General features: G+C 41.7%; 53 protein-coding genes and 2 pseudogenes (2 of these 55 only partly in view). 26 read left to right on the forward strand and 29 right to left on the reverse strand.

The genetic code is table 11. The features are described 5' to 3' along the window. Positions 1-128: the start of an FAD/NAD(P)-binding protein gene (locus CSQ79_RS12885; RefSeq protein WP_099701577.1), read on the reverse strand. The gene continues 1099 nt to the left of window position 1, outside the view; the window shows 128 of its 1227 coding nt (coding positions 1-128); it begins with the start codon at positions 126-128; its stop codon lies beyond the left edge, outside the window. Positions 129-182: 54 nt separating this feature from the next. Here CSQ79_RS12885 and CSQ79_RS12890 point away from each other — a divergent pair, with 54 nt between their 5' ends. From CSQ79_RS12890 to CSQ79_RS12925, 9 genes are all read left to right on the forward strand, one after another. Beyond that, entirely contained in the window at positions 183-932 is a 750-nt protein-coding gene (locus tag CSQ79_RS12890) for a CobW family GTP-binding protein (RefSeq protein WP_289501092.1), read from the forward strand. Continuing rightward, the gene (locus CSQ79_RS12895; RefSeq protein ID WP_099701578.1) at positions 929-1741 is read left to right on the forward strand and encodes a metallophosphoesterase family protein; all 813 of its coding nucleotides are present in this window, start codon (positions 929-931) and stop codon (positions 1739-1741) included. The genes CSQ79_RS12890 and CSQ79_RS12895 overlap by 4 nt, the downstream gene beginning before the upstream one ends. Positions 1742-1782: 41 nt before the next feature. Beyond that, positions 1783-2499 (forward strand): metallophosphoesterase family protein, encoded by a 717-nt coding sequence (locus CSQ79_RS12900; RefSeq protein WP_099701735.1) that lies wholly within the window; start codon positions 1783-1785, stop codon positions 2497-2499. Between the two features lie 217 nt (positions 2500-2716). Then, on the forward strand, positions 2717-3283 hold the full coding sequence (locus CSQ79_RS12905) for a Crp/Fnr family transcriptional regulator (RefSeq protein WP_099701579.1): 567 nt from the start codon (positions 2717-2719) through the stop codon (positions 3281-3283). Between the two features lie 131 nt (positions 3284-3414). Continuing rightward, entirely contained in the window at positions 3415-4437 is a 1023-nt protein-coding gene (gene hemB / locus CSQ79_RS12910; protein WP_099701580.1) for a porphobilinogen synthase, read from the forward strand. A 66-nt stretch (positions 4438-4503) separates the two neighbouring features. Beyond that, a complete protein-coding gene (locus tag CSQ79_RS12915; protein WP_099701581.1) occupies positions 4504-5367 on the forward strand; it encodes a class I SAM-dependent methyltransferase in 864 nt (287 codons plus the stop codon). Between the two features lie 126 nt (positions 5368-5493). Continuing rightward, positions 5494-5658: a hypothetical protein gene (locus CSQ79_RS27735; RefSeq protein WP_289501093.1), complete on the forward strand. Its 165-nt coding sequence runs from the start codon at positions 5494-5496 to the stop codon at positions 5656-5658. Positions 5659-5898: 240 nt separating this feature from the next. Next, positions 5899-6315 carry a DoxX family protein gene (locus tag CSQ79_RS12920; RefSeq protein WP_099701582.1) on the forward strand — a complete coding sequence of 139 codons (417 nt, stop codon included), beginning with the start codon at positions 5899-5901 and terminating at the stop codon, positions 6313-6315. A 109-nt stretch (positions 6316-6424) separates the two neighbouring features. Continuing rightward, positions 6425-6856, forward strand: a complete 432-nt coding sequence (locus CSQ79_RS12925) for a SufE family protein (protein ID WP_099701583.1) — start codon at positions 6425-6427, stop codon at positions 6854-6856. A 74-nt stretch (positions 6857-6930) separates the two neighbouring features. On the opposite strand, the gene CSQ79_RS12930 is transcribed toward CSQ79_RS12925, so the two are convergent. From CSQ79_RS12930 to CSQ79_RS12945, 5 genes are all read right to left on the reverse strand, one after another. Then, positions 6931-9963: an FG-GAP repeat protein gene (locus CSQ79_RS12930; protein ID WP_099701584.1), complete on the reverse strand. Its 3033-nt coding sequence runs from the start codon at positions 9961-9963 to the stop codon at positions 6931-6933. A 343-nt stretch (positions 9964-10306) separates the two neighbouring features. Next, entirely contained in the window at positions 10307-10432 is a 126-nt protein-coding gene (locus tag CSQ79_RS27740; RefSeq protein WP_289501094.1) for a hypothetical protein, read from the reverse strand. 17 nt (positions 10433-10449) lie between these two features. After that, positions 10450-13398: an FG-GAP-like repeat-containing protein gene (locus CSQ79_RS12935; protein WP_099701585.1), complete on the reverse strand. Its 2949-nt coding sequence runs from the start codon at positions 13396-13398 to the stop codon at positions 10450-10452. A gap of 384 nt (positions 13399-13782) precedes the next feature. Then, positions 13783-15285 (reverse strand): M16 family metallopeptidase, encoded by a 1503-nt coding sequence (locus tag CSQ79_RS12940; protein WP_099701586.1) that lies wholly within the window; start codon positions 15283-15285, stop codon positions 13783-13785. A gap of 120 nt (positions 15286-15405) precedes the next feature. Then, complete coding sequence (locus CSQ79_RS12945; protein WP_099701587.1) at positions 15406-16977, reverse strand: M16 family metallopeptidase; 1572 nt, start codon at positions 16975-16977, stop codon at positions 15406-15408. Positions 16978-17104: 127 nt separating this feature from the next. Here CSQ79_RS12945 and CSQ79_RS12950 point away from each other — a divergent pair, with 127 nt between their 5' ends. After that, positions 17105-17722, forward strand: coding sequence for a TetR/AcrR family transcriptional regulator (locus tag CSQ79_RS12950; protein WP_099701588.1), 618 nt, complete (start codon positions 17105-17107; stop codon positions 17720-17722). Between the two features lie 102 nt (positions 17723-17824). After that, positions 17825-19210 carry an aminopeptidase P family protein gene (locus tag CSQ79_RS12955; RefSeq protein ID WP_099701736.1) on the forward strand — a complete coding sequence of 462 codons (1386 nt, stop codon included), beginning with the start codon at positions 17825-17827 and terminating at the stop codon, positions 19208-19210. Positions 19211-19344: 134 nt separating this feature from the next. Here CSQ79_RS12955 and CSQ79_RS12960 read toward each other — a convergent pair whose 3' ends face one another. Next, positions 19345-20049: an SDR family NAD(P)-dependent oxidoreductase gene (locus CSQ79_RS12960; protein ID WP_099701589.1), complete on the reverse strand. Its 705-nt coding sequence runs from the start codon at positions 20047-20049 to the stop codon at positions 19345-19347. 194 nt (positions 20050-20243) lie between these two features. Here CSQ79_RS12960 and CSQ79_RS12965 point away from each other — a divergent pair. Beyond that, a pseudogene (locus CSQ79_RS12965) lies at positions 20244-20396 on the forward strand (type II toxin-antitoxin system HigB family toxin); the annotation flags it as partial. A 215-nt stretch (positions 20397-20611) separates the two neighbouring features. After that, entirely contained in the window at positions 20612-21784 is a 1173-nt protein-coding gene (locus CSQ79_RS12970; protein WP_099701591.1) for an MFS transporter, read from the forward strand. 315 nt (positions 21785-22099) lie between these two features. Here CSQ79_RS12970 and CSQ79_RS12975 read toward each other — a convergent pair whose 3' ends face one another. The 4 genes from CSQ79_RS12975 to CSQ79_RS12990 all read right to left on the reverse strand — a co-directional run bounded on the left by CSQ79_RS12975 (position 22100) and on the right by CSQ79_RS12990 (position 26260). After that, entirely contained in the window at positions 22100-23089 is a 990-nt protein-coding gene (locus tag CSQ79_RS12975; protein ID WP_099701592.1) for a pentapeptide repeat-containing protein, read from the reverse strand. Positions 23090-23106: 17 nt separating this feature from the next. Further along, entirely contained in the window at positions 23107-23838 is a 732-nt protein-coding gene (locus CSQ79_RS12980) for a gamma-glutamyl-gamma-aminobutyrate hydrolase family protein (protein ID WP_099701593.1), read from the reverse strand. Positions 23839-23847: 9 nt separating this feature from the next. Continuing rightward, a complete protein-coding gene (glnT, locus tag CSQ79_RS12985) occupies positions 23848-25173 on the reverse strand; it encodes a type III glutamate--ammonia ligase (RefSeq protein WP_099701737.1) in 1326 nt (441 codons plus the stop codon). Positions 25174-25375: 202 nt separating this feature from the next. Beyond that, positions 25376-26260, reverse strand: coding sequence for a phytanoyl-CoA dioxygenase family protein (locus tag CSQ79_RS12990; protein ID WP_289501095.1), 885 nt, complete (start codon positions 26258-26260; stop codon positions 25376-25378). A gap of 177 nt (positions 26261-26437) precedes the next feature. Between CSQ79_RS12990 and CSQ79_RS12995 the strand changes: the two genes are divergently transcribed. After that, on the forward strand, positions 26438-27151 hold the full coding sequence (locus CSQ79_RS12995) for a substrate-binding periplasmic protein (RefSeq protein ID WP_099701595.1): 714 nt from the start codon (positions 26438-26440) through the stop codon (positions 27149-27151). A 30-nt stretch (positions 27152-27181) separates the two neighbouring features. Continuing rightward, on the forward strand, positions 27182-27730 hold the full coding sequence (locus CSQ79_RS13000; RefSeq protein ID WP_099701596.1) for a Uma2 family endonuclease: 549 nt from the start codon (positions 27182-27184) through the stop codon (positions 27728-27730). A 277-nt stretch (positions 27731-28007) separates the two neighbouring features. On the opposite strand, the pseudogene CSQ79_RS27745 reads toward CSQ79_RS13000, so the two are convergent. Beyond that, positions 28008-28241: pseudogene (locus tag CSQ79_RS27745) on the reverse strand (IS701 family transposase); the annotation flags it as partial. Positions 28242-28519: 278 nt separating this feature from the next. Between CSQ79_RS27745 and CSQ79_RS13010 the strand changes: the two are divergent. The 3 genes from CSQ79_RS13010 (at position 28520) to CSQ79_RS13020 (ending at position 31906) form a co-directional block, all read left to right on the forward strand. After that, positions 28520-29668 carry an AAA family ATPase gene (locus CSQ79_RS13010; protein WP_099701597.1) on the forward strand — a complete coding sequence of 383 codons (1149 nt, stop codon included), beginning with the start codon at positions 28520-28522 and terminating at the stop codon, positions 29666-29668. Further along, complete coding sequence (locus CSQ79_RS13015; protein ID WP_099701598.1) at positions 29665-30276, forward strand: hypothetical protein; 612 nt, start codon at positions 29665-29667, stop codon at positions 30274-30276. Before CSQ79_RS13010 ends, CSQ79_RS13015 begins: the two co-directional genes overlap by 4 nt. Positions 30277-30403: 127 nt before the next feature. Then, the gene (locus CSQ79_RS13020; protein ID WP_099701599.1) at positions 30404-31906 is read left to right on the forward strand and encodes a glutamine synthetase family protein; all 1503 of its coding nucleotides are present in this window, start codon (positions 30404-30406) and stop codon (positions 31904-31906) included. A gap of 9 nt (positions 31907-31915) precedes the next feature. Here CSQ79_RS13020 and CSQ79_RS13025 read toward each other — a convergent pair whose 3' ends face one another. Together CSQ79_RS13025 and CSQ79_RS13030 are read right to left on the reverse strand one after the other, a co-directional pair. Then, entirely contained in the window at positions 31916-32398 is a 483-nt protein-coding gene (locus tag CSQ79_RS13025; protein WP_099701600.1) for a GNAT family N-acetyltransferase, read from the reverse strand. A gap of 64 nt (positions 32399-32462) precedes the next feature. Next, complete coding sequence (locus CSQ79_RS13030) at positions 32463-33014, reverse strand: GNAT family N-acetyltransferase (protein ID WP_099701601.1); 552 nt, start codon at positions 33012-33014, stop codon at positions 32463-32465. A gap of 68 nt (positions 33015-33082) precedes the next feature. Between CSQ79_RS13030 and CSQ79_RS13035 the strand changes: the two genes are divergently transcribed. From CSQ79_RS13035 to CSQ79_RS13045, 3 genes are all read left to right on the forward strand, one after another. Next, positions 33083-33967 carry a heme-dependent oxidative N-demethylase family protein gene (locus CSQ79_RS13035; protein ID WP_099701602.1) on the forward strand — a complete coding sequence of 295 codons (885 nt, stop codon included), beginning with the start codon at positions 33083-33085 and terminating at the stop codon, positions 33965-33967. Positions 33968-34173: 206 nt separating this feature from the next. Further along, positions 34174-34758: a hypothetical protein gene (locus tag CSQ79_RS13040; RefSeq protein WP_099701603.1), complete on the forward strand. Its 585-nt coding sequence runs from the start codon at positions 34174-34176 to the stop codon at positions 34756-34758. Between the two features lie 205 nt (positions 34759-34963). Further along, positions 34964-36733 (forward strand): hybrid sensor histidine kinase/response regulator, encoded by a 1770-nt coding sequence (locus CSQ79_RS13045; protein ID WP_099701604.1) that lies wholly within the window; start codon positions 34964-34966, stop codon positions 36731-36733. Positions 36734-36762: 29 nt separating this feature from the next. Here CSQ79_RS13045 and CSQ79_RS13050 read toward each other — a convergent pair whose 3' ends face one another. Then, positions 36763-38127 (reverse strand): MATE family efflux transporter, encoded by a 1365-nt coding sequence (locus CSQ79_RS13050; protein ID WP_099701605.1) that lies wholly within the window; start codon positions 38125-38127, stop codon positions 36763-36765. A 66-nt stretch (positions 38128-38193) separates the two neighbouring features. Here CSQ79_RS13050 and CSQ79_RS13055 point away from each other — a divergent pair, with 66 nt between their 5' ends. Next, positions 38194-38931, forward strand: coding sequence for a GntR family transcriptional regulator (locus CSQ79_RS13055; protein ID WP_289501097.1), 738 nt, complete (start codon positions 38194-38196; stop codon positions 38929-38931). Then, positions 38924-39610, forward strand: a complete 687-nt coding sequence (locus CSQ79_RS13060) for a haloacid dehalogenase type II (RefSeq protein WP_099701607.1) — start codon at positions 38924-38926, stop codon at positions 39608-39610. The genes CSQ79_RS13055 and CSQ79_RS13060 overlap by 8 nt, the downstream gene beginning before the upstream one ends. 86 nt (positions 39611-39696) lie before the next feature. On the opposite strand, the gene CSQ79_RS13065 is transcribed toward CSQ79_RS13060, so the two are convergent. From CSQ79_RS13065 to CSQ79_RS13110, 11 genes are all read right to left on the reverse strand, one after another. Continuing rightward, positions 39697-41079: a flavin monoamine oxidase family protein gene (locus CSQ79_RS13065; protein WP_099701608.1), complete on the reverse strand. Its 1383-nt coding sequence runs from the start codon at positions 41077-41079 to the stop codon at positions 39697-39699. 122 nt (positions 41080-41201) lie between these two features. Next, positions 41202-41351: a hypothetical protein gene (locus CSQ79_RS27750; protein ID WP_289501098.1), complete on the reverse strand. Its 150-nt coding sequence runs from the start codon at positions 41349-41351 to the stop codon at positions 41202-41204. A 30-nt stretch (positions 41352-41381) separates the two neighbouring features. Then, a complete protein-coding gene (locus CSQ79_RS13070) occupies positions 41382-41855 on the reverse strand; it encodes a DUF29 domain-containing protein (RefSeq protein ID WP_099701609.1) in 474 nt (157 codons plus the stop codon). A 165-nt stretch (positions 41856-42020) separates the two neighbouring features. Further along, on the reverse strand, positions 42021-42836 hold the full coding sequence (locus CSQ79_RS13075) for an MOSC domain-containing protein (protein WP_289501100.1): 816 nt from the start codon (positions 42834-42836) through the stop codon (positions 42021-42023). A 9-nt stretch (positions 42837-42845) separates the two neighbouring features. After that, complete coding sequence (locus CSQ79_RS13080) at positions 42846-43277, reverse strand: hypothetical protein (RefSeq protein WP_099701611.1); 432 nt, start codon at positions 43275-43277, stop codon at positions 42846-42848. Positions 43278-43288: 11 nt separating this feature from the next. Beyond that, positions 43289-44704 carry an ammonium transporter gene (locus CSQ79_RS13085; protein ID WP_099701612.1) on the reverse strand — a complete coding sequence of 472 codons (1416 nt, stop codon included), beginning with the start codon at positions 44702-44704 and terminating at the stop codon, positions 43289-43291. A gap of 248 nt (positions 44705-44952) precedes the next feature. Further along, the gene (locus tag CSQ79_RS13090) at positions 44953-46386 is read right to left on the reverse strand and encodes an acyl-CoA dehydrogenase family protein (RefSeq protein WP_099701613.1); all 1434 of its coding nucleotides are present in this window, start codon (positions 46384-46386) and stop codon (positions 44953-44955) included. A 104-nt stretch (positions 46387-46490) separates the two neighbouring features. Beyond that, complete coding sequence (locus CSQ79_RS13095) at positions 46491-47804, reverse strand: FMN-binding glutamate synthase family protein (protein WP_099701614.1); 1314 nt, start codon at positions 47802-47804, stop codon at positions 46491-46493. 55 nt (positions 47805-47859) lie between these two features. Further along, positions 47860-48555: a GltB/FmdC/FwdC-like GXGXG domain-containing protein gene (locus CSQ79_RS13100; RefSeq protein ID WP_099701615.1), complete on the reverse strand. Its 696-nt coding sequence runs from the start codon at positions 48553-48555 to the stop codon at positions 47860-47862. 20 nt (positions 48556-48575) lie between these two features. Continuing rightward, entirely contained in the window at positions 48576-49538 is a 963-nt protein-coding gene (locus tag CSQ79_RS13105; protein WP_099701616.1) for a class II glutamine amidotransferase domain-containing protein, read from the reverse strand. A gap of 111 nt (positions 49539-49649) precedes the next feature. Continuing rightward, entirely contained in the window at positions 49650-50429 is a 780-nt protein-coding gene (locus tag CSQ79_RS13110; RefSeq protein ID WP_099701617.1) for a GntR family transcriptional regulator, read from the reverse strand. Between the two features lie 155 nt (positions 50430-50584). On the opposite strand from CSQ79_RS13110, the gene CSQ79_RS13115 reads away from it, so the two are divergent. The 3 genes from CSQ79_RS13115 (at position 50585) to CSQ79_RS13125 (ending at position 53943) form a co-directional block, all read left to right on the forward strand. Further along, positions 50585-51781, forward strand: a complete 1197-nt coding sequence (locus CSQ79_RS13115; RefSeq protein WP_099701618.1) for an NAD(P)/FAD-dependent oxidoreductase — start codon at positions 50585-50587, stop codon at positions 51779-51781. A gap of 280 nt (positions 51782-52061) precedes the next feature. Further along, complete coding sequence (locus tag CSQ79_RS28900; protein ID WP_099701619.1) at positions 52062-52406, forward strand: S-layer homology domain-containing protein; 345 nt, start codon at positions 52062-52064, stop codon at positions 52404-52406. A gap of 157 nt (positions 52407-52563) precedes the next feature. Continuing rightward, complete coding sequence (locus CSQ79_RS13125) at positions 52564-53943, forward strand: cytochrome P450 (protein WP_099701620.1); 1380 nt, start codon at positions 52564-52566, stop codon at positions 53941-53943. Positions 53944-54154: 211 nt separating this feature from the next. Here the strand turns inward: CSQ79_RS13125 and CSQ79_RS13130 are convergent, their stop codons facing one another. The 3 genes in view from CSQ79_RS13130 to CSQ79_RS13140 are tightly spaced (at most 2 nt apart) and all read right to left on the reverse strand, a layout consistent with a single transcriptional unit that may run on beyond the window. Next, positions 54155-55762 carry a hybrid sensor histidine kinase/response regulator gene (locus tag CSQ79_RS13130; protein WP_099701621.1) on the reverse strand — a complete coding sequence of 536 codons (1608 nt, stop codon included), beginning with the start codon at positions 55760-55762 and terminating at the stop codon, positions 54155-54157. A 2-nt stretch (positions 55763-55764) separates the two neighbouring features. After that, positions 55765-56217: a response regulator gene (locus tag CSQ79_RS13135; RefSeq protein ID WP_099701622.1), complete on the reverse strand. Its 453-nt coding sequence runs from the start codon at positions 56215-56217 to the stop codon at positions 55765-55767. Continuing rightward, positions 56218-57671 carry the 3' portion of an ATP-binding protein gene (locus CSQ79_RS13140; RefSeq protein ID WP_099701623.1) on the reverse strand. Its footprint extends 814 nt past the window's final position, so 1454 of the gene's 2268 nt are visible here — the last part of the coding sequence; its start codon lies off the right edge, out of view; its stop codon occupies positions 56218-56220.

Consider the following 57671-nt stretch of genomic DNA (forward strand, 5'->3'; position numbering starts at 1 on the left):
TCGAAGACTAATAACCGCTGACGTAGTTGCTGGCGTTTTTGTAACAAATGCGTTACTACAGTCATCGCATGAGGTCCCGCGCCGATGACTGCAATATCTGTGTTGTGAGGTAGTGAGGTTGCTACCATACTTAATGTTGATTTATGTCATAATGCTTATACAATGATAATCATTCTCATGTCGTGACGCAATTGATTACTGCTGTGGCTGGACTTCCTGGTGTAGGCAAGACAAACTGGATTCGCCAGCAATTGACTCAACAACCAACACTCTATTTTTCACCTGCAACGCGAATAGGTATCGACCAAACTCGTTTAGCAGTGGAGTTTCCTCATGTACAAGTTTTAGCTGACGACCAACAGACACAACTATGGCAGCTTGCTTCTGGAGTGAGTGCTTATATAGAGTTGGGATACCACTTAGACTTAGCCAAAATAGCGCCGCTACTCGATACTCTCAACTGTCATCGCGTGGCGATCGTTTCTGCGGGAACGCAAGATGCTGATTGGGATGAATGGGCTGATGAGATTATTGTAAGTTCATTAGGTGCAACTAATGCAACTTCGTTATGGGTTGCAAACACAACAGGTCATGTGATTGATCCTGATAGTTTAGAGGTTTTTTGGTACGAACTGACGCAAGGGGCTTATGGTGTTGTGTCGCGTGCTAAAGGAATTTTTGAGCTTGCTGATGGGTTATCAGTTTATGGCGATTTTGTGGCAGGGATGCAACCAAAAGAATTTGATGAGTTAAATTTACCACGTTGGCTGGAAGGAAGACCACAGAGATTGAGTGGCATAGAGGTTTGGGGAAATCAATTAGATGAAGCCGCGATCGCCCAAACTTTTCAAGATTGTTGTTTATCAGATGTGGCGATTCGCCACTATCAACAACAAGTAAAAGAAATGTTAGCTGAGGAGGCTATGATATGAAATTAGCCGTTATGTCGTGTATTCATGGCAATTTACCGGCATTAGATGCCGTTTTAGCTGATATTACTCAACAAAAAGCTGAAAAAATATACTGCGTGGGAGATTTAGTTGGTTATGGTCCTTATCCTAATGAAGTTGTCGAACGCATCCGCACATTAAATATTCCGACGTGTACGGGTTGCTGGGATGAAGATGTTGTAGAAGGACTCAATGCTTGTGAGTGTAGCTATCCTTCATTATTAGCCGAAAAACGCGGTATGGCTGCCCATGCGTGGACAAATCAGGAGGTGACACCAGAAACACGCAAATTTTTAGCGCAATTGCCGGACAGTTTACACGAAGGTAATCTTTGTTTCGTTCATGGTAGCCCTTATAGCGCTCACGAATATCTTTTACCTGATATGGATGCTTTTGTCGCGATGGAACGCGTACTTGTCACAGGGGCGGATGTGCTATTCTGCGGACATACTCATGTACCTTATGTGCGATCGCTCAATCATGGACAACTGCAAATTTGCGTTACTAGTCCAAGTAGTGATTCAAAGCAATTGAGTTTTACTGCACCTTTTAAGCAGATTGTGAATGTTGGTTCAGTAGGAGAACCACGCCACGGACGCCCAAATGCAACTTACGTTCTCTATGATACAGAGACACAACAGGTGATGCTCCGCGAAGTTTCCTACGATTATCAAAAAACTTGTGCAGCAATTATTGAAAAAGGTTTACCGCCTATTTTTGCTTGGCGTTTAGCAAAAGGATTGGAATATGCAGAAAGGGCTGAAGATCCGACGCATGTATGTGCGCGTTGAGTAAAGGTAATGGGTAATTGGTAATTGGTTCAATTGAAGTTATGGGTTACTGGGCAATTTTAAGTGGTATTGAAGGTAATTTAGCGGCTTATGAAGCTGTACTTGCGGATATTAAACAAAGGGATGTCGCAGAGATTTATATTTTAGGAGATTTAGTCGGACCACATCCAGACTGCGAAAAATTGGTACAGCGAATTCAAAATCCTCTTTCTGGAGAATTGCAACCTCAAGTATGCAAAGGATGGTGGGAGGAACAATGTCTAATTTTGCATGGTGTTGGTGCAACTGGAGATGCGAGTGAGTTAACTCAAAAATATGGTGCTGAAACTATTGAATTGTTGTGGAAATCTATTTCTCGCCAAACAGTGGAATGGCTGCGTCAGCTTGATTTTGGTTTTCACGATTCAGATTGTTTATTAGTTCATGGCAGTACTCTGGGTGTTGATGATGAATTGTCTCCCGAAACACCTGCACCGCAAATGCTCGATCGCCTATTGCGTGGAGAGGCAAAGACTCTATTGTGTGGGCGTTCTGGATTGGCTTTTCAGTATCAAGTGCAATCAGGTTCGATGACAGCAAGTGTAACGACGTTGGATGAGTATACATCACCGTGTGCGATCGCCGCACAACCATGCCAAGTTGTTGGGGTAGGTAATGTAGGACGATTGCCAGAAATTGCTATTTATACCTTGTTTGAACCAACGACTAGTTCTGTATGCTTTGAAACAGTTAATTACTCAGTGGGAAAAAGCGATTAAAGTGCTGCTCAAGCAAATAGCCATCTATAATCAAGGCTAGTTGAGCTTTGTGTGTCATCTTCCCTTTGAAGTATTCCTTACATAAGTATTTTTCTATGACTAAGATTAACTTTAACTTAATTGAGAATTATTTTCATTTGCCTTGCATTTTTCAGCCAACAAATCTATACTCAATTCCAAGCAGTGTCCGCACTCTTTACTTTTTAATCCAAATGCTATGGCTTTTGTAACTCACACCCCAACTTCGCCTGCTAATTGGAGCCAGTATACTTTTAGCCGTGGTGATAAAATTCCACTCAAACCGAACGTACTGCTACGAATTGAGCGCGGGGCTGTACGCAGCTTAACCTGGAGTGAAGAAGGTACGACAGTAACGCTGGGCTATTGGGGTGCTGGAGATGTTGTCGGTCAACCTCTATCGAGAATTCAACCTTATCAGATTGAGTGCTTAACAAGTGTAGAGGCGACTTATATTCCGGCTGTGCAGTGGTCTCAAGTCATTGATAATATTTTACGGAACGTACAGCAAGCAGAAGAGTTACTGTGTATCGTTCGCCATGAGAGAATTCCCAATCGTTTACTACAACTTTTATCTTGGTTAGCTAGCAAGTTTGGACGTAGCGTCGATCAAGGACAGTTGATTGATTTACGACTAACGCACCAAGAAATTGCTGAAGTTATTGGCACAACACGGGTGACTGTGACGCGAATGCTGGCTCGTTTTGAAGAAGAAGGCATTATTTATCGTCCTCGGCGTCATTTTATTTTGCTGCGTCGGGTTTAGAGTTCTCTGAGTGCAGACCAGGGCTAGACAAAGATAAATGTGTTCGTCTAGTAGTAAATTTCTTCACATTCGCATTCATGCCGCAAACCTCTTTTATAGAATAATGATTATCATTTTCACAAACTATCCTTATGACCTCACAAATTGTTCCAACTCAGGAAATCTCCATAACAACTGATACATCAATGATTCGTCCACGCCGCTTACGACGCACACCTGCACTACGGCGAATGGTACGCGAAACACAATTGAGTGTGAATGATTTGATTTATCCTCTGTTTGTGATGGAAGGGGAAGGTAAAATAGAAATTCCTTCAATGCCAGGATGCTACCGCTATTCCTTGGATTTGTTGCTAGAAGAAGTTGCACAAGCTTATCAGTTGGGGATAAATGCGATCGCTCTTTTTCCGGTCATTTCTGAAGGCAAGAAGGACGATATAGGTAGTGAAAGTTATAATCCAGAGGGCTTAGTACAGCAAACCGTTAAAGCAATTAAACAAGCTGTTCCAGAGATTGTTGTGATTACCGATGTTGCACTCGATCCTTTTACAACACACGGACATGATGGACTAGTTGGTGAAAATGGCACGATTCTTAACGATCCTACTGTAGAAGTGTTGGTGAAAATGGCACTAGCGCAAGCCGCAGCTGGTTCAGATATGGTTGCACCGTCAGATATGATGGATGGGCGGATAGGAGCGATTCGTAAAGCTTTAGATGCAGAAGGTTATATTAATGTCGGAATTCTGGCGTATTCTGCTAAGTATGCATCGGCTTATTATGGTCCATTTCGCGATGCGTTAGACTCTGCGCCTCAATTTGGAGATAAAAAAACTTATCAAATGGATATTGCTAATGCTAGAGAAGCTTTAAAGGAAGTTTTTCTCGATGTTGCAGAAGCTGCAGATATCGTCATGGTGAAACCTGCTTTAGCTTATATGGATATTATTCATCAAGTACGCAATGCAACTCATTTACCTGTGGCAGCATACAACGTTAGTGGAGAGTACGCCATGATTAAAGCCGCTGCACAACAAGGTTGGATTGATGAAAAGCAAGTTATTTTGGAAACTTTGACAAGTATTAAACGGGCGGGTGCAGATTTGATTTTGACGTATTTTGCTAAGGAAGTTGCTTTGATTTTAGCTGCGTGAACATGATCCCAATCTCATAAACCAAAAAGGTCACACGTTGTCACCCAATACAAATAGTAAAGGCTTATGACTACTACAGCGAAAGAAGCTACAGATAAAATTTCTGGTGTTTCGGAAACTTTAATGATTACGTTGTATGCGCGGTATATAGAATCGCAGCGCCAGGATGCAATTCTTCAGGATAATAAAGCAGCAGAAATTGTTGAGAAGATTGATTATGATTTTTCAAAGTATGCTCAAGGATGGGCATCGCAACTTGGATGTGTGATTCGTGCAGAAGTTTACGATCACCTAGTTTCACAATTTATTCAAAAGCATCCTCAAGCAACTATTATTAATTTGGGTGCAGGGCTTTGTACGCGGTTTTTTCGTGTTGATAATGGAAAAATAACTTGGTATGAGGTAGATTTTCCTGAAGTAATTGACTTGAAACGTAAGTTGATAGAGGAAAGCGATTGCGCTACGCGCAGCGCCGGAGGCGATCGCTATCGTTTTATTGCTAGTTCTATTTTAGAAGCTACTTGGATTGAGGAGATTCAGCGCGTAGCACCAGTATTAATTATTATGGAAGGGGTATCAATGTATCTTACAGAAATAGAGATGAAAACTCTATTTCAAAACATTACTCGCGACCTTGCACCAGTCACAATTCTTATGGATGTTATTGCTAGCAAAAGGGCAAAAAATACTCAGAAGCATGATACTGTTTCTAAAACTAATGCAAAGTTTAAGTGGGGACTAGATAACTCCAAAGAATTAGAAAATTGGCAACAAGAACTTACAGTGACGGATGAAGTTTACTATTTAACTCGCTTTGCAAATTATCCACATCGCTTACCTTGGTGGGGTAGATATTTGCGGTTCATTCTTGTTGCGGTGTTTAAAAACTTTGGGCGAGTAATTCAAGTGCAAATTACTCAATCAGCTTAACTCTTGATTAGCAAGTACATACAAGTAAACGAGGATTTTTAAAGAAACTGTTTCTGAAGATAGACGTACTTTAAATTATTCAATAGTATATCAGTAAGTACCTACCTTTAGCGAATAGCAGTAACTATGAGTCAGTTAGAACCACGACTTGGGTTAGAAATAGAGGCGATCGCACCTCCTGTTGAGCCTGATGCTGAACCTATTCCGTCTCCTGAACCAGGTACTGAACCCGATCCTGAACCAACACCAGAAGAAGATCCGGATTTAGAGCCTGTTCCTGCTCCATCATAAACTTGTATTTAATAAAGTATTGGTGATTAGAGCAATAACATCTATAACTTATGCCCATTTAGCTACAAATAAATGTTTAACAAAAAAGCTAAATAAGTGCTAGTAACTGGTTAAGTAAAATATCTATTACCAATTACCAATTACCAATTACCTAAATAGCTAAAATTTTCCCTATTTCTTCAGGCAGACGTCAGTTTTAATAAAGCTGTTCTACCGTTTGATTAGCGTTTTTGGTTGCATATGTCTTCTACGTACAACACTCATCGCCGTAAGGAAATTCTTCGGGGTATTCTTGCTGTATCTTTAGTCATTGTTGGTCTTACACATTTTATCCGACCAGAACAATATGCACGTATTGTCCCGCCACTATTTCCGCCCTTCGCTTCGGTTTATTTGAGTGGTGTATTCGAGATTCTTGGTGGTATTGGGTTGTTGATTCCTGCGGTGAGTGTAACAGCAGCATGGTGTTTAATTGCTTTGTTTATCGGGGTGTTTCCGGCAAACATCTATATGACTTTGCATAATATTAAAGTTGAGGGAATTCCCCACAGTCAATTGCTTTATTTGGCAAGACTACCACTACAAGCTGTTTTAATTGCTTGGGCGTATTGGTATACTCGAAATCCAGAGACGCAGTTAGAAACAACAGACAAATAATTTGAACAAATGCGATCGCTTTTGGGACAATATTGTGTGAGATTTTGCGTAGATTTTTAATTATAGTACTTGCACAATGTAATCATGGTAATGTTTATCGTTAGTGATTATGACTTCTACCGCAGCACCTTTACCAAATTCACTTGCGCGTGTTGTGCAGCGTTTTCAACGACTTTCTAACCCAAAGCAGCGTTACGAGCAGTTGGTTTGGTTTGCTAAACGGCTAAAGGAATTTCCAGAAGGCGACAAAGTACCAGAAAATAAAGTTCCAGGTTGTGTTTCACAGGTGTATATCACTGCAAAGCTAGACCAAGGAAAAGTTTGGTATGAAGGCGATTCAGATTCAGCACTTGTGAAAGGATTAGTCGCTGTATTAGTTGAGGGTTTGAGTGGTTTATCACCCGAAGAGGTTTTGCAAGTGTCTCCAGAGTTTATTAAAGATACTGGATTGAATGCGAGTCTGACACCTTCGCGCAGCAATGGATTTTACAACATCTTTCAGAAAATGAAGGAAAAAGCTTTGTTGTTGGCGAGCAAGTAAATTTTATGGGATGATGGGCAGGCAAGATGCCTACCCTACATGGCTAAACTCTTATTGACAATAGTTCAGATTGGTCAAGAAATTGATTGTGTGATATCAGTATCAACTAGTAGTGTTGCCGCACCAGCAGTAAACTGATTGTACCTGATGCCATCCAGTGTTGTTTCGTTACCACGAATCCATCCTTGTTCAGTAGATGTCACCGAGTCGCCAGCATTACCATTGACAATCAAGCGATTGGTAGTATCTGAAAGATTGAGTAAGTTTAAGCGCGTCAGGATAAGGTTGTTGTTACCTGTACCAGTCAGATCGATAAGTTCAATACTGCGAATTTGATTGCGGGGTAGAGTTGTGAAGTCAATTGTGATGCCATTAGTATCAACAGTAAGAGTATCTATACCACTACCACCATCAAGACGGCGATCGCGCACGCCAAAACTAAGAGTATCATCACCTGCACCACCGTAGAGGACATCAACACCACGACCACCGATCAGGCGATCGTTCCCTCTGCCACCAATGAGGATGTCATCGCCATTAGTACCAATGAGAGTATCATCGCCATCAGTACCCAGGTGGGTAACAGAGTTTGTAAAATCGCGACCAAAGATAACGTAGCTTTCTCCAGCGTAGTTTTGACCATTGGGACTAGCATTAGGTGCGCCAATAATTAAGTCATCAAAGCCATCGCCATCAATATCTCCTGCACTGCTAACAGAATCTCCTGAGAAGTCGTATGTATTAATACCATTAATGACAAAACCATTACTACCATCAAGTGTTGCTAAGTCAAAATTTGCATTAAACCCTGATGCTGTGCCAAAGATTACGTAGCTTTTTCCTGCACGAATTTGATCATTAGAATTAGCATTAGCATCACCAATAATCAAGTCATCAAAGCCATCAGCATTGACATCTCCTGCACTACTAGCAGATCTTCTTGAGAAGTAACCAACATCAATATCATTAATGACAAAACCATTGCTACCATCGAGTGTTGCTAAGTCAAAATTTGCATCAAAATCTGATGGTTTGCCAAAGATAACGTAGCTTTGTGAAGCATACTGACCAAGAGAGGCAGCAAAAGATCTGTTAACAATTAAGTCATCGAAACCATCTCCGTTAACATCTCCTGCATTGCTAACATTCTCAGTAGCGCCGTTGATTGCAAAGCCATTGTTACCATCGAGTGTCGCCACGTTGAAACTGCCAGTAAACTCTGATGCTTTACCAAAGATAACGTAGCTTTGTGAAGTATATTGACCATAGTCAGCAAAATATCCAGTAACAACTATGTCATCAAAGCCATCACCATTAATATCTCCTGCATTGCTGATCGCAGAACTTAATGATGAACGACTACCGTAACTACTGCTATCAACAGGAAGAATCACAAAACTATTGCTGCCATCAAGCGCCAAGTCGAAATTTGCGCTAAACCCCGATGCTTTGCCAAGCACAACATAGCTTACCCCAGAACCTTTACCACCAGTTTCAGCAATAATCAAGTCATCAAAGCCATCGCCATTGAGATCTCCTGCACCACTAACTGATGAACCAAAGCCATTGCCTCCATAACTACCATTAATAGCAAAGCCATTACTGCCGTTGAGTGTTGCTAAATTAATTGCACTAAACCCAGTTGGTTTACCAAAAACAACATAACTTGCTCCTGTGTCAATGTTACCCCTTGGTGCGCCGATAATTAAGTCAGCAAAGCCATCACCGTTGACATCTCCGGCGTTGCTGACTGAGGAACCTGAGGAGTCAAGTTCGTTGATACCATTAATAGCAAAGCCATTGCTGCCATCAAGTGTTGCTAAATCGAGATTAGCGTCAAACCCTGATGCTTTGCCAAATACAACATAGCTTGCTCCTGTACCGAATCGACCAATGCGGTTGGCGTCATATGCACCAACAATTAAGTCATCGAAACCATCTCCGTTAACATCTCCTGCATTGCTAACAGATCCTCCTGAACGGTCACGTGCAGCAACACCGTTAATCACAAAGCCATTGTTGCCATTGAGGGTTGAAAGGTTGAATTCATCATTTGTGAACTTAAAATAGTTGCCGTTCAAACTTAGTGAGGAACTTCCTTGAATAATTGCAATCAATTCATCCGCTTCTCCATTAACTTTGCGGAAGATTGCAGTTCCTGCAGGTAAATTTCCTTGCCCAGAAGAAGCGCTTAAGAAATAATCAGTTCGTTTGCCGTTGAGGCGAATAAAATCATCGTTGATGTTGAAATCGGTAATTAATGCATAGTCATTAAATCCTGAAGTGGTGCTGTTGCGATCGTCGTAAAATACTGTTGTGGTATTTCCCAACATAAACGTATCTTTACCGCTACCACCAGTGAGCGTGTCTTGGTCGCCTACAGTTCCATCAGTACCGACAAGAATATCATTGCCTGCATTCCCTATTAGTAGATCATTTCTCGCCTTACCACGAAGCACATTACTAAATGAATTGCCAGCGATTATGTTATCGAGATTGTTTCCAATGCCGGATACATCATAAGTTTCATCGGCAATAGTTAAGTTTTCTACATTTGCACTTAACTCATAAGAAGAGATACCAGAGTCAACAATGACAGTATCTATGCCTGAGTTAGGAGCTTCAATAATTTGTATATTAGGGTTGTAGACTACATAAGTATCGTCACCTTGACCGCCATACAAAAAGTCTTCGCCATAATATCCTCCATATAGGGTGTCATTACCTACACCACCATAGAGTGTGTTATTCCCTTCAAAGCTGCCATAGAGAATATCATTGCCTAAACCGCCATAAAGTACATTATTACCCGCATTGCCCTCGAGTACATCATCGCCTTCAAAGCTGCCATAGAGAATATCATTGCCTAAACCGCCATAAAGTACATTATTACCCGCATTGCCCTCGAGTACATCATCGCCTAGACTCCCATAGAGAGTATCATTGCCATTACCACCTCTAAGCGTGTCCTTTCCTCTACCTCCTCTTAGAACATCATTGCCTGCTCTACCCAGAAGCAAATCATCGCCTGCAAAACCCAATATCGTATCAGCGAATTGTGTTCCTACAAGAGTGTCGTTGCCCGAAGTCCCTCTAATGATTGCCATAAATTGTGTGCCTGTGATAATAAATAAAAAAAACAGATTAAACGGTCATAATTTTTGACAGCAAAAACCTACTATTTCCCCAGAACTGATGTTAGGAAATAGCAGCAATTACAAAGTTAAATTGAGAATATTTTTCCTCAAGACTGATAATTTGAGATTAATTGAAAAGTCAAGTTCAAACTATGAATTTTTGGTAAAGACATCAGGCAAAAACACGCCTAAATTAAAGTTCTGGTAAATTCTTATTAAGTATAAGTGTATAAAAAAAGAAGATGGTAATACAAAACCTAGTAAAATTACACATCTTCTGGCAAGAAGTATTAAGTACTCAGTTACATTTCAATTAACGCGTTTGTTGTGTTGCTACAGGTTCAGCCCCAGGAATAGTAATATCAATTGGTGTAACTTCTGATGCTAGTACTATCAATAGAGGTTGCATTCCAAAAGCATTATTAATAACTAAAGTCACTTTGAAAACACAGAAGTTTAAGAAATTATCTGAGTAATATCAGTATCAACTAGTAGTGTTGCCGCACCAGCAGTAAACTGATTGTACCTGATGCCATCCAGTGTTGTTTCGTTACCACGAATCCATCCTTGTCCAGTAGATGTCACCGAGTCGCCAGCATTACCATTGACAATCAAGCGATTGGTAGTATCTGAAAGATTGAGTAAGTTTAAGCGCGTCAGGATAAGGTTGTTGTTACCTGTACCAGTCAGATCGATAAGTTCAATACTGCGAATTTGATTGCGGGGTAGAGTTGTGAAGTCAATTGTGATGCCATTAGTATCAACAGTAAGAGTATCTATACCACTACCACCATCGAGACGGCGATCGCGCACGCCAAAACTAAGAGTATCATCACCTGCACCACCGTAGAGAACATCAACACCACGCCCACCGATCAGGCGATCGTTCCCGCGCCCACCGATAAGGACATCATCGCCATTAGTACCAATGAGAGTATCATCGCCATCAGTACCCAGGTGGGTAACAGAGTTTGTAAAATCGCGACCAAAAATAACGTAGCTTTCTCCGGCGTCCGTATCATTAGGATCAGCACCAGCAGAGCCAATAATCAAATCGTCAAAGCCATCGCCATCAATATCTCCCGCACTGCTAACAGAGCTTCCTGAGAGGTCAAATACATCAATACCATTAATGACAAAACCATTGTTACCGCCAAGTGTTGCTAAATCGAGATTTGCATTAAATCCTGACGCTTTGCCAAAGATAACGTAACTTTGTCCCGCATTTGTTTGAAAATTGGGGTCAGCCGAGGGCGCACCAATAATCAAATCATCGAAGCCATCTCCGTTGATATCACCTGCACTGCTAACAGATCCTCCTAAGCCGTCATCAGCCTCAACACCATTAATGACAAATCCGTTGCTACCGTTGAGTGTCGTCAAGTCGAGATTTGCATTAAATCCTGACGCTTTGCCAAAGATAACGTAGCTTTTTCCTGCATTATTTTGATTATTGGGGTCAGCCGAGGGCGCACCAATAATCAAATCATCGAAGCCATCTCCGTTGATATCACCTGCACTGCTAGCAGATCCTCCTAAGCCGTCATCAGCCTCAACACCATTAACGACAAATCCGTTGCTACCGTTGAGTGTCGCCAAGTCGAGATTTGCATTAAATCCTGACGCTTTGCCAAAGATAACGTAGCTTTTTCCTGCATTATTTTGATTATTGGGGTCAGCCGAGGGCGCACTAACAATTAGGTCATCAAAGCCATCACCATTAATATCTCCCGCATTGCTACCTCTACCTAATCCATCATATTCATCAATATCACTAATAGTAAAGCCATTGTTACCGTTGAGTTGTGCCGAAGAGAGACTTGCACCAAATCCAGATGCTTTGCCAAAGATGACGTAGCTTTGTCCAGAGCTGAGATCATAGCTGAGATCATAGGTAGGTGAGCCAATAATCAAGTCATCAAAGCCATCACCGTTGATATCTCCCGCACTGCTAACTGAGGAGCCATCTGTAGTAAATGTAAAACCATTGCTGCCATCAAGTTCTACCAAGTCGAGAGTTGCATCAAACTCTGATGCTCTACCAAAGATGACGTAGCTTTGTCCAGAGCTGAAATCATAGGCACGTGAGCCAATAATCAAGTCATCGAAGCCATCACCGTTGACATCTCCTGCACTGCTCACTAACACACTGCCTGAAATGCGATTGATAACAAAGCCATTGCTACCATTGAGTGTTGCTAAATCGAAAGTTGCATTAAACCCAGATGCTTTACCAAAGATAACGTAGCTTTGTCCCTCCTGAGGTCTAGGATCATATCTACTATTAGGAGCGCTAATACCAATAATTAGGTCATCAAAGCCATCACCGTTAACATCTCCTGCATTACTAATAGCTCCTCCTGAGTTAATCACAAAGCCATTGTTGCCATTGAGTGTTGCAAGATCGATTTCATCATCTGTGAACTTAAAATAGTTACCGTTCAAACTCAGTGAGGAACTTCCTTGGACGATCGCAATCAACTCATCCACTTCTCCATTAACTTGGCGGAAGATTGCAGTTCCTGCAGGTAAATTTCCTCCTCCAGAGAAAGCTCTTAAGATATAATCAGTTCGTTTGCCGTTGAGACGGATTAAATCATCGTTAATGTTGAAATCAGTAATTAATGCATAGTCGTTAAATCCTGGAGTGATGCTGTTGCGATCGTCATAAAACACAGTTGTGGCATTTCCTAAAACAAACGTATCTCTGCCACTACCACCTGTGAGCGTGTCTTTGTCACCTACAGTCCCATCAGTGCCAAAGAGAAAATCATTACCTGCATTCCCAATCAGTAAATCATTACCTGCCCTACCATAGAGTCCATTGTCAGATGAATTTCCAGTAATTGTGTTATTGAGATTGTTACCAGTACCAGTACCAATGCCAATAAAAGGAAAAACCCTATCTGTTATGGTTAAATTCTCTAAGTTAGCACTTAACTCGTATCTGACAGTGGCGGAATTGTAATAGTCTAAAATTACAGTGTCGATGCCTGAGTTAGCCGCTTCAATAATCTGTGAAGTACTGTAACCATCTATGATGTAAGTATCATCACCATCACCACCATACAAAACCTTTTGCCCATATCCTCCACTGAGCGTGTCATTCCCCGCACCGCCGTAGAGTGTATCATTGCCGTCAACTCCATAGAGAACATCATCGCCTAGACCGCCATAGAGTATATTATTGCCGTTACCTCCATAGAGAATATCATCGTCTAAACCTCCATAAAGAGTATCATCACCATTACCACCCCGAAGCGTATCTTTTCCTCTACCTCCGTAGAGAACGTCATTGCCTCTTCTACCTAAAAGCAAGTCATCGCCTGCAAAACCAAACAATGTGTCATCATTTTGATTTCCGCTAAGAGTATCGTTGCCCGAAGTACCTTTAATAGTTGCCATAAATTTGTTGCCTGCAATATTGAAACAAAAAACAGGTGAGTATGAATATTTATTGACAGCAAAATCCTACTGTCTCCCTCACAAATATTGTCGGGAAGCAGGAATTAAGAAATTGAATTAAGAAAAATTTTTCCTCAATGTATGTATTTTGAGATTAATTGAATAGTCAATCTCTAAATATAAATTTTTTATAAAGGGAAAAAGAAGTTTATCGCTCAAACATAAAGTTTTAGTAAACTATTAGTAAGTAGATATGTATAAAAAATAAAGGTAGTAGTAAACATAATAGTAATATTGCGCATCTTAATACTAAGAAAAAGAAAAGCTCCCTATCGATTTTTCTTATAATCGGGGGAGCAAGACCTGATTTATGCAGAAGTCTAATTAACGATTTTGTTGTGTTGCAACTGGTTTTGGTTCGGGAATTGTAATATCAATTGATGTAACTTCTGATGCTAGTGCTGTTAATGGCGGTTGAATTGCACTGGCGTTACCCACAACCAAAGTGACTAAGTTTTCGGGTTTGAGGTGAGTTTGAGCGACACGTTGAATATCTTCAGCAGTAGTTGCTTCAACAGCTTGACGATAGCGGAAGAGAAAATCTGCGGGATAGCCGTAGTATTCATAACGTAAAAGTCGCGTTAGAGTTTGTGCCGGATCTTCAAAGTTGAAAACGAAAGAATTAAGAACTGAATCTTTCGCTAAAGCAAGTTCTTCTGGTGTTACCAATTCTGTTTTGAGGCGTTCAATTTCTGTTTGCATTGCTTGAATAAAAGACACTGTGGCATCAGATCGAGTTTGTCCGCCAGCAATAAATAAACCAGGGTAGTCATAACGCGGACTCCACGCACCGTACACCGAGTAAGCTAAACCTTGACGCGATCGCACATTATTAAATAACCGCCCGCCAAAGCCATTTAATACCCCATTTAAAACATCTAGTGCAGCATAATCAGGACTATTAAATTGACCGCCTAAGTGACCGATTTGCAAGTAACTTTGTGTTAGTTGCGGCTGATCTACCAAGAAAATACCACCAAGCTTTGCTTGACACACTGTTGGTAACTGCGGTAGTTGCATTCCAGGATTGGGTTGCCACTCAGCAAAATACTTTTGAATCAGCGATCGCATTTGTTGCGAGTCAAAATCACCCACAATTCCCAAAATCATATTATTGGGGTAAAAATACTCGCGATAAAAATTAACGACATCTTCCCGCGCAACATTATCTACAGTTTGATACTCTGGAATTCGCGCATAAGGACTGTCATCACCGTAAATCAACTTCTGAAATTCCCGCTGAGCAATGCTACCTGGTTCATCATTCCGTCGTGCAATACTACCGCGTAACTGCGTTTTTGCTAAATCTAATTTATCCTGCGCAAACACTGGCTGACGGATCACCTCAGCAAACAGCCCAAAAACTGTTTCGAGATCTTCACTTAAGGCATCAAAACTTGCCGAACCCGAAGCGGTACTAATCGATGTTTCCACCGTAGCCGCCCGTTGTTCTAATAACTCATTAAGTTCATCACCTGAATGCTGTTTTGTTCCTCCGGTTCGCATCACGGTTCCCGTCAAACCAGCTAAACCAGTTTTCTGGGCACTTTCCCAGCGTTGCCCAGTGCGAAACAACGCCGTACCACTCACCAAGGGCAACTCGCGATCTTCTAACAGATACACAATCATGCCATTATCCGTAACAAAGCGCGTATACTCTGGTAACTGAACCTCTGGCAATGGCGCAAACTGCAACTCAGTAAAATGTACAGCACCCGCAACTGCAGGCAAGCGCAACATTACTACCAACAGCAGCGCTACCAACCACAACCCAATCCAGTTAACACCCCGCTGATTTCGACTTGTACCAACCCACTGCATCAACATTCCCAAATTCCTTATTATTTAATCTCTGCGTTACGCCACTTTCCTCAACGGGAAACTCGGGGACTGGGGGTTCACCCCCGTATGGAAGTGGTTCCTCTGTGCCAAGTTCGGTTTGTTCTCTCAAGCCTGCGGCACCAACCGCCCCACTGTACGATTTTGTGCTGTAAAACTCGCCTGCGCCACGCGCTGAACATCAGCAGCCGTCACTGCCTGAATCGCCTCCAACTCCTTAAACAAATTACGCCAAGAGCCAGTTTTTACTTCATATTCCAATAACAACTGCGCCATCCCCATATTTGATTGCAGCGATCGCAATAATCCAGCCCTTGCTTGCGTTTTCACACGATCTAACTCAACAGCAGAGACAGGTTCCGTCTTTAAACGTTCAATCTCTTTTCTTAACGCTGCACCGACTTCGTTTGCGGTATGACCAGGAGCCGTCAAAGCATAAAATAACATGACATTTTGGTGCTTATCACCTGGAAATCCACTAAAACCTTGAGCAGAAAGAGCAAGTTGCTGTCGTTCAACTAAAGATCTATACAACCGCGACGTGCGACCATCACTGAGTAATCTACCAATGATGTCATAAGTAACATGATCCGGATCGTTAATGGCAGGACGATGATAACCTTCTAAATACCACGGCTGCGATCGCAAACGCAATTCAAATTCCCGCTGTCGCTTTTGCGGCGGTTCAGATACTTGCACTGGAGGGGCGGCAGGTTTTGCTTTGTAGCGACCAAAGTAAGTTTGTGCTAACTGTTGTACGCGATCGGCTTCAACATCACCAATCACGGCAATTGTTAAATTACTTGGTACGTAGTGCGTATCAAAAAAATCTTGTAAGTCTTGCCGCGTTAAGTTGCGGATGTCTTCTTCGTAACCAATTACTGGACGACGATAAGGATGCTTTGTAAATGCAGTATCAAGAAACTTCTCCACCATTTGACCGATAGGAGAATTATCAACTCTTAATCGCCGTTCTTCCAGAATGACATCTTTTTCTTGATAAAACTCACGGAACACAGGTTCTAGAAATCGCTCCGACTCTAACGACATCCACAGTTCTAATTTATTACTCGGAAAACTGTAGAAATAGCGCGTTGCATCTGCTGAGGTATTGGCATTTAAACCAACACCACCGGCTTGTTCAACTATTTGCCCTAGTTCGTTTTGCTTGACAAAACTTTGCGCTTGGGCTTGCACTTTTTCAAATTCTGCTTGCAAACGGGCGACTTCAGCTTTGTTTCCCCTGGCTTGTGCCGTGCGAATTTGGGCATCGAGTTCATCTAAGCGATCTAAGAGTGGTTTTTCTGCTTCGTAATCTGTTGTGCCGATGCGCTGTGTTCCCTTAAATGCTAAATGCTCTAAATAGTGAGCAATTCCTGTTTTGCCATCGGGTTCATCTGCACCACCGACATCAGCATAGGTGAGAAACGAAACAACAGGCGCTCGATGGCGTTCTAAAACAATAAATTTTATGCCATTTTCTAGACGAAACTCACTTAGTTGATCGATGACGCGATCCAAATAAGGCTGGATCGATGTCTCCGGTGTGGGTGTTTGCGTACGGGCGATCGCATTTGCTGGCAACGACGCCCAAGAAAACAAAATAATTATTAAGAAAGTGAAGATCTGCCATCTTACATGATGAGGTAAGAACAATTGGCAGCAACGTTTCAAACTCATAAGTCACAATAAAAGTACTTTTCCAGGATAGATCCCTTAACGATCTATTACACTTTCAGCGGGGAATCTGCTTGATAGTAGAAAATATCGCTACAAGTGGCACTGCAATCATACAGGCATTAAGTCTATGCAAGTTTTTCATCGTCCTTCTCAATCTGAAGAATCTTCCCGCGATCGCATTTTAAAAGCAGCACAGCGGTTATTTGCTCGTCAAGGCTATGATGGCACAACAACGCGCGACTTAGCCGTTGCCGCAGGTGTCGCGGAAGGAACCCTATTCCGTCATTTTACGAATAAAAAAGCGATTTTGATTGAAATTGCTACGCAAGGTTGGGTGGAAATTCTCACCGATCTTCTCACCGAATTAAGCGAAATGGGTAGTTACAAAGCAGTAGCACAAGTGATGCAGCGTCGGATGTGGAATTTTCACAAAAATGCGGATATGATGCGGGTTTGCTTTATGGAAGCGCAGTTTCATCCTGATTTACGCGATCGCATTCAAGCTGAAGTAATTAATAAAATGACTGATGTTGCTGAGGCATTCTTCCAAACTGCAATGGATCGGGGAATTTACCGTAAAACGAATCCGAAAATTGTCGCCCAAGTATTTTTAGGAATGTTTGCGATCGCTGGTTTTAGTCACAATACACTCATGGAACCAGATGCTTCTCCCAAAGATATGCAAGAAATGGCGGAAGGACTCGCGGATATTTTTCTTAATGGTGTGTTAGAGAGGGGCGAGTAGAGTTTTGAATTTTGAGTTTTGAGTTAACTCGTTGATAATTTGTCATTCGTGACTCAGCGCAGGAATAAAACGAATGTATGGTATTTGGTTTTGCTTTGGTTTATGAATATTCAGGATATTGATGGGTCGCTTGCGGATGTTTTGGGCGATCGCCGTCGGCGATTGGCTGAAATTTTTGCTGCACCAGTCGTATTATGGTCAGGGCGTCGTAGTCCGCGTAATTTTGCGGCGAATACGTTTCCGTTTCGTGCTAGTAGTCATTTTCTCTACTTTGCTGGACTACCTTTAGAAAATGCGGCAATTTGTTTAGAAGCTGGGCAGTTAACTTTATTTATTGACGATCCATCTCCTAGTTATGCGTTGTGGCATGGAGAAACACTTTCAAAAGAAGATATTGCGCAAAGTATTGGGGCTGAGGCTGTTTTTCCAATGGCAGAATTATCAGCACACTTAGCTGGAGTTGCGACAATTCCTGTGCAAGATGCGGCGACTTGGACAGAACAAACGCAGTTACTTGATCGCTGGGTATTGCCAGAAAGACCGCTGGAAGGAATTGATTTAGAGTTAGCAAAAGCAATTGTTTCTCTTCGTCTTGTTCACGATGCTAGTGCATTAGCTGAGTTACGCAAAGCTGCGGCGGTGACGGTAGAGGTGCATACAGCCGGAATGGCAGCGACTCGGAGTGCTAAAACCGAAGCTGATATTCGGGCGGCAATGGAAAGTGTCATGATTGCAGAGAATATGAGTTGTGCTTATGCAAGTATTGTCACGATTCATGGGGAAGTGTTGCATAGCGACCGCTATCACAACACAGTTAAACCTGGAGACTTAATACTTGCTGATGTTGGTGCGGAGACTGCTACAGGTTGGGCATCTGATGTGACGCGGACTTGGGCAGTGGCAGGCAAATTCTCATCTACCCAAAGAGATATTTACGATATTGTTTTAGCAGCCCACGATGCTTGTATTGCCAAAGTCCATCCAGGTGTTGAGTATCGCGATCTTCACTTTCTAGCAGCAACGACGATTGCTGAAGGGTTAGTGAATTTGGGCATTTTGCAGGGTAATGCAGAAGATTTGGTAGAAAAAGATGTTCATGCATTATTTTTCCCGCATGGTGTCGGTCATTTACTCGGTTTGGATGTTCATGATATGGAAGATTTGGGAGATTTGGCAGGATACGAACCAGGAAGAACAAGAAGCGATCGCTTTGGTTTAGGGTATCTGCGTTTGGATCGTCCTTTACACCCTGGAATGCTGGTAACAATTGAACCTGGCTTTTATCAAGTTCCCGCAATTTTAAATAACTCCGAAGTCCGCACTGCATATCAAGATGCAGTTAATTGGGAACGCTTGGCGCAGTTTGCAGATGTACGCGGAATTCGGATTGAAGATGATGTATTGGTTATGGACACAGGAAGCGAGGTATTAACCGCAGATTTGCCCACTAAAGCCGAAGATATTGAACAATTAAGTAGGTTGACATAATTAAACATCACATTTTTTGAAGTTGGGTAATGGGTAATAGGTAATTGCTAATCGGTAATGGGTAATGGGTAATTCTTAATAAGTATTTTTCCAATTACCAGTTACCAATGACCAATTACCAGCCTTGATTAAGTTTAATAAGAAATCTCTTGGCGATCGCGGAAAAACTTGCCACTAAGATCGGGTGATGCTTCGGTTGCTAACCAAATTGCGGTATCTGCACCTTGTTCAGGCGATCGCGGTGCATTTTCACCACCCATATCAGTTTTTACCCAACCAGGGCACATCGCATAAAATGCAATTCCTTGCGATTGTAATGCTTCTGCAAGCATAATTGTTGCCCCATTGAGTGCAAGTTTGGATAAGCAATAGCTAGGGACATCTGCGGATAAACCACCAAGTTCACCGTAGCCACTCGAAACATTAATCACGCGGGCTAACTTTGCTTTTTGCAAGAGTGGTAAAAAAGCTTGCGTTACGTGAATTGGTCCAAACGTATTAGTACTCATTGCCTGTTGCAGTATACTACGCGAGACATTGAGAATATTCACACCTTGATCGGGATACACACCTGCATTATTAACAAGAACATCCAAACCATCTTGACTTAATTGCTCTGCTGCACGGTGAATACTATTATCATCAGTGACATCAAGTTCCACAGCACGCACAGAGGCATTTGCTGGTAACTTTTGAATTGCTGCTTTAGCTTTATCAAGAGAACGTGCTGCGATAATCACCTCAAATCCTGCTTGCAGTAATCCTTGACAAATTGCAAATCCAATGCCTTTATTACCTCCAGTAACAAGTGCCCGTTTTCCTTGAATTTGTGAATTCATAGCGATGGTAATCTAATGCCTCTTAGTACATCAATGCATTTTGCTGTTTTTTGTTTGCATAAACTTCATACTCAAGGAGTAAGTTTTCATTGTATGTACAATTGCACAATTGTATATTGATACCAGCTTTGAATTTTACTAAAGTTTTATTATATCTCCTGTATAAATTAGCTCTTGCCCTCCAACTTTAAAAAGTTGGAGGATTGATTGTTTTTAATATTGGTGGTAACAAGTATCGATTAATTACTTTTATTGACTACACATACCAAAAAGTGTTTATTCGCTATATTCTTACTCACTCTGAGTATGATAAAGATGATTGGAAAAAAGATAACTGGTATAGGTAGAGTGTTAGAGCCTGTTTGTAAATGATGATGAAATAAGCAAAGAAGACTTCGCTTTCTTTACATTTCTTTAGAGGCTGCCTCTTATGTCATTGATATTGTTAAATCAAGATTAAGTAAGTTGATGAAAGTGCGTTAAAAGTTTTGAATTGAAGAATATTTTTTAACTCAACACTCTTAATGAGTAACTCTCTATTACCCATTACCTATACCAACATATGAACCAAAATCTCAACAAGATTCCCCGCAATGTTTGGATCTTAGGTTTTGGTAGTTTGCTCACAGATATTAGTTCGGAAATGATTCATTCGCTGTTACCTTTATTTTTAGTTTCGGTATTAGGGGCGAGTGTATTTACTGTTGGCATTATTGAAGGAATCGCCGAAGCAACAGCGTCGATTTTGAAAGTTTTTTCAGGTACTTTAAGTGATTATCTCGGACACCGCAAGCAATTAGTTATACTTGGCTATGGATTGTCAACCGTTGTGAAGCCACTGTTTGCTTTAACGACAAGCCCAACTGGAGTATTAATAGCACGATTTGGCGATCGCTTTGGTAAAGGTATTCGCGTTGCGCCTCGCAATGCTTTAGTTGCTGATTCGACAAAACCAGAAAACCGTGGGGCTGCTTATGGATTACGTCAATCGCTTGATACAATTGGTGCGTTTGTAGGACCAATCATCGCCTTTGCTTTGATGGCAGCTTCTGGACAAAACTTCCGCCTTGTCTTTTGGTTAGCACTGATTCCAGGTATTCTTGCGGTAATTGTGTTAGCGGCAGGTTTGCGGGAAACTAGAGTTAATACTAATAGTCAAAATCGGATTTCTTGGGGTTGGCATTTTAATAGTTTAAGTCGTGAATATTGGATACTTGTTGTCGTAGCATTAGTGTTCAATTTAGGTAACTCTAGCAACGCTTTTTTACTGTTACGCGCATCGCAAAAGGGAATTGCTGCACCACTCGTACCATTGACAGTAGTTGTGATGAATGTTGCTTATTCGCTGAGTGCGTATCCAGTAGGGCGACTTTCGGATCGGCTAGGCAGGTTTAAACTATTAGTTAGTGGATTTGTGTTGTATGCCTTGGTGTACCTTGGTTTTGCGTTTGCACAAGCGCCTTGGCACATCTGGGGATTGTTTGCGTTGTATGGTTTATATTTGGGCATGACTCAGGGTGTATTGTTGGCGCTGATATCGGATAAAGTACCATCGCAGCTACGTGGAACAGCGTTTGGATTTCTGAATTTGGTTGTGGGATTAGCGTTATTACCTGCAAATTTGTTAGCAGGTTGGCTATGGCAATTTGGCGGTTCGGGAGTAACTTTTATCGCGGGTAGCTTGTTTGCAATTTTGGCAACGGTGTTGTTGGTGGTGTACAGGAGTAGATATTAATAGATATTGGTTTATTGAACTTTTACATAAATTTCCGCTTTGCCCAATCAAATCAGAGGCAGAGCGACAAGTCGTTCGAGAAGTAACAGAATCTATCGTATCTGAAATACTTAGTGAAAAATGTAGCTTTACGGTAGAGTATATTGAAAAATTATATCATCTCCGGTTAAATAACCAGAATATCGGTATCGTTACGCTGTTATTAGTGGTTAGTTACTAGTCACTAGTCAGTTTACTCACCATTTTTGTTATCACTAATCAACCGGATTTGATATTAGCTGATTTCTTTCACATTTCTCCCGCTGTCTTCTTTCCTCAATCATCAACAATAGCACCACATTCTAGCAAGTAACGTTTCATCTCGGTAGAAAGTCCTTTGACATTGTGCATTTGAGTATTCTCTACTTGCACGTCATTGAGTTCCACACGAGTTAAGTCTGCGTTGCTGAAGTCTGCATGACTCAAATCTGCACCACTCAAATCAGCTTGTTGTAACAAAGCCCCATTGAGATTAGCACTACGCAGGTTAGCATTTTGCAAATATGCACTGCATAGGTTGGCGTGACTTAGAATTGCCCCACTGAGGTTAGCACGAGGCATTAAACAGCGTAAATGAGCATTTTGCAAATCTGCATCTTGCAAGTTAGCATCGCGGAGATTGGCATTACTGAGATTAGCACTTACTAAACAAGCATTTTGTAAACTAGCACGACTTAAGTCAGCAAGTTTGAGATCGGCATCATTCAAAATTGCGTGTGCTAAATTAGCAGAATTGAGATTAGCATAACTCAGATTGCAACTACTCAACTTAGCACCTTGTAAATTTGCCGTTTTGAGATTTGTATTGCTAAGATTAGCACCACTTAGGTTTGCTCCTGCAAAGTCCTCAACTGGGTTCAAACCAAGCATTTTTGTAACTTTTGTAAAGTCATCAGCGGTAGAGGAAGTTAATATTTCTAGTGCTAAAGTTAACTGTTGCTGATGGTACTCACTTGCTTTTGTGGCATCATCTAGGGCTAAGTAAGCATTTCTCAAATTTAACAGTGCATTAACTTGACCTTTACGATCGCCTATACGCTGCGCTATTGTTAAATGTTTTTCAAAACAAGCGATCGCTTCTGGTAGATTTCCCAAAGCTTGATATGCTGCACCCAAGTTTCCTAATGCTGCACCTTCGCGTTGCCAGTCTCGATCTGTGTGATATAAATTGGATGCTTGTTGCCAAGATTGTAATGCTTCCTCAAACTCGTTTGTTTGGTAGTGGATGATTCCTTGTTTGAGTAATTGATTGGCAGCATTAGTCATAGGTTAGGAGTTTGTTGTTAATATTCGCAGTTAGCCATTGCTACTTGACGTGTTGCGGCAATGAAGGCTTGAAAAATCCGATGTTGTAAAGGATCGATACTACTTGAAAGTTCAGGATGCCATTGCAATGCGATCGCCCAAGGGTGATATTTATGTTCGAGGGCTTCAATCACCCCATCCGCCGCCCATCCGGTAACACGCCATTCTGAAGATACATTGCGCACAGCTTGATGATGCCAAGAAACAACATCAACTGTGGTTATACCAATGATTTCTTGGGCGAGACGACTATCGGGAATAAGATCTACTGAATGTTGAATTGATAATAATTCTTCAGCACGATGCGTCACAACTTTACCATATTCATCAGGAAGATGCGGAATCAATGTTCCTCCGGTTGCCACTGCAAGCAATTCTAAGCCGCGACAAATACCGAGTATAGGAATATCAGAGGTTAAAGCAGCTTGCGCCAAAGCAATTTCAGCGCGATCGCGTTCAGAATCAACGTTATAAATTGTCGGATGCATGATACCGTTATAAATTGCGGGATCAATATCTCCGCCACCGGAGAAGATCAAACCATCAATTCTTTGCAAGATAATATCACTTGCTGCGGGTTCACTTGGGGGAATCAATACTGCTACGCCACCAGCGGCTTTAACGGCTGCTGCATACGAACTAGGTAAGCAATAATTACTTGTTTGAGCGTGACCAGAGGTGGTAATTCCAATAATCGGAGGCTGTATCATTTCCCAAGTTTAACAGTTAACATACTGCTCAACTTCCCAAGTTGTCACTTGTGCGTTGTAACTATTCCACTCTTGATATTTGAAATCAAGGAAGGTTTTGGCAGCTTGTTCTCCTAAAGTTTGCATCAGTAAGGAATCTTTTTCTAAGCATTGCAGTGCTTCAAGTAAGCTTGTTGGCAGAGTTTGCAAGTCTGAAAATTCTAAACCCCGCACAAACATATTTTCATCCAAGCGTTTCCCTATTGCAAGATGTTTTGCCATGCCTTCCATTCCTGCTGCTAAGATGCCTGCTAAAGCAAGATAAAGATTTGCTGCACCGTCAACAAGACGACACTCAAAGCGCCCACCTTCAGGAATGCGGATCATGTGCGTGCGGTTGTTTCCACCATAGGAGATATAGCGAGGACTCCAGGTACTACCTGATGTCGTTGTTGTCGCACCAATACGGCGATATGAGTTAATTGTTGGGCTACATAGTGCCGCTAATCCTCGACCGTGTGATAGAACACCAGCGAGAAATTCATATGCTATGCCTGATAGTCCCATTTCTTCAGTAGCGTCGGCAAAGATATTTTGACCATCATTCCACAAACTCATATGAATATGTGCCCCGTTTCCAGTTAATTGGCTGAAGGGTTTGGGCATGAATGTGGCAGTTAAACCACGTTGTTCTGCTAATGTTTTGACCATGTACTTAAAAAAGACATGGCGATCGCACGTCGTCAATGCATCAGTATACGTCCAATTAATTTCAAATTGACCATTGGCATCTTCATGATCGCATTGATACGGTTCCCAGCCTAACTCCTCCATATATCCCACGAGTGTGGAGATTAATTCAAATTGTCGCATCAAGTTCAACTGATCGTAGCAAGGGCGTGCGGCAGTATCTTGAGTATCCGCGATTTGATAACCTTGTTCGCTCTTTTTGAGTAAGAAAAATTCAGCTTCAACTCCGGTTTTGTAGCTGTAACCCAAATTTTCGCACTGTTGCAATACTTGTTTAAAAATGACTCGCGGCGATGCAGCAAATGGTTCGCCATCTAAATATACATCACTCGCTAACCAACCAACATTTGGTTGCCACGGTAGTACAATCAACGAACTTGGATCGGGTACAGCAGCAATATCATGGGCATCAGGTCCTAAACCTAGATTACTGGCAAACGGCGCAAAGCAAGCTCCATCATTTTCTACTGCCGTAATTTTCGCAGCGGGAACGAGCTTAGCACGAGTTCCTCCCAACAAGTCAGTATAAGATACAAGAAAAAAATCGAGGTGCAGTTCTTTGGCTAACTCGGCTAGGGCTTTTCCTCGGGTCAAGGTTGTCGTCACTGCCGTTACTCCCAATTGCTCTGTCTCCGAGTAAACCAAACTTGTTATAACAGATTTGTAGCTGTTGATACTGTCTCAGTTTAAGGTCTTAGTGGCTAGAAGCAGAGGTGCAGGATAAATTTTACTTTTGGTGAAATGATTTAGCGATCGCATTCCAGTGATTCAAACAACAAGCTATTCTCACCCAATTACCAATTACCAATTACCCATTACCAATTAGTGACTTTGCCAATGCATCTTTGCAGTAATTAACTAAGAAAGGAGTGCGATCGCCGTTCTTTGTCCACAATATTGGAAAAAAACTCTCATCCATTGTTGTATCACTTACACGCTGATAACGCCCATAAATATATCCTGCACCTGTAGGACGAAACTTCGCTTCTGATGACAGTGTATGCACTCCCAAACTGCGACGCACTTTATCAATTCTGGTATTTTTCCCCGAACCATGCCACACGTTACCATGATGAAAAACGCAGCCTCCCGCAGGAATTTCTACCTGCACAATTTCAGGATCGCTAATATTCATTTCCGCTGCAGTTTGTAACATTTGAGCGCGATACCCTTGAGTAGGTGCATGAAATTCTGCCACACTATCTAGCAAGCGCCACTTGTGCGATCCTCTGACATACTCGATTGTGCCAGCATCAGCGCTAGTGTCATCTAAGGCAATCCAACACGTCATCATCTCCGGCGGATCGATATATTTAATGTACGTCGCATCTTGATGCAAAGCGACCTCTTTACCACCAGAAGGTTTCCACCATAAGCTGTCTTGTCCAATTCTCGCACCTGTCCATCCTGCCAAAGTTGCACTCAACCGCCCAATTTCTGCAGATAAAACTACACTTGCAATTGTCAGGTCACTTTTCCAAACATTACACATTTCTCTAGTAACATCAGGCAAGCTCAAGCCAGGACGCCAATACCATTCATCAGGATAAATTCCTGTTTCAAACTCCCCAGAAAATAATGGTTCAATTCTTTCAATTAAACGCGCTACTAAATCAGCATTAATTAAGCGAGGAATAACTAAAAAACCATCATGATTAAATTTATCTATTTCTTTTGTAGTTAATTTTATCATATTGCTCGGCATAAAATATTATTTTGAATACTGCTGGTATAACTTGTTATAATAACAATATATAATAGGCAAATTGTAGTTTTTAATACAGTTGTATACTTTGATATATTGAAGTTTATTAATAAATGATATTACTTAAATTTTTCATAGTAATCATCTGACCATAACTATTAATCAATGAATTTAAAAACAGTCAAGCCTGGCTATCTAACTATTGCTGCAAGCAACTTTGATGCTCGTCCAATGACTTATCTAGAAGGAGAAACACGTTTAGGCTATGAGCCAGATGTTGCACGGGCAGTATGTGCAAAACTTGGGCTTGAACCGGTGTGGTTTAATGTACCGTGGATCAATTTTTATCCAACCTTAGCAGCAAAACAGTGTGATGTTGTTTGGTTCAATCAAGCGATTACCGAAGAACGCCGCACCCGTGCCCATTTTTCCCAACCATATGGTTTCTTTGATGAAGCCGTGCTAGTTCAGGCAAAAAGTGAAATCTACTCTGCTACTGACTTAGCAGGTTTACGTGTAGGAGGATTAGCAACAAGTACCAATTTGCAACTAGCTGAAACTTTTGGTGATGTCGAAATTGTACCTTTTCCTGGTAGCGATCGCGTTTTACCAGAGATGCTAGAAGCATTACGCAATAGTGAAATTGATGCACTTGTGGATGATGAATTAGTCTTAATTGCAGCTGCAAAGATAGATCCACACTTGCGCGTTGCGTTTAGCGTACCGACACGAATTCCATTTGGGATAGCAATGCATCAAGATAATTTAGACTTGTTGCGATCTCTCGATGATACTCTGACAGCATTAATTCAAGAAGGTAAGCTAGCAGAAATTTGGCAGCGCTGGATTCCTGAAAAAGAATTTCCCCTACAATTTTGAGTAGATACTAATGTATTAACGGTGATAGTGATGAATCGTATTGCAAATCAACTGAGCCTCCAAGAGTTTCTGGATTTGTCAGATTGCGATCGCTATGAATTGGTGGAAGGACAGCTTAAACTCAAAATATCACCAAAATACAAACATTCGACTCTGCAACTACGGCTATTAATGGCGTTAACTCAATGGTGCGAGCAACAAAAATACGGTCGAGTTCGTCCCGAATGGGGTGTAGTTTTACAACGACAGCAAAAAGATTGGGTTCCGGTTCCTGAGCTACTTTACGTGTCTTACCAACGGCTACCACAAGCGTGGAATGAAGATGAACCTTGTCCGGTTGTACCAGAATTAGTTATTGAAATCGTTTCTCCTGGTCAAACTTTTGGGGAAATGACTGAGAAAGCAACAGATTATCTAATTGCAGGCGTAGATCAAGTTTGGGTAGTAGATACTAAAGCGCAATCAGTGACAGTTTTCGAGCGCGATTCTTTACCGCAGATAATTCGGGGTAATGGCTCAATCAGCGTACTACCAGGTTTTGTCTTAAATGTTGCTGATTTGTTTGAAGCGTTAGTTTGAAGTGAGTTAGAGACCTTTTTGACAGAAGATTACTATAGGTAAGAAAAGTAAAAGCTGTTTAGTTAGAGGAATTAGACAAGCTAATGGAATATATCTAAGCGCTCTAATAATTCAAATGTAGCGAATGTTCGAGAGGTGTTGGTGCTGAGTTTTAGGCTACTCGCTGCTGCTGATTTGAGCGGTTGGGCAGCTTTAATCCTTGATTAGGGCAACCGTCACGTCTTATTAGGTCAGCCAGCTTGACTAAATTTCAATACTAATTTAATGCTAACAGGAGTTACGCAGTTGGATGAAGGAAAAAGCGGGGTGTAGCCAAATAAGTCCGAACCGCGTCTCGCACAATGCTAAGTTTTGCTTCGTACCAACTGATACCTGTAGCAAACCAGTAGAGTTCTAAGCATAAGAATGCCCGAATTGCCAATCCAACATGATTGCGTTGCGCCCGTGAAGAACGTACTTGAGCGCGTTCTACCCCACAACACTGCTTCAACCCACGATGGTACTCTATTCCACAAGACTTCTGGTGACGGTTCCATTCGATGCAACAACCGAGTCATCGCGTCATGAGCCGCAGCATTGTCCGACTCCGGTTGCACTCGTTCGGCTTCCACGCAGCTATATGCCTTCTGCGTTGCAATCAAAAAGTTAATGTAATCGTACTCGTTGACTTTCGGTGGATTCATTCTTTGGTTCTACCGCACTTACCCATTTTTCTCAACTGCGTAACTCCTGGCTAAGAAAGATAAGATTAAAGAATCGAGAAGCACAAAAAGCGTTTGTTTTTAAGTAATGATTATTTCTCACCTAAGTTTGAAGAACTGGAGAAACTTTCGAGCAGTGGATGTTGATCTAAGAGATCGCGTTTTTCTTGTTGGTCCTAATGCCTCTGGTAAATCAAATTTTCTAGACGCTTTAAGGTTTTTGCGAGATCTTGCCAAGAATGGAGGTGGATTACAGAAAGCTGTAAGAGACCGAGGAAGTTTATCCAAAATCAGATGTCTATATGCGAGGCGATATCCCGACGTTGAGATAGAAATACATTTAGCAGAAAACGAATTACAAGCACCTACTTGGAAATATAGTATTGGAATTAAGCAAAGGAAGGGAGGTCAGAATGAACCTATTCTTTCGTATGAGAGAGTTTGGAAAGATGGAAAACAATTAATAAATCGTCCAGATCTTGAAGATGAAACAGATAGTTTACGTTTAACCCAAACTTATTTGGAGCAGATTAATGCAAATGCAGCATTTAGAGAAATTCCCAAGTTTCTCGAATCCATCCTATACCTTCATTTAGTACCTCAACTATTACGATATCCTGAAGCCTTTAGTGGACCAGGTATTCAGGGCGATCCTTTTGGTAGAAACTTTTTGGAACGAGTTATTAAGACCTCAGAAAAGACTCGTCGCTCCCGCCTAAAAAAAATTGAGGATGCCTTGAAAATTGCAGTTCCTCAGTTAAAGCAATTAACTGATGTTAAAGATGAAATGGGCATTCCTCATTTAGAAGCGGTCTATGAACACTGGCGACCTGGAGCAGGTAAACAGCGAGAAGATCAGTTTTCAGATGGAACACTACGTCTAATTGGTTTACTGTGGTCGCTTCTTGAAAGTGACTCTCTTCTGCTACTTGAAGAGCCAGAATTGTCTTTAAACGCTGGAATTACTGCTAAGTTACCTTCTTTAATCTATCGTTTACAGAAAGCGAAAAAGCGGCAAGTTATGCTGAGTACCCATAGTGCGGACTTGCTATCAGATGAAGGTATTGGAGGTGAAGAAGTTTTACTAATGACGCCGACTGCTGAAGGTACGAAAGTTGAAGTAGCTTCTTCGATTCAAGAAATTAACAGCCTTCTTGAGGGAGGGCTTACTGTTGCTGATGCAGCTTTACCTCGCGCAACTCCTGCACAGGTTGATCAATTGAGCTTACTTAAATGACTGATATTCCGATTAATCTGGCAGTTGAGGATGATTTGAGTGAGGCGGTGTTGAAGGAAATACTTAAACAGTCTCAACGACCATTTTCTATTGGAACTTGCCTAAAACACCGAGGCTATGGTTATCTCAAAAAAATTCTTCCAGGAATAAATCATGCTGCGAAAGGTTCACCTTATTTAGTATTGACAGACTTAGACAAAAACGAGTGTCCACTAGCTTTGATTGCAGAATGGTTATCTCATCCAAAACATCCAAATTTGATTTTTCGAGTTGCAGTTACAGAAGTAGAGGCTTGGCTTTTGGCACATCGTGAAGCATTTGCACAATTTCTTGGCATTTCAGTAGACTTAATTCCTGATGATGTAGATTCAATCCCTGAGCCAAAGCAATTGCTGATTGAGTTAACAAAAAAATCAAAAAAACGTTATTTGCGTGACGCAATTGTACCTGCTAAGAATAGCACTGCAAAAATTGGTAAGGATTACAATGGTCAACTTATTCAATTTATCAATCAAAACTGGCGATCTGAAATGGCAAAAACTCACTCTCGAAGTCTAGAGAGAGCAGTAAATGCAATAGTTCATTTTGAACCTACGTGGAAAACCTGACTGACCAATTATCCATTACCTACTATCATCTTGATACACACACTTAAACTAAATTCAGTGAAAGTATCTCTAGATACAGCCTTGTTATAACAAGATTGCTTTACTACAAAAAAGCGTATCAGGAGTCATGGCAGTGACTGGCACACTCACCCGTGTTGAAGCACTAACCGATTTGGAAGCTTATGTTGATGCTGAAGGTCGTGCGGAACTGGTAAAGCAAGTACGGGCAAAGATTAATGAATTAGGAATTCAGTATATATATTATCAGTTTGTTTCCGTTACAGGTCGCATTGTTGGTAAAGGTGTCCCTGCGGAACATTGGGAAGCGATCGCCCAAAATGGTTTTCAGTTAGTTTACGGTGCAACTGCTAATTTATCTCTCGATCGCCACCGCAATTATATCGGTTATGGTCCCGAAGCTTCAGAACTTGTGGCAATTCCCGATCCAGAAACGTTTTGTCAATTACCGTGGGATAAGCGTGTTGCAAGGGTTTTTTGCACGTGTTTTCGTAACCGCGAAGAACCAAACGATCCTGGTGCATATTTAACATCAGATTGTCGCGGGAATTTACGCCGAATTCACGCCGAGTTTCAACAAGAACACAATGGATTACATCTGCGTCATGGTTGCGAACCGGAAATGATGTGGTTGAAAAAAGGTACTAATGGAAAACCAGATGGTGGAGTTACGAAACCAAATTGCTACCACATTGATCAGTTTGAAGAATTGCGTCCTGTGTTCTTGAAGGTGATAGAATACAGTCAGGCGATGGGATTGGATATGATTCAGGGCGATCATGAAGATGCACCAGGGCAATTAGAACTCAATTTTATGTTTGATGATGCTTTGAGAACGTGCGATCGCTTGACTACATATCGTCAAATCTGCGCTCAAGTAGCAAGAGAACATAATCTCATTGCTTGCTTTATGACGAAACCTTTTATGGGCGTTTCTGCTTCGGGTTGCCATCACAATTTATCATTATGGCGTGGTGGAGAAGCAATTGTTAAAGACTTTAGTAATGAGACGCTACCAGGAATGGCGGGAACTTTTCAATATGACAAAGGTGGGGAAAATACCTTTCTACCCTCACAATCATCGAAGTTACCTGGTGCGATCGGTTTAAACTGCATTGGTGGTGTCATAGAACATCTGGGGGCTTTGACTGCGATCGGTTGTTCTACTGTGAACTCTTACCGTCGGTTGTGGGATACTGGCTTGTGGGCACCTGTGTATGCAGATTGGGGTTATCAAAATCGCACGTGTGGGTTGCGAGTTTCTGCACCAGGGCGATTTGAATATCGCGCTGTAGATTCAATGGTGAATCCGTATTTAATGGCAGCTGGGTTGCTGAAAGCTTTTGATGATGGTATTAAACGCAACCTCGATCCAGGAGAACCTGAACATCGTAATTTGTATGAGGCAATGGAAGCTGGTAAGCAAGTCAAGAAGTTACCAATGTCTTTAGGTGAAGCTTTAGATCGTTTAGCGACGGATGAGGTGATTAAATCTGCATTACCTGGAGAGATGTATCAAGTTTACACTTGGTACAAACGCGATGAGTGGGAGCGATTCTTGTCTACAGTCAGTAACTGGGATATAGAAAATTATCTCGATTGTTTGCCTTAGTAACAGAAATTAGCCTGAATATTCTTCAAGTTTTACATACACTTCTGTTGGATGCGATCGCGCATATGAAATATCCCATTGCCGAAACCCTAAACTCTGATAAAGCTTTGCAGCTACATCATTCTCTTTTCGATAACTAGTCGCAATGATTTCAACATCAGGACACAGCTTAAGGCGGCGAATGACCTCAATCATAGTAGCTCGTCCATAGCCTTGACGCTGATACTTGCTATCAATCATCAACCGCATGATGAATCCTACACCTGCATCAATTTCATACATTGCAAAGCCAATCATCGGCAGTTCGGGTTGTTCGTACCCACATACAGCAGCATCGTAAACAGCTAAGGGGAAAAGATTAGGATTAACATAAGCTTCAGCTAGAGACTGCATGGTAGTAGCAACCAGACTTTTCTGTGATTCCGATACTTGAAGATTTAAACATTCTCGGAAATTTTCTGGTGTAACTTTGCGTAAGTGAACTTTTGTCACAAGCTTGTTTACTCAAAATTGAACTTTTTAATAGTGACACTTAGTTGGAAAGGCGATCGCCTCGCTACGTAGGTGTATCCAGCCGCCTATCAGCTTTTGTTAAAATAAACTGCTCCAAGTCATGATATTGCCCTTTCCAAAAGCCATGTTGCATCCATTTACCCTGATGGAAACCTAATTTTTGCAATAATTTTTTAGAAGCTATATTTTCTAACATAACCTCTGCAATAACATACTGTATTCCTATGGTTTCAAATCCATATTGCAGAATGGCACTTAAAGCTTCACTCATAATGCCCTGTTGCCAAAATTGACTGGCAAGTTCGTAACCAACCTCAGCAGCATTTGCTTGTTTATCCCATGTGAAGCCGCACGAACCAATCAAACAATTGTCTTGTTGGCGAGCAATACCCCAACGTATACCACGCCCACTTTCAAATCCTTTTGCTCTGCGTTCAATAACCTCAATTGCTTCATCAATATGGGTGAATGTATCAAGGTTATGAAATTGAGTGACTTGAGGATCGGAAAATACAGTAAAGATAGCCTCAGCATCTGCTTGAGTTGCTGGGCGAAGTATCAGCCGTTCTGTTTTCAGATAGGGGAAAGCAAGCATTAATAACAATCGGTGACAGCATTTATTAAACTTTAGAGTATGTAAGGCAATATCAGAGGGAGAATCAGGTGAAACCTCTTTATTTACCCTTTGCAAATGGGCAATGGCAAATGGCAATGGGGCTAAAGCCTTTACAATTGCAACACTGGATTGAGATTGATGAAGATTTTGCTGACGAATTGAATTACAAAGACAAACTACTCAAAGATCGCTATTCAGAAGTTTTTGGTAGTTTGCCAGAAAGTGAAGCAGCACAGCAAGAAGTCTTGCAATTACTGTTAGAGCATTTGTTGCAGTACTTTCCAGATTATTATCAACAGCAAGATAACTGTATATTCAATAAGATTACTAAACAAGTTTGGCATCTGAATGATTTTGCGGCAAATCCGCTTGATTTAGCAGGACGTTTAGTGCAAGAAGATTTATGTTTAATGCAACTTAAACATGAATACGTACTGACTGCAGGTTCGGTGTGTTTTCCAGCGCGGTGGCGCTTGTCGGAAAAGTTGGGGCGTCCTTTGGTGCAAATTCACGATCCGGTTCCAGGTTACGCCCAGAAGCTAGAACAATCTGTGAATAAGTATTTTCACCGCTTAAAACCGGAATGTCCTGGGTATCGTCTAAATTGGGGTATTGTTGATTCTCCAGAATTGTGTCTGACTCAACGCCACAGTACTGAAGCCTTTGGTGCAGATATTACTGCTGATAATGCTGGGGAGAAACTTTGGTTAAGAGTTGAGCGTCAAACTCTGCGATGCTTACCTGTAACCGATGGTATTTTGTTTACAATTCGTACTTACGTGTATTCTTTGCAGAAACTCGCAAGCGATCCGGCGATCGCATCTCAACTAGCAACAGTCGTTCAGCAAATTCCCCCCGAAGTGCAGATCTACAAAAATATTTTTCCTATTCAGACAGCACTTTTAGCCTATTTGCAGCGAGTTAGAGCTTGATCAGCCCTCAGTATGATGAGGATTTCATCAAATGCAATATTAACTAAGTGATATCGCTATCTGGATAAAGAGGTAATAAATATTACTCAAAGGCTTTAACTATAGTAGTTAGCTATTAGCTTTTATTGAGCCAAGTTTTTTATTACTTATTGTCTAATTTCATATAGGATGCGATCGCGTTTTTTGTACTTAATCAGGGTGAGCTTATGTTGAAGTATGCTTTTGCTGTATCTGGATTCACGATCTTAATAATTGGGAGTAGTGGGGCGGTACAGGCTGAAACTGTTAATTTTGCAGTCCAATCTTCTGATGCTAATGCGGCTGCAACTCCCTACCTTACTGAACTTCAAGTAACTGCTCAGCTCTTTGAACCTTTGAGTGATGATACAAATGGTCGTTCTCGGTTCTCCATAGGCGTCAGTGGTAACATTGGTATTACAGGAGATACCGCAATGGGGGAAAGTAGTGTCTCAATTAATAGCAGAATTGGCTTGACAGATTCGCTTTCGGTGCGCCCTTCTGTAGGTCTGACATCCGATCCTAGTATTACTGTTCCTTTAACGGTTGATTTTCCTACAGGAGCAGACACTGATATTGGAGACAGTATAACTCCTTATATTGGCGGTGGTGTTGTAATTACTACAGGCGATGATGGACAGGTTGCTCCTATGGCAACGGTGGGTTTAGACGTACCAATTGCGGATGCCGTAGGCGCAAGTATCAGCGTTGATGCTGGCTTTTTAGATACAACACAAGTGGGAGCCTCTGTAGGACTCAGCTACTCTTTTTGAGGATCTATTTGGATTGAGGCGATCGCCTATGATGCATGAGGAAAAGTAGGTTAATGAAGTAAATCCGATTAATTTTTTGATTGTTTGTCAAAACATATGCCTGTGCGTCAAATATCATAGTGATTGAAGCTGGCTGAAATGATTTAAAAGGGTTGGATTAACCCGAATCTTTCCGCACAAGTGGAATGGCTCAATAACAAAAAAGATGAATAGTTTGATATCAGAAGTCACTACTGAGTTAATACATCAGAGCAGATCTCAAGGGACCACTCTAGAGGCATTTATTCCTCACGGTCACTGCTATCTATGGCAACCAGAATTAGTAGGGCTACATATTGTTTCTGATTCACTGATTGCAGTTGCTTACTACTCAATTCCTCTGACGCTATTCTATTTTGTTCGGCAGCGGAAAGATTTACCTTTCAATTGGATCTTTTTGCTGTTTGGAACCTTTATTGTAGCCTGTGGTACAACCCATTTAATGGGGATTTGGACGCTATGGCATCCTAATTACTGGCTATCAGGAACAATCAAACTTATCACAGCAGTTGTTTCAGTTTATACGGCTGTACTGCTTGTGCCACTAGTACCACAGGCTTTAGCGTTACCGAGTCCGGCACAGCTTGAAGCTGCTAACCAAGAATTACGAAATCAAATTGCTGAACGCGAACGAGCAGAGGAACGGATTCGTACTTTGAACATGGAACTCGAACAACGAGTGATAGAGCGCACTACTGAACTTGAAACTGCGAATAAATTGAAAGATGAATTGCTCGTGCGCGAACAAGAAGCCCGTGCTAGTGCGGAAGTTGCGAATCGAGCAAAGGATGAGTTTCTCTCTATACTTTCTCATGAATTGCGTACCCCACTCAATGCAATGTTGGGATGGTCGCAACTTCTCCGCAGCCAAAAGCTAGACGAAGCGACACGTTCTCGTGGACTGGAAGCCATTGAGCGTAGTGCTAGAGGTCAAGCAAACTTAATTGAGGATCTACTCGATATTTCACGGATTATTACTGGTAAACTGCGCTTGCACGTTCGTCCAATTGAGCTTGTTCCGGTGATTGAGGCAGCAATTGATACGGTGCGTCCTGCGGCTGATGCAAAGCAAGTGCGGATTCAAAGTGTGCTCGATCCATTAGCAGGTCCAGTTTCAGGAGATTCGGATCGCTTACAGCAGGTAGTGTGGAATTTACTATCGAATGCCATTAAGTTTACGCCAAAAGGTGGGCGAGTTCAAGTGCGGCTAGAACGGGTAAATTCGCACGTTGAAATTGTTGTGAGTGATACAGGAGTGGGTATTAACTCTGACTTTTTACCGTATATTTTTGAACGCTTTAAGCAAGCTGATAGTACACAAACGCGATCGCATGGTGGTTTAGGTTTGGGATTAGCAATTGTACGTCATTTAGTAGAATTACATGGCGGAAATGTGCAAGCACAAAGCCCAGGAGAAGGACAGGGGTCAACTTTTGTCGTTCAGTTGCCACTTACAGTGGTATTAAATACTAATGAATCAGAACGAATCCATCCTACTGTGGGCGGCGAAGTTTTGTTTGATTACGCCCCAACGTTGAGTGGTTTATCAATTCTAGTCGTTGACGATGAGATAGATGCCCGTGAGTTACTTTCCACAGTACTCCAGGAGTGTGGTGCTGTGGTGAGTGCAGTAGCGTCGGTTGCAGATGCGATCGCTGCAATTGAACAATTCCAACCAGATATCTTGGTAAGCGATATTGGGATGCCAGGGGAAGATGGTTATAGTCTGATTCGCCGCATTAGAGCAATGGAAGCACAAAGTGGTGGCAGAATTCCAGCTGTTGCTTTGACAGCTTACGCCAGAGTAGAAGATCGCACCCGCGCCCTAGCAGCAGGATTTCAAATGCATATTGCCAAACCTGTGAATCCAACTGAGTTAGTTGCTGTGATTGCAAACCTCGCAGGATGGAAAGGAGTTATGAGTTTTGAGTTTTGAGTTGAAAATCACCAATTACCAATTACCAATTACCAACTTTTAGACAAACTTAGTTGATGAAAACGCCATAAGAAAACTCCAGCGGCGATCGCCACACCAATCGATTGTCCTAACCATAATCCCGTACCACCCAAACCAAAGTGAAATCCAAGTAAGTAACCACTAGTTAACCCAATTCCCCAGAAGGTGCAGAAGCTGATTAACATTGGTACGCGAGTATCTTTGAGTCCATAGAGTGCGCCGGATGTGGTTTTTTGTACGCTGTCTAAGATTTGGGCGATCGCCGCAATTGTCAGCATAGGCATGACTGCGGTTAATATTGTGGCATTTTCTGGCGCACGGACATCGATATATAACCCAATGACTTGCTGAGGAAATACAAGCAGGGCGATCGCCATCATTGTCATAAATACGACTCCACTACTTATTCCTACATAACCCGCCTGGCGTGCCGCAGCATAGTTTTGCTGCCCATTCCACTGCCCGACGCGAACTGTTGTTGCAAAGGACATTCCCAGGGGTACCATGAAGATGACAATGATGGTTTGCAAAACGATTTGATGTGCAGCGAGTACCTCGGTTCCTAATGCTCCCATTAGGTAAGTAACAATAGTAAATAGTCCAGTTTCTAATGCCGCAGATACCCCGATTGGCGCGCTAATTAATACCAACTCCCAAAAGATTTGCAACTTCAACAAATGTAAATTCTCAAACAATTGGTAAGTTTTTAGCTGCCTGTGTCTAAGTATGTAGGCAACGAGCGACAAAAACATTCCCCAAAGCGACACAATACTTGCCCAAGCAAGCCCCTGTAGCCCTAGTGCCGGAAACCCCAATCTACCAAACCCTAAGACGTAGTTACCTACAATATTAAACAGCGTACCAACGACAACAATGATCATGATTGGACGTGCGTGAGAAAGCCCAGAGACAACACTGCGTAACGTTGCAAACGCTAAAGCGGGAAATAAACCCCAAAGCATAATATCTAAATACGTCTTTGCTTGCGCCACAGTCGTTTCTTGTTGTCCAAACTGGCGCATGAGCGTATCGATATTTCCGAGCAAGAACATTACGAGAATGGCAAGTATCAGTGATAGCCATAACCCTTGCCGCGCAACTTGTTGAACTCGAGCTTTGTTGCCTGCGCCGTAAGCTTCCGCCACTAAAGGGCTAACTCCGCTCATCACCCAGCTGGTAATGTTGAGTAGCGCTGTGAAGGTGATTGCCGCGAGTCCTCCCGCAGCTAAAGTTTCTGACCCTAATCTACCCATAATGACAGTATCTACAAAGCCTGTTGTAGATTGGGCAACTTGAGCGCTTGCCAAGGGAATTGCAAGTCGCAGAAACTCCCTAAATTCAGTACGAAGCGATTGGCTTGGAGTTAAACACATCGTGCATATTGCATGAAACTGGAAACGGCTAATATTAGCTCTAGTTCACTTTAGCATTGCTGATTGTTGACAATCTACATTTTTGTTTATAAAATATTGCTTAATCCTGCTGTACATCTCCCCATGAAGAGGCGATCGCAACTCACAATCGTTCATCGTAGTCTTGAAGTACAAGCTGCGGATGCGATTCGTGAACAAATTCTTAGTGGTATTCTTCCGCCAGGTTCGCGGCTATTAGAAATTGAATTGTCAGAACGATTCAACTTAAGTCGCGGTACAATTCGATCCGCATTACAACAGTTAACGTATGAAGGTTTAGTCGAACAATTTCCGTATCGCGGTTGTGCAGTTTCAGGACTAAGTTCGCGGGATGCTTGGGAACTTTACACGCTACGCAATGCATTAGAAGGTTTAGCCGCAAAACTGATAGCAGAGTCAATCACACCTGCTAAAACTAAGATTTTGAATACTAAGCTACAACAATTAATCAAAGCGGCACAATTAGGCAAGTGGCAAGAATTAGCAGAGACAGATTTTGCATTGCATAAAACTATCATTGAACTTTCAGAACACCAACGCTTGCAGCAACAATACAAAGTTGTTGAACAGCAAATTAGGTTGTATATCGTATCTTGCAATGCGATTCATCCAGATTTAGATGAAATTAGATTACAGCACGAAAGTCTAGTTGATGCGATTTGTTCAGGTAATGCTGAAGTTGCAGAACAAATTGCGAAAGAACATAACGGTGATGGTCAAGCATTAATAGCACACTTAAAAACATTAGAACAGAAAAATGATTAATTTTAATGATTATCAAGCTTTAACGTTTGATTGCTACGGAACTTTAATTGATTGGGAAAGTGGTATTTTAGGAGCAATGAAGCCTATTTTATCTGCTCATGGTGTTGAAGTAGATGATCGTGAAATCATTAGATATTATTCTGAGTTTGAGCCAGTAATTCAGCAGAATGGTTATATTAAATACCGAGAAGTTCTCAAGAAAGTTGGGCAAAAGTTTGGCGATCGCTTTAGTTTTATACCGACTTCAACCGAAATCAACTCGCTTCCTGAATCTTTACAAAATTGGCAACCTTTTCCTGATACAATAGAAGCACTTCATTTACTCAAGCAAAAATACAAGCTAGTCATTGTTTCTAACGTAGATAACGATTTATTCGCTGCTACTGCAAAGCATTTAAAAGTTGAATTTGATGAAATTATTACAGCAGAACAAGCACAAAGTTATAAACCATCTTTAAATAATTTCAAGCTGACATTTTCTAGAATTGGGGTACCAAAAGAGCAAATATTACACGTTGCCGCAAGTCTGTATCATGATATCGTTCCAGCGCGATCGTTAGGATTAACAACAGTCTGGGTAAATCGGAATGCAGAAGATAGCACTCATTTACCTGAAAGTAGTCAACCGCATTTAGAAGTACCAGATTTGCGATCGCTTGTTTTGTTAATGAAGAGTTGATTGTTAATTGTTGATGGAGGTGCGGTGTTCAAAAATCGTTTAGCACAGCTATATTAACCATCAACTAGTCTAAAACGCATGATATATTAGTATTCTGCTGATAGAAGCGACTGAATTGCCTCAGATGCTGCCTCACCTGTGCGTACAGCACCATCAAAAAATCCAGCCCAACGCTCAGCAATTTCTGTGCCTGCCCAATAAATGCGTCCTACGGGGGCTGTGAGTGCCTCACCAAAGCTTGTCCACACCCCAGGCGGCATGAACGCAGCATATCCACCTCCTATCCAAGGTTCACTTGGCCAATCTACTTCATCATAGGTTGAGGGCGACAACGCTTCATCGCCAAAATAAATTGCTAAGTCAGAAAGGATAGCAGCGCGGCGATCACTTTGACTCAATGCTTGCCAACGTCCGTAGCGATCGCCAACGACAAACGTTGCTATCACCCCAACTCCAGTTTCCGGATCAGAACTATCTACACAAAGTTCAATCCACTGACAGTTTCCGATCGCAATTCCGGCAAGCCCTTGCGCCCGCCAGAATGGTTGATCGTAGGAGATCATGATTTTTGCACAACATCCCATAGGAACTCGCTGTGTTAGTTGTGCCCGTAAAGGCGGCATTGGCGGATCGTAAGTGATTTTACCTGCATGATAAGGTGGCATCGCCACAATTGCAAACTGTGCAGTATAAGAATTTTTAGCTGTTTCAACTTCAACTTTTGTACTGTCTTGGCGAATGCGTAACACAGGTTCACCAAGCCGAATGCGATTTTCCAATTCATCTGCTATCTTCTGGGGAATTTGCCCTGCCCCACCATGCAAGAGATCAGCTTCGGGGTGTTCAGACTGGGGCGCGCATTTTTGTCCCCAAAGGGCGTGTAGGAGTGATATCTGATGAGGTTCGGCAGGTCCTAGGTAGCCGACAGCACGAGCCATATAAGAAAAGTACCAGCGACCAAAAGCAGTATGCGTATTATCTGCAATCCACCTTGCAAACGTGTCACCATCAAGTTGTTGATTTATATTATTTCGGCGTGGGTGCCCTACAGGTAAAGCTTGAGAAAGGGCTGCAAAACGCTTCCATGCTTCCATAGCATCGCGCCATTCTGCTTCACTTACTCCAGGGGCTTCTCCTTCTGGGAAACCTTGAAAAAAACCGTCGAACTCATAGCGCCGCCCATCAAATACAAGTACTTTCAACCCCTCGGATGGTGATGGGAAACGACGTATGCCATACTCGTCTAGTAGTGATAAAATGCGATCTTGCGTTAGACCAACCCATTGTCCTCCTCGATCAATCCACTGCCCTGATGGTAGGTATTGACCGTGCATCCGACCACCAAGACGATCTTGTGCTTCGATAACTAGAACGCTTTTTTCTAACCGATGCAGATTGCGGGCAGCGATGAGTCCAGCAAGTCCAGCACCAATGACAATACAATCATAGACAGTGGAAGGTGATGACATGACTTTATTTTGAACACTATTTTTGAGTTGATATTCTGCTGATATCTGCGATAATCTTACTTGCGGTGGAGCGATTGCATTTTTTATTTAAAAGTAAACTGAATGATTTGCACGCCAATACACTAAGAACCTCGACATCGATTATATTGTCCGGCTTTAACCGAATAGGCGATCGCACTTCCAGGCGCAATGCGATATTCTGCAACTACTTTACCCAGTGGTGCAGGTATATCAGAATAAAATGTATAAGTTGATTTATCCGCAACCGTCACTTTTAAGTTCAATTAGGGATACATTTGTTATCAGTGATTAGAGGTCGATTTATGTTCCCAGGGTAGCCAGTCTTCATCTAGTGCTTGCTCCAGCGTAAAACATGGTTGTTCAGGAATCAAGCTAGAATCCAGATCGGTTGCTTTCAAAAACAATTTTCGACCATTTGTATATTGCTTGAGAAAGTTCTCTTGTAAAAATGTTTTCAGACTGGGGCTAGTTTCCAGTTGTTCTTGAATTTGAATCCGAAAGTTGGTAATTTCTAAATTCCATCCCCTAAAACACATTTCCCGTTCAGTTTCCCAATGCTTAAGCTTGAGTAAATGTTCGCAAAGCCGCATCAAATAGCTGGAAACTGCATGGCGATCGCTTCTACCCAAACTTTCTACCTCTTCAATCAAGTTTTCTGTGTCAATATTTTCAAAGTCTCCCAATCGCAACTTCTTCAGGGTTTGCGCTAGCCAGAGTTGATAGTCTGTCTCGTACAAAGTTTTGACTTCTTCCATACTCATAGTAGTTGCCTCTTTTTAGAATTAATACCGCACATATGATGAGTAGGCGATCGCGTCGTGGGTCGCTTTAAGAGTATAATAGAGTAGGTTCAGAATATAGCAATTACCTCAAAGTCGCACGGATGAGGAGATTGCAAACAACTTAGTGGCGGAGATACATTAATCCAAAATTTGGATCAAATCACCACAACGGATTGTACCCCCCTGCACTACGCTGGCGTAAACACCCGCATTGCCCTTGTTGTGCTGTAGTGCTGTTTTAAGAATACTCGGATCGTTAGGTAAATCACCTTGAGGTAAAGTTGTCATCACACAACGGGGACAAAAGCCTGTAATACTTAGGCGAACTTCCTCACCAATTGCAACTGTGCGATCAATCCAGCCGTTTTCAACAAAATCGTTGTTCGTGGTAGAAGCAACTGCTATATTAGGACGAAATCGCTGCATTTCAAATCGTCCCGATGAATTTAAGTGCTGTAAGCGTTCGATTGTTGCTGTTGTTAACAAATGTACTGTGGCTAAATCAAAGAAAGTACCCGCAGGTATGTTCTCATCTGTAACAGTTTCCCGATGCGGTAGCCCTTCCATATCTAACCAATATTCTTCTAAAAGGAGTTGCGGTGGTGCAGTTGATGCGAGTGTTACCCCACGCCCCAATACATTGGAAAGTAACTCATTGATATTTTCTTGTTCGCTTGATAATTTGGTGCTGTCTGGAAGTGTAATTTCAACTGGTGGAATGTTATTTATTGTCGGTGAATCAATAAAAGCAGCGTGGAAGTCGAATAATTTAGCCCATTTGCGGGGATTTTTGGCACTGACGACTTTACCTGTGGCGGATTCGATTAAAGCATAAGCGCGATCGCCTACTATTCCCTGTTCGCTAATCTCAGTTGCATCCAACTCTTCCCCCATCATTGATTTGACAGGATAACGCCACAACGAGATAACTGAACCAACTACCGACGCTGTCATCACTAAACCTCATTGGTACTTGTTACGTTTAATAGTCTTACGCTTTTTCCGATGATTCTTTAGCGAACGACGTTGCAATAAGCCACCAGATGCAACCATACTGATCAAAGTCATGGGTAGCTGCCATTGTTGTTTATTTGAGCTACTGACTCGTGACGGTGTTTCTTTAGTTCGAGAAGGTTGATAAATTTTTTCAACTGTTGAATTGTATACTGAACTTGCGAAAGAAACTGTACTTGCAGCAATTAGAAGACTCAAAACAACAGGATTTTTGGGTGCTGGTTTACCGCTTTTAATTGTGTACGAAGCATAGATAAACCATAAAAACAAAACAGCACTAACAATGAGGAGGAAAGTAATAATTGTGGAATTGTTACCAAAAGTATAAATTGGTCCTTCAACTTCAAGGAATTCTTTTGGATTACTAAATGGACTACTCATAGATTTCTTCCTTACTCTTGCACTCCAGGTTGTGGTTCTAATCTACTTGCTACTGTTTCGCTACGTTGTTGTGCATTAATGGCTGATGTTGCCCAGTTCATGCTGTATTCGGGATAGCCTTCAACACCTAAATCTGCAATGTCTAATCCAGCAATTTCTTCATCGCGTGGTACGCGCAAGAGATTAAATTTCTTGAGTAACCAACTTGTGCCATATCCTGGAATAAACCCTAAGATAATTACGCAGACTAGCGTAGGAATTAATTGTCCGATAAATCCGGTTAGCGGTACACCTTCGCCTTGAGGATAACCCGTTGCTAATACTCCAACTGCTAAACTTCCGAGTAAACCACAAAAGCCGTGAACGCCGAAAGCACCTACAGCATCGTCAATACCAATTCTTTCAATAAATAAAGCAACTTTTGGCATTAAGAAAGCACCAAAGAAAGCTAAGACTATCACTACAGTTGGATGATATAAATCCATACCAGCACCAACTGAAATGATTCCTGCAAGTCCTCCCGAAATTGTGAAAAATGGGTCAGCTTTGGAAGAAATATAAGCACCAATAATTCCAGATGCTAGTGCAAGTGTTGTATTGACTCCAATCGAAGCTAAAGTCATTGGAGTGCCGTAAATTGTTGTTTCTCTGGTATAGCCTGGGAGGAAAATTAAACAAGCTGCTAAGAAGGCGTAAAAACCAACAAAAATGAGCATTAAACCTACCATTGTTAGCGGTAGATTGTGTGGTAAAATTGGTTTTGGATTTCCTCTTTCGTCATACTTACCAATGCGAGGACCAAGATTAAGTAATACTCCCAAAGCGAAGAAACCAGAAACACCGTGAACGACTGCTGAACAGCCAAAATCGTGATAGCCAAACGCTGTGTAAAACCAACCGAATGGATTCCATCCCCACGCTGCAGCAACAACCCAAGTGAATGAACCTAGAACAATTGATAAGATAATATATGCACCAATTTTAACACGCTCGATTAAGGCTCCTGAAAGAATTGAAGCGGTAGTCATTGCAAATAGTGCAAAAGCAAAAAAGAAGACTCCGGTTAAATGATCGGCAGTGTTTGGTGCTAAGGCATCAGACCAAGGATAAGATGTTTCTACAACTGCCATTGCAGCTGTTACAGTTTCGTTTGTTGCTGGATTTGTCCAAGGACCAAGTATTCCACCACTAACTGGAAACAGCGGAAAAGCGTTATAAACCCACCAGCCAAAGAAGAAAAATGCGAGTCCTACACTTGAGAGTGTAAGAAGGTTTTTTACCATCGTGGCAAGGACATTTTTGGTGCGCGACGCACCACCTTCGTAGGCAAGAAAACCCGCATGAATTAATAACATGAATACAGAGGCATAGAAGTAGTAGCTCTCTGAAATAAAAGTTCCTAAAAATTCTTGCGCTTCAGCATTCATGAGTAATGCTTGATAAGTTCATACTTATGATAGATTTGTTATTACAAGTTTGCGGCTGGTGGTATTTATTATTTGTAACCAGTGTTACCAATAAGGATTTAGATCGAGAAAAGTGGGGTAGGTGTCTTGTCTACCTAAATGTTAATAAAAAGTTAATGAACCTTATTAGACATAGAGAAGCCACTCCCAGCGGAGGCGTGGTACAGAGAATATATAAAGAGAGTAAAATTGTGCAGTACAGCAATCGTTCAGCCTGGAGTTTCTTGGAGTACTTTTGGATTATTTATAGCTTCCTCATTTGCTACTTGAGCGAGTAGAGTTGCGGCGAGTTCTTTTTTATCTTCGAGGTTTAATTTGTTGATTTCGTTGTGTAGTACGCGTTCATTTACGTGTTGATTCCAGTAGTCAAGCGAATCGATTCCTAATAATGCTAATTTACCAACAAATTGCCTTAGGACTTCGTTGGTTGGTCCCATGACCCATCCAGCTTTACCATCGCGTAAATAGCGCTCGATTCCTAGTTCTTTTTTAAAGCCTGTACCACCGCAAGCATGGAGCATCTTATCACAAACATGAGCTACATTTTTAGCGGCAATAAATTTAATTTGCCAGTACCAATGTAAGTAAGCAGAACGTGGCATTGCTGTGATATCTTGATGAATTGACCAATCACATTGATTTGTAATATCATCCATCATTTTGGCGATAGAAAATACGAAATTGCGAGAAGCATTTGTTTCCATAATTGCTTCACCAAAATAATCTTGAATAGTAGGATAATCTGCGACGCGCATTCCTACATCTACGTGTTTTTTCTGTGTGGTGTGGCGTTTGGCAATATCAATCGCACCGAGTGCAATTCCATTCCAGCAAGCGGAGGAACACAACAAAAAGAACGGATCGACAGTCTCATCATTGGACGCTGCACCGTCACCTTTAAGACCAACCATTCTTTCGGGAGGTATAGTAATGTTATCAACAAGCAGAGTACCAGATTGATTGCCGCGTAAACCTAAAGCATCCCATTGGGCAGGGTTAGCTTGGACTTCATCTGCGTAAATTAAAAAACACGATAAGTCAGAGTAATTGCCGTTGAATTCGGGGCTGGTAGTTTGCACAATGTACCAATCTGCAAATCCGGCTGAAGTTGTCCAGGAAGCGTTTTTTGTAATTTGCCAGCCGTTTGCTACTTTCTCAGCTTTTGAGGAAACAGGATACCAAAAATGCGAACCTGTTTCAGGATCGGAATAAGATAATGTACCAATAAATACGTCACGATCTAAGCGTTGCAGAACTTGTTGTAGTTCAAGATTGTGTTCAGCACGAAATAAGGCTGCGGCTGTCGCACCTAAGTGCATCGTGTAGCACATTGCGGTACTCGGACAACCATAACGGGCGATCGCTTCTACCACCATCGCTGCACAAGTATGATTTTCGCCTAATCCACCCCACTTTTGAGGAACTAACAAACCGAGTAATCCCAATGAGGCTAAAGCTTCAAAGTTTTTACGCGGATAAACTAGATTTGCATCAGACTCCACTGCATTCGGGCGCAGTGTTGTTGCACACAAGTTAATGATTTTTGCTTGTAATTCCTGTTGTGCTGGCGTTAATACCCATTGCGGATCAAAGTTATAGTCTAGTCCCCAAAATGCTTCCAAACCCCAAGATTTCTTTGTCATAGTAGTGATTAGTGGTTAGTGACTAAGTGGGAGTGTGGGCGAGTGAGTGAGAGTGTGGGATCTAATTGTTAATCCTACCCGCCTACCCTACTACCCTCTACTTCCTACGACTGCCCCATGATAAAATCTGTACCAGCGAGTGGTAGTTTTGCCATCGCGGAGGCTTCTAAAGTAAGTGCGACCAAGTCTTCACGTTCGAGGTTGTGGACGTCGGATTTACCGCAAGCGCGGGCTAAGCTTTGAACTTCCATGACTAATGATTGCAAGTAATTGGCAACATAAGTTGTCGCTTCTTCTATAGGCAATCTTTGCATCAATTCTGCATCTTGCGTTGTGATACCTACAGGACACATTCCGGTATGACAGTGGTGACAGTGATAAGGTTCGGTACCTAATTTGTGGTAATCTTCTACGTAAACAGGTTTATTGCATCCCATTGCGATTAAAGTCGCAGTTCCTAAACTGACAGCATCTGCACCTAATGCTAAAGCTTTAGCAACATCAGGTCCTGAACGAATACCACCAGAAATGACAAGCTGTACTTCTCCATAAACGCCGATTTCTTGTAAAGCTTCTACAGCTTGCACTAGCGCGGGAAGTGTAGGAATTCCAGCATGTTCTTGAAAAATGCTTTGCGTTGCAGCAGTTCCACCTTCCATCCCATCAAGGACGATCGCATCTGCGCCAGCTTTGACAGCCAGTTTAACGTCATCTTTAACGCGGGTGGCACCCATTTTGACGTAAATAGGAATTTCCCAGTCAGTTGCTTCACGCAGTTCTTCTATCTTTATTCTTAAATCATCAGGACCAATCCAATCAGGGTGACGACACGGCGATCGCTGATCGACTCCTTCGGGTAATGTCCGCATTCCAGCGACAACTTTATTGACTTTTTGCCCTAGTAATAAACCACCACCACCAGGTTTTGCACCTTGTCCGACAACAATTTCAATTGCATCAGCTTTTTTTAAATCTGTCGGGTTAAAACCATAACGTGAAGGTAGACACTGATAAACTAACTTGGAAGATGCTTCGCGTTCGGCAGGTAACATCCCACCATCACCTGTTGTTGTCGAGGTTCCGAGTAAGGTTGCAGCCCGTCCTAGAGCCACTTTAGCATTGTAAGACAGCGCCCCGAAACTCATTCCGGCAATTGTAATTGGGATGTCTAACTCCATCGGGCGTTGGGCGTAGCGCGTACCGATTAGAGTTTTTGTTGTGCATTTCTCGCGGTAGCCTTCGAGGGGAAGTCGTGTCAGGGAAGTAGTGAGAAAAACGAGATCGTCAAATCGCGGAACATTACGAAACGCCCCATAACCACGAATCATATAGCGCCCTAGTTCTGCGCGTTCTTGAATTGCGGCGATCGCTTCGGGTGTGTACGTACTACTCGTTTTTAATACTTTTTCACTATCCATTACTTTACTCTCTCTTATCACTAGCCACTCGTCACTAGCCACTAGCCACTAGCCCCTAATAATTCCCCCAATCTTTCGCTTTGAAGTGATACAACTGTTTAGCACAAATGACTTTCTTAAAGTTGTAGTCTCTAGCACTTATATTGAGTGCTGATAGTTCTTGTTCTAAAAGTTGCCAGTCAGTGTCATTCATCGGTTCGAGTTTGGCATCTGCACCTAATGAGTTGATTTCTCCACCGACAAAAATTGCACCTTCGTAGATCGAATCTGCCAAATTAGCGCCAGCATCGCCACAAACAATCATGCATCCTTGCTGCATCATAAATGCTGAACCGTAACCGACATTACCACTCACAATAAGTGTTGCACCTTTAAGGGAAATTCCAGCACGGGGTCCCGCATTACCGAGAATACATATTTTACCTCCGTGGGCAGATGCGGCGGTGTTGGCAGAAGCATTGCCGTGGATGGTGATGTTACCACTCATGAGGTTTTCGCCTACTGACCAGCCACAATCACCAAAAACTTCGATGTTGACGTTATCGCTTAATCCGCCACAGTAGTATCCTACAGGTCCGTCAATTGCGATCGCAATTTGGGTGATACCGACGGCGAGGTTATGTCTTCCTGCAGGGTTGAGGAGTTTGGCGGGAATGCTTTCAGAGGCGGCTAGGGCTTTGAGTTTTTGATTGATTTCGCGGGTGGTGAGGTTGGTGCAGTCAATGACGATTTGTTGGGGAATTGTTTGCATAATTAGTGAGCTATTAGCTGTTAGCTGTTAGCTATTAGCTGAGAGTTAGTATTGAATCGAGTTGATTGCTGTGTGTTATTGGTTGACCAGATTTTGATTTCTCCGGCGTCGGGTTCGGAGATTTTGGCGTTGGGATTGTAGTGGGGGAGGCTGAGGAAGCAGCGGTATTCGGAGGCGATCGCAATCATTTCTGGGGTTTCGTAAATGACTGCTGGTTTGGCAGCGAATTTGTCGCGGACGAGGGCAATTTTGTCGGAGGTAGCGACGAGAAATGTGTATGTGCCGTCGATATCATTGAGGAGATTTTGGAGGGCTTGTTCTAAGGAAAAGCCTTGCAGGAGTTGATACCGAATGTAGTGGGCGATCGCTTCGGAATCGTTGTCAGTTTCAAATTCGATGCCTTTCTTTTCTAAGAAAAATCTCAGTTTGTAGTAGTTAGAGATTTGACCATTGTGTACCAGGCATAAATCTGGTGCTGAGGTGAATGGATGCGAGTGATAGGTATCTACAACAGATTCGGTTGCCATGCGAGTGTGTCCAATTCCATGACTTCCTGAAAAATCCTTTAATTGATATCTTTGAAACAAATTTTCTGCTGTGCCCACTTCTTTATAAATTTCTAATAGTTGCCCTACACTCATTAGGTGTATTTGCGGGAAATGAGTCGCTAAGTGATGCTTAAATTCTGCTAAATCTAAAGCTTGATTATTTGTGTCTATAATGATGCGTCTACCGCTACCAATAACATCGAATTTAATCACTTGAGCTTGATTGTGTAACCATTTTTTAACTTCTTCCCACGCTACTTGTTCAGTAGCAAATAAGAGAATTTTTACATTATGTGAAACTGAATTACTATAAATTCCTACTCCACACGAATCAGGTCCTCGTGTTTCTAGGGGCTGAATTAATTGCAGTAAATCGATTCCTAAGTTTTTGTATAGCTCAGGTTGTCGATAAATAATGCCTGCTATACCACACACTACTTATTCCTCCCTTAGAGAGTGGCTAGTTGCTAGTCACTTTCGTCATTACGATAGATTAAAATTTTATCTTGTTATAACAAGGTGTTTTCAATAAATCTGTGTCCAAGATTACCGATTTTCTGTTGACTCTTGCGGTTGGAATTTTGTATCGTGTTTCGTCAATGTCACTGCATAACATAGTCGATCAGCCCGCGAAAGCGTCTCACCACAAATGACGGGTTTTTCTCCTATGGTATAAGCTATGTAGCGATTTACAAGTAATGGTGCACCCAGGGGAATATCTAGATAGTCGCTGACTTCATGAGGCGCATGGGTGCATTCAATGATCGTTGCTACACGTTCAATTGAAACACCATTACTATCGAGTGTTGGGTAAATTAAGCTTGATTGTAGTTCTGTCGCAAATGTCTTACCTAAATTGAAGGGAATGTAGGTAATGTCTACTGCAACAGGAATTTGATCGGTAAGAATAACTTTTTTTTGGCAGTAAACTTGTGGTGTTCGTTCATCTAACTGTAGCTGCTTGCAGACCTTGAGTGATGGTGCGACTATTTCAAAGCTGAGGCTACAAATACTTGCTGTAGAGCCTTGTCGCGTCATATCTTCATCAAAGAAGATTAGAGGGTTAGAAAGGGAACGCGTGACTTTTTTGCGATCCTTGACAAAGACGCCCTTACCACGATGCGAAATGACTAACCCTTGGTTGACAAGATTGGCGATCGCTCGTCGTACTGTAATCCGACTGACGTTAAACTGCAACATTAACTGATGTTCGCTAGGAAGTTGCTCTCCAGGAGAGTATTCACTACTATAAATTTGCTCGCGTAGCTGTTCTGAAATGGCTAAGTGTAAAGGAAGATTGGAGTTAACTGCTACTGGCGATGTCATTGAAAATATCCGAGAGCCTAATCTTTATTGTGTCATGTATTGCTTTTACTATCGGTGGCTTAACTTCGGTATACTTGTTATAATAAGTAATTTGCATTGATATCGGATAACGTTCAGGATCATTTGCCTCTAGGCTTTAACTAGGAGAACGATGGATGGTTGAAACAGCAGATGTCGTTGTAGTGGGGGGAGGTTGTATTGGTGCAGCGACTGCTTTGCATCTAGCACAAAATCAAGCTGGAAAGGTGGTACTACTAGAACAAAAGGAACTGGCAAATGGGGCATCAGGTAAAGGTATTGGTATTATTCGCACGCACTACACGCATCCTGTTTTAGCCGAGTTAGCATATCTATCTCAACAACGATTTCACAATTTTAAGGAACTTTTCGGTGGCTATGAGAGTGGTTTTGATCCTTGTGGATACTATGTTTTAGTCTCAGACGCAGATGTGGCAACTCTTCAAACTGTTGTGCAAATGCATCAATCAATGAATATTAGTGTTGATTTAATTGATTTAGCAGAAGTTCAAGCCAGAGTTCCTTACCTCAATCTCAATGATGTTGCCGCTGCTGCTTATGAACCACTTTCAGGTTATGGTAGCCCACCACAAACAACCCTGGCTTTTGCACAACGTGCTGCAGATTTAGGTGTAGAAGTTCTCACGCAAACACCTGTTAAAGATATTGAGTTAGATGCTTCAGGAATTCAAGGTGTTGTGACAAGTAAAGGTGCGATCGCCACGCGCACTGTTGTCGATTGTGTTGGTCCTTGGGCAAGAAAATTTACGCAAAATTTGGGCTTAGATTTTCCTGTCAATCCTGTTGTGGAACACGTTGTGGTTGTCGAAAGACCACATGATCTGCAAAGTCACCCTGTTGTTTCTGATTTAGTAAATCTTTGCTACTCGCGCTCAGATCCGCAACAACCTTATACGCGAATTGGGAATTCCGATCCTAAGTATCATTCGCAATTTATGTTACAAGATGCTGATGATTTTCACGGACAAATTTATCCGCAAATTACTGAACAATTGCAGACAAAACTGATTCAACGCTATCCAATTTTAGAAAAAGCTAAAGTTGTCGATAAGTATTCAGGTATCTGGGGCGTGACACCAGACTATCAACCGATTATTGACACTCTCAAGCACATTCCAGGATTATACTGTGCTGTCGGTTTTAGCGGTCATGGCTACAAACTTAGTCCGATTATTGGTGAACTGATGAGTCAATTTATCTTAGGCGATCGCTCTGCAATGGATAAGTTGGATATCTTTCGCTTCAGTCGTTTTCAAGAAAATGACTTAGTTAAATCACCTATAACTTATGGCAAAGCCAAAGGATTGCGCTAAAAATGCATAGTTGTGGGGAGGAAAAGTATGTTAGGGGTACTTGCTAAGTTAGTAATTTAGCTATACAATGTTTTTTATATAATAGAAATCCAAACATTTAAAAAACAAAAGAACAGATTTCCATTATGAAGAAAATTATATCAGAAATACTTCTAAATATCAAGTGGAAATCATCTCAATCTTAACGTTGTAAAAGTAGTGGTAGTCGAGGACGTTGCACAATAGAAGATATGTAGCCAATTACAGTGCTGCTTTGAATTGAAATAGTAAAGATAAATCAATGTCTAAGATATTAAAAACTTTGGTGCAAGCTGCGATCGCATCTCCCCTAGTACTTACAGCAAGTCTTTATAACTCAAGTGCCTTAGCTCAAACACCAAATACTGCAACTAGTAGCGAACCAGGTTGTCTTTCGGGGTATCCTGATGAAACATTTCGAGGCGATCGCCCAGTGACACGCTACGAATTTGCGGCAGGGTTAAACGCTTGCTTAGATCGAGTAAATGAACTGCTTCCCAATCGTGACCTAGCAACACGCGCCGAATTTGAAGCTTTAATTCAACGCCAACGAGAACTCAACGCCGAAATTCGAGAACTCAATGGCAGAGTAGGGGTGGGTGATTAGTTTTGAGTTTTGAGTTATGAGTTTTGAGTTAAAGAAGTAGGAGTTATGAGTTATGAGTTTTGAGTTGAAGAAGTAGGAGTTTTGGGTTTAGCCCATTTATAGCTTTGATAATCAGTAGTGGCAAGCTGCTACGCGTCTACGTTCTAAAAAAAGTCTTATGGATAATCAGAAAATTCTAGATGGTCCAAGTCCATCATTCATACAGCGTAGAATCAATATGATGCGGTGGATTTTCAATCCGCTAGCAATATTAGAAAAACGCTATCAGCAGTATGGTGATATTTACGTTGTCGCCAAAAATGTGTCACCACCAGTCGTTTATATTAGTAACCCTGAAGCATTACAGCAAATCTTTAGTGCGCCAGCAGAAACTTTTGATAGTAGCGGTGCAAACAACGTTTTATTACCTTTACTAGGCGATCGCTCGCTTATTTTACTCGATGGTGCAGCACATCAACGCCAGCGCAAGTTATTAATGCCACCATTTCATGGCGATCGCTTAAAAGCGTATGGCGAAACAATTCGTCAGATAACGCAACAAGTTATCAGTCAGTGGGAAGTTGGTAAATCATTCAATGTCCGCGCTGCAATGCAAGAAATTTCCTTGCGCGTGATTTTAAGTGCAGTTTTTGGATTACATCAAGGCGATCGCTTTGAGGAATTAAGAAAACTACTGACACGGCTATTAGATGGAGTAGGTTCTCCCGTTAGTTCAATGTTACTCTTTTTCCCTTCACTGCAAAAAGATTGGGGGATGTGGAGTCCGTGGGGGCGTTTTGTGAAGTTGCGATCGCAAATTGATGGCATTATATATGCCCAAATCCAAGAAAGAAGAGAATCTAATTCACCGCACGACGATATTCTCAGTTTACTGCTCGATGCCCGCGATGAAGACGGTCAACCAATGACTGACAAAGAACTGCGTGACGAATTAGTGACATTACTATTTGCAGGACATGAAACAACTGCTTCTGCTTTATCATGGGCATTGTACTGGATTGACAACTTACCTGAAGTGCGCGAGAAGTTATGGCAAGAACTTGATACACTGCCACCAAATGCCGATCCGAGTGCTGTGATTAAGCTACTTTATTTAAATGCTGTATGCTGTGAAACTTTGCGAATTTACCCGATCGCAATTAATACTTTTCCGCGTATTGTCAAATCACCCATCGACATCATGGGCTACCATTTTGAATCAGGTACGCTGTTACTTCCTTCTGTGTATCTCACGCATCACCGCGAAGATCTTTACCCAGAACCCAAGTGTTTCAAACCAGAACGCTTTCTCGAAAAACAGTTTTCACCGTATGAGTATTTACCCTTTGGTGGTGGTAATCGTCGTTGTATTGGGCTTGCTTTCGCGCAGTTTGAGATGAAATTAGTTTTAGCAACAATTCTGGCGCAATATGACTTACAGCTAGCAAATCAAACACCTATCAAGCCAACGCGTCGAGGATTAACTGTTGCGCCTTCGGCAAATTTACGCATGGTTGTTAAGCAAGTGCGATCGCAGAAGTCTCCTGCGTTGGTTTAAAGTGACTACATAGAAAGCTGGGGAGTTATGAGTTTTGAGTTTTGTTAGCGTAGCGGTGCGTAAGCACGTTTTGAGTTTAATAAAGTGTATGAGTTACTCGTAAAGAAAATTCTTTTAATTCAAAACTAGCCACTAACCACTCACTACTAGCCACTAGCCACTCACTCCCACCCGCGTACTCTCCCACACTCCTACTAGCCACTAGCCACATTTAAGTTCTCGACAAAGAATCTGATGTGATTTGAGTTGAAGTGCGATCGCTTGTTTTTGGAAATTCAATTGTAAAAGTTGCGCCTTGTTCAACACCAGGACTTTCTACCTTGACAGAACCACCATGAAGTTGCACGATATGCTGTACAATTGCAAGTCCTAAGCCTAATCCACCTTGTTTGATTGAACTTTCAGCTTGGCGAAAACGTTCAAATACGTGTGGTAGTAAGTCAGAACTGATACCTTGACCTGTATCGGTAACAATAACTTGAATTGTGCGATCGCATAGCTTGAGTGCAACTTGAACCTGCCCGTGATGAGGTGTAAACTTAACTGCGTTGGATAATAAATTCCACATCACTTGTTGTAAGCGAGTAGCATCACCAAACAGTATGGAGGGATAAACGGAATTAACGCCTTCACTGTGACTAGGAGAAGAATCGATTGTTAATTCTAGTTGAATATCTTTAGTTTCGGCTGCTGGGCGCACTGTATCTACTGCTGCTTGCAAAATAACTCCCAAGTCAACGAGTTGCATATTGAGGTGAAGTTTGCCCGAAACAATTCGCGATACATCGAGTAGATCGTCAATCAGTTGTTTTTGTAATCTGACGTTGCGTTCTATCGTTTCGTAAGCGCGGCAAATTTGATCTTCTTTGAGCTTGTGAGCTTGTAATAGCTGAGTATACATGAGAATGGCAGTAAGTGGATTACGCAACTCGTGCGAAACCATTGCTAAAAAGACATCTTTAGATTTATTTGCTGCTTCTGCTGCTGTACGGGCGAGTTGTTCTTGAATCAGTAGTTGGGCGCGTTCTTGTTCTAAGCACTTGCGATCAGTAATATCGCGCCAAGCAATCACAAAGCCATCACCTAATTTAGTTGCGCGTATATCTAATGCTTTACTGAGGTACTTCTCATCGTTGAGTGCATAGAATAAAACTTCTTTAGTCAGGGGTTTGCTTGTTTCTACGATTTGGCAAAAATCATTAAATAGTTCATCTTGAGGAAACAGCGGTAGAGATAAAAGTGAAGCGCCAATTTGTTCTTGCGCACTCATTGAGTTAAACGCACAAGCAGCATCATTCACATACTCAATTGCAAAATCTATAATATTACCCGCAGCATCGCGGATACTCGTAAAAATTCCAAAGCAATCAAGCATTGTTTCTATAGAAGTCCGAAAGCGCTGTTCGCTTTGTTCGAGTAAAGTTTGTAAATGAGTGCGTTCGATCACGCTATGGATTGCTAAACGCAAACTTTCTGCTGTGGTTTCTCCCTTAACAAGATAGTCAGAAGCACCGCTTTTCATTGCTTGGACTGCGATCGCTTCATTACCTTGACCTGTTAACATAATCACTGGCAAGTTGGTTTTACCCATTTGCAACTGTAATTCACTTAAGAATTCCAACCCATTAATATCTGGTAGCAAGAAGTCTAATAAAATCACATCTGGTTTGACTAAGTTGCACAACTCTAGTCCATCTTCCCCACATTCTTCCCCAAAAATCTGGTACGCATACGTATCATCTTTTATTAAATAGCGGCGATATGTATCTCTGTCTTCTAGACAATCATCGATAATGACAATAGTCCGCTGTTGTACCATAATTATCCTCTTACTGAGTTAGGAAGAATTACTGCTTCAAACCAGTAATCTATTAACACTTGCACAGTTCGCATCAATTTTTTGACATCAATTGGTTTGAGAATATAACCATTCACTCCACACTGATAACAAACTTCAATATCTTTAGGATTAGAAGAAGTCGTAAAAACCACAACCGGAATCATTTTAAGTTCGCTATCTTGCTTAATTTGTTCTAACACCTCTCTACCATCTGTTCCTGGTAAATTAAGATCGAGAAGAATAATTCCAGGACGAGGTGCTTTTGTTCTATCTTGGTATTGACCATTATGTCGGAGAAAGTCTAATGCCTCATCTCCATCAACACAACGATAGACGACGTTGTTAATTGATGCTTTGCGCAGAATTCGTTCAAAAGCAGCAAAATCTTCATCACTATCTTCAATGACTAGTAATGTTTGAGTTGCTTCTGCCATTTACCCACCTTTACCTTGCAAAGTGAAATAAAATGTACTCCCTTCTCCATATGTCGATTCTACCCAAATACCTCCATCATGACGCTCGACAATTTTTTTAGCAATAGTTAAACCAGCACCTGTTCCACCGCCATATTTATGAACTGTATGTAACCGTTTAAAAATCCGAAAAATCGCATCAAAATGTTTTTCTTTAATACCGATACCGTTATCTTTTACATAGAAAACTGTAGGTGATTCCTTGGAAGTGCGATCGCCGTCTAAAAAACCAATTTCTACTCTTTTAGTTGCCTGATTGTTGTATTTAACTGCATTAGTAATCAAATTACTAAACACTTCACTTACCTGAACTTTATCACAATAGATAGCTGGTAAAGGTCGCGGAATATTAATCTCTACATCAGTTTGTCCGAGACTAATACTTAAAACATCAATCACGTTACTTACTAACTCATTCAAATCGATCTGCTGTACAGAAAGTTCTACTCTTCCTAAACGGGAAAAATGTAGCAATGAATTAATCAAGTCCTCCATGCGCTGTGTCAGACGTACCAATGTTTGTAATTTTGATACTCCTTCAGCATTTAATATTTCAGCATAATCTTCAATCAAGAAGTTTGAGTAGTTATGAATTCCGCGCAGCGGTTCTTTCAAGTCGTGAGAAGCAATATAAGCAAAAGCATCAAGTTCGTTGTTGCTGCGGGCTAACTCGATATTAATTCTGGCAAGTTCATCTGCTTTACGTAAAACAATTGAGACGATCGCACTCCGCAATTCTAAGACAGCATCGATTTCACATGGCTTCCAGGGTAAAGATTGCGATCGCACTGTTTCTTGCCATAGTTCAAATGATTTACGCGGTGATAATCTCCCTTCTTGTTCAAATCTTACTGACTGCTGTGGATCGCCTCCCCAATTCACTGTTTGAATGACTTCTGGACGAAACCACAATACATAATTCTTTTGAATCTGAGAAATTGATAGAACAATTAAACCACTTGCTACATCCTTAAATCTCTCTGCTGTTGGATAAAGCTTCGGCAAACAATCTGTATAAAATATATCATTATCAATTTTTGCCTCTACCCACGCCAGTAAATCATAAATATCACTTTTATTCGGTGTGTTTCCTGCAATTGCTAAGTCTCCATCAGTGCAAATGACAACGCCTTGTGCGTCAACTAATTCTAGTAAATTAGTTTTGTCTTTAACTAAACCTTCCATAAAGTTTTCAGCTAAAGGCATTGCTTCCAAAAACTTGTTTTGAATTGTCTTTAATTTTATTCTGTAATCTAAACTTTCATTTTCTTCTTTGCTAGCTAACTCTAAAGACATGACTTGTCCTAAAAACTCACAAGCAGTCCGAATTTCGTAAGAAACATACTTAGTTGAGTAATGATGACAAGCAATTAACCCCCATAATTTTCTATCTTTATTTAATGAAATTGACATAG

This window comes from Gloeocapsopsis sp. IPPAS B-1203 (assembly GCF_002749975.1).
Taxonomy (GTDB): domain Bacteria; phylum Cyanobacteriota; class Cyanobacteriia; order Cyanobacteriales; family Chroococcidiopsidaceae; genus Gloeocapsopsis.

Excerpts from the sequence above, each read along its gene's own strand:
- CSQ79_RS13065 (WP_099701608.1), bottom strand. The coding sequence starts at position 41,079 with ATGTCATCACCTTCCACTGTCTATGATTGTATTGTCATTGGTGCTGGA.
- CSQ79_RS12900 (WP_099701735.1), top strand. The coding sequence starts at position 1,783 with ATGGGTTACTGGGCAATTTTAAGTGGTATTGAAGGTAATTTAGCGGCT.
- CSQ79_RS12945 (WP_099701587.1), bottom strand. The coding sequence starts at position 16,977 with ATGAGTTTGAAACGTTGCTGCCAATTGTTCTTACCTCATCATGTAAGA.
- CSQ79_RS13000 (WP_099701596.1), top strand. The coding sequence starts at position 27,182 with ATGAATCGTATTGCAAATCAACTGAGCCTCCAAGAGTTTCTGGATTTG.
- CSQ79_RS13110 (WP_099701617.1), bottom strand. The coding sequence starts at position 50,429 with ATGACATCGCCAGTAGCAGTTAACTCCAATCTTCCTTTACACTTAGCC.
- CSQ79_RS13015 (WP_099701598.1), top strand. The coding sequence starts at position 29,665 with ATGACTGATATTCCGATTAATCTGGCAGTTGAGGATGATTTGAGTGAG.
- CSQ79_RS12990 (WP_289501095.1), bottom strand. The coding sequence starts at position 26,260 with ATGATAAAATTAACTACAAAAGAAATAGATAAATTTAATCATGATGGT.
- CSQ79_RS12970 (WP_099701591.1), top strand. The coding sequence starts at position 20,612 with ATGAACCAAAATCTCAACAAGATTCCCCGCAATGTTTGGATCTTAGGT.
- CSQ79_RS12905 (WP_099701579.1), top strand. The coding sequence starts at position 2,717 with ATGGCTTTTGTAACTCACACCCCAACTTCGCCTGCTAATTGGAGCCAG.
- CSQ79_RS12915 (WP_099701581.1), top strand. The coding sequence starts at position 4,504 with ATGACTACTACAGCGAAAGAAGCTACAGATAAAATTTCTGGTGTTTCG.
- CSQ79_RS12955 (WP_099701736.1), top strand. The coding sequence starts at position 17,825 with ATGAATATTCAGGATATTGATGGGTCGCTTGCGGATGTTTTGGGCGAT.
- CSQ79_RS12930 (WP_099701584.1), bottom strand. The coding sequence starts at position 9,963 with ATGGCAATCATTAGAGGGACTTCGGGCAACGACACTCTTGTAGGAACA.
- CSQ79_RS13020 (WP_099701599.1), top strand. The coding sequence starts at position 30,404 with ATGGCAGTGACTGGCACACTCACCCGTGTTGAAGCACTAACCGATTTG.
- CSQ79_RS13135 (WP_099701622.1), bottom strand. The coding sequence starts at position 56,217 with ATGGCAGAAGCAACTCAAACATTACTAGTCATTGAAGATAGTGATGAA.
- CSQ79_RS12895 (WP_099701578.1), top strand. The coding sequence starts at position 929 with ATGAAATTAGCCGTTATGTCGTGTATTCATGGCAATTTACCGGCATTA.
- CSQ79_RS13075 (WP_289501100.1), bottom strand. The coding sequence starts at position 42,836 with ATGACAGCGTCGGTAGTTGGTTCAGTTATCTCGTTGTGGCGTTATCCT.
- CSQ79_RS13040 (WP_099701603.1), top strand. The coding sequence starts at position 34,174 with ATGTTGAAGTATGCTTTTGCTGTATCTGGATTCACGATCTTAATAATT.
- CSQ79_RS13085 (WP_099701612.1), bottom strand. The coding sequence starts at position 44,704 with ATGAATGCTGAAGCGCAAGAATTTTTAGGAACTTTTATTTCAGAGAGC.
- CSQ79_RS13070 (WP_099701609.1), bottom strand. The coding sequence starts at position 41,855 with ATGGAAGAAGTCAAAACTTTGTACGAGACAGACTATCAACTCTGGCTA.
- CSQ79_RS12980 (WP_099701593.1), bottom strand. The coding sequence starts at position 23,838 with ATGATACAGCCTCCGATTATTGGAATTACCACCTCTGGTCACGCTCAA.
- CSQ79_RS27735 (WP_289501093.1), top strand. The coding sequence starts at position 5,494 with ATGAGTCAGTTAGAACCACGACTTGGGTTAGAAATAGAGGCGATCGCA.
- CSQ79_RS13115 (WP_099701618.1), top strand. The coding sequence starts at position 50,585 with ATGGTTGAAACAGCAGATGTCGTTGTAGTGGGGGGAGGTTGTATTGGT.
- CSQ79_RS12920 (WP_099701582.1), top strand. The coding sequence starts at position 5,899 with ATGTCTTCTACGTACAACACTCATCGCCGTAAGGAAATTCTTCGGGGT.
- CSQ79_RS13010 (WP_099701597.1), top strand. The coding sequence starts at position 28,520 with ATGATTATTTCTCACCTAAGTTTGAAGAACTGGAGAAACTTTCGAGCA.
- CSQ79_RS13050 (WP_099701605.1), bottom strand. The coding sequence starts at position 38,127 with ATGTGTTTAACTCCAAGCCAATCGCTTCGTACTGAATTTAGGGAGTTT.
- CSQ79_RS12940 (WP_099701586.1), bottom strand. The coding sequence starts at position 15,285 with ATGTTGATGCAGTGGGTTGGTACAAGTCGAAATCAGCGGGGTGTTAAC.
- CSQ79_RS13090 (WP_099701613.1), bottom strand. The coding sequence starts at position 46,386 with ATGACAAAGAAATCTTGGGGTTTGGAAGCATTTTGGGGACTAGACTAT.
- CSQ79_RS13045 (WP_099701604.1), top strand. The coding sequence starts at position 34,964 with ATGAATAGTTTGATATCAGAAGTCACTACTGAGTTAATACATCAGAGC.
- CSQ79_RS12995 (WP_099701595.1), top strand. The coding sequence starts at position 26,438 with ATGAATTTAAAAACAGTCAAGCCTGGCTATCTAACTATTGCTGCAAGC.
- CSQ79_RS12950 (WP_099701588.1), top strand. The coding sequence starts at position 17,105 with ATGCAAGTTTTTCATCGTCCTTCTCAATCTGAAGAATCTTCCCGCGAT.
- CSQ79_RS12935 (WP_099701585.1), bottom strand. The coding sequence starts at position 13,398 with ATGGCAACTATTAAAGGTACTTCGGGCAACGATACTCTTAGCGGAAAT.
- hemB (WP_099701580.1), top strand. The coding sequence starts at position 3,415 with ATGACCTCACAAATTGTTCCAACTCAGGAAATCTCCATAACAACTGAT.
- CSQ79_RS12960 (WP_099701589.1), bottom strand. The coding sequence starts at position 20,049 with ATGAATTCACAAATTCAAGGAAAACGGGCACTTGTTACTGGAGGTAAT.
- CSQ79_RS12925 (WP_099701583.1), top strand. The coding sequence starts at position 6,425 with ATGACTTCTACCGCAGCACCTTTACCAAATTCACTTGCGCGTGTTGTG.
- CSQ79_RS13095 (WP_099701614.1), bottom strand. The coding sequence starts at position 47,804 with ATGGATAGTGAAAAAGTATTAAAAACGAGTAGTACGTACACACCCGAA.
- CSQ79_RS13130 (WP_099701621.1), bottom strand. The coding sequence starts at position 55,762 with ATGGTACAACAGCGGACTATTGTCATTATCGATGATTGTCTAGAAGAC.
- CSQ79_RS13080 (WP_099701611.1), bottom strand. The coding sequence starts at position 43,277 with ATGAGTAGTCCATTTAGTAATCCAAAAGAATTCCTTGAAGTTGAAGGA.
- CSQ79_RS12975 (WP_099701592.1), bottom strand. The coding sequence starts at position 23,089 with ATGACTAATGCTGCCAATCAATTACTCAAACAAGGAATCATCCACTAC.
- CSQ79_RS13100 (WP_099701615.1), bottom strand. The coding sequence starts at position 48,555 with ATGCAAACAATTCCCCAACAAATCGTCATTGACTGCACCAACCTCACC.
- CSQ79_RS28900 (WP_099701619.1), top strand. The coding sequence starts at position 52,062 with ATGTCTAAGATATTAAAAACTTTGGTGCAAGCTGCGATCGCATCTCCC.
- CSQ79_RS13030 (WP_099701601.1), bottom strand. The coding sequence starts at position 33,014 with ATGCTTGCTTTCCCCTATCTGAAAACAGAACGGCTGATACTTCGCCCA.
- CSQ79_RS13060 (WP_099701607.1), top strand. The coding sequence starts at position 38,924 with ATGATTAATTTTAATGATTATCAAGCTTTAACGTTTGATTGCTACGGA.
- CSQ79_RS13125 (WP_099701620.1), top strand. The coding sequence starts at position 52,564 with ATGGATAATCAGAAAATTCTAGATGGTCCAAGTCCATCATTCATACAG.